The organism is Nocardioides bruguierae, assembly GCF_023554635.1.
Taxonomy (GTDB): domain Bacteria; phylum Actinomycetota; class Actinomycetes; order Propionibacteriales; family Nocardioidaceae; genus Nocardioides; species Nocardioides bruguierae.
In genome coordinates, this window is sequence record NZ_JAMJPH010000037.1 from 1 (window position 1) to 55,829 (window position 55,829).

52 protein-coding genes and 1 rRNA gene (1 of these 53 running past the window's edge) are annotated in these 55,829 nt (G+C 73.6%); 15 read left to right on the top strand and 38 right to left on the bottom strand.

Features of this window, described 5'->3' with window-relative positions; all coding sequences use genetic code 11:
- The 10 genes from M8316_RS19075 to argC form a co-directional block, all read right to left on the bottom strand.
- A 16S ribosomal RNA gene (locus M8316_RS19075) occupies positions 1–118 on the bottom strand; the annotation flags it as partial.
- 445 nt (positions 119–563) lie between these two features.
- Positions 564–1,154, bottom strand: coding sequence for a DNA-3-methyladenine glycosylase (locus M8316_RS19080; protein ID WP_250057305.1), 591 nt, complete (start codon positions 1,152–1,154; stop codon positions 564–566).
- Positions 1,155–1,169: 15 nt separating this feature from the next.
- Positions 1,170–2,612, bottom strand: coding sequence for an argininosuccinate lyase (gene argH / locus M8316_RS19085; protein ID WP_250057307.1), 1,443 nt, complete (start codon positions 2,610–2,612; stop codon positions 1,170–1,172).
- 147 nt (positions 2,613–2,759) lie between these two features.
- Entirely contained in the window at positions 2,760–4,187 is a 1,428-nt protein-coding gene (argG, locus tag M8316_RS19090) for an argininosuccinate synthase (protein ID WP_250057318.1), read from the bottom strand.
- Positions 4,188–4,247: 60 nt separating this feature from the next.
- Positions 4,248–4,769, bottom strand: coding sequence for an arginine repressor (locus M8316_RS19095; RefSeq protein WP_250057494.1), 522 nt, complete (start codon positions 4,767–4,769; stop codon positions 4,248–4,250).
- A gap of 5 nt (positions 4,770–4,774) precedes the next feature.
- Positions 4,775–5,749 carry an ornithine carbamoyltransferase gene (gene argF / locus M8316_RS19100; RefSeq protein ID WP_372490614.1) on the bottom strand — a complete coding sequence of 325 codons (975 nt, stop codon included), beginning with the start codon at positions 5,747–5,749 and terminating at the stop codon, positions 4,775–4,777.
- A gap of 1 nt (position 5,750) precedes the next feature.
- The gene (locus tag M8316_RS19105; protein WP_250057322.1) at positions 5,751–6,974 is read right to left on the bottom strand and encodes an acetylornithine transaminase; all 1,224 of its coding nucleotides are present in this window, start codon (positions 6,972–6,974) and stop codon (positions 5,751–5,753) included.
- A complete protein-coding gene (argB, locus tag M8316_RS19110) occupies positions 6,974–7,906 on the bottom strand; it encodes an acetylglutamate kinase (RefSeq protein WP_250057496.1) in 933 nt (310 codons plus the stop codon). Before argB ends, M8316_RS19105 begins: the two co-directional genes overlap by 1 nt.
- A gap of 41 nt (positions 7,907–7,947) precedes the next feature.
- On the bottom strand, positions 7,948–9,099 hold the full coding sequence (argJ, locus tag M8316_RS19115; RefSeq protein WP_250057324.1) for a bifunctional glutamate N-acetyltransferase/amino-acid acetyltransferase ArgJ: 1,152 nt from the start codon (positions 9,097–9,099) through the stop codon (positions 7,948–7,950).
- Between the two features lie 94 nt (positions 9,100–9,193).
- Positions 9,194–10,231 (bottom strand): N-acetyl-gamma-glutamyl-phosphate reductase, encoded by a 1,038-nt coding sequence (gene argC / locus M8316_RS19120; RefSeq protein WP_250057498.1) that lies wholly within the window; start codon positions 10,229–10,231, stop codon positions 9,194–9,196.
- Positions 10,232–10,314: 83 nt separating this feature from the next.
- Between argC and M8316_RS19125 the strand changes: the two genes are divergently transcribed.
- The 3 genes from M8316_RS19125 to M8316_RS19135 all read left to right on the top strand — a co-directional run bounded on the left by M8316_RS19125 (position 10,315) and on the right by M8316_RS19135 (position 13,041).
- Positions 10,315–11,133 carry a maleylpyruvate isomerase family mycothiol-dependent enzyme gene (locus M8316_RS19125; protein WP_250057326.1) on the top strand — a complete coding sequence of 273 codons (819 nt, stop codon included), beginning with the start codon at positions 10,315–10,317 and terminating at the stop codon, positions 11,131–11,133.
- Positions 11,134–11,197: 64 nt separating this feature from the next.
- Positions 11,198–12,205, top strand: coding sequence for an ATP-binding cassette domain-containing protein (locus M8316_RS19130; protein WP_250057327.1), 1,008 nt, complete (start codon positions 11,198–11,200; stop codon positions 12,203–12,205).
- Positions 12,205–13,041, top strand: a complete 837-nt coding sequence (locus M8316_RS19135; RefSeq protein ID WP_250057330.1) for an ABC transporter permease — start codon at positions 12,205–12,207, stop codon at positions 13,039–13,041. Before M8316_RS19130 ends, M8316_RS19135 begins: the two co-directional genes overlap by 1 nt.
- Positions 13,042–13,083: 42 nt before the next feature.
- Here M8316_RS19135 and M8316_RS19140 read toward each other — a convergent pair whose 3' ends face one another.
- The 9 genes from M8316_RS19140 to M8316_RS19180 form a co-directional block, all read right to left on the bottom strand.
- Positions 13,084–16,230: an ATP-binding protein gene (locus M8316_RS19140; RefSeq protein WP_250057332.1), complete on the bottom strand. Its 3,147-nt coding sequence runs from the start codon at positions 16,228–16,230 to the stop codon at positions 13,084–13,086.
- A 110-nt stretch (positions 16,231–16,340) separates the two neighbouring features.
- Positions 16,341–18,866, bottom strand: coding sequence for a phenylalanine--tRNA ligase subunit beta (gene pheT / locus M8316_RS19145; RefSeq protein ID WP_250057340.1), 2,526 nt, complete (start codon positions 18,864–18,866; stop codon positions 16,341–16,343).
- Positions 18,867–18,873: 7 nt separating this feature from the next.
- Positions 18,874–19,971: a phenylalanine--tRNA ligase subunit alpha gene (gene pheS, locus M8316_RS19150; protein ID WP_250057342.1), complete on the bottom strand. Its 1,098-nt coding sequence runs from the start codon at positions 19,969–19,971 to the stop codon at positions 18,874–18,876.
- 143 nt (positions 19,972–20,114) lie between these two features.
- Positions 20,115–21,173, bottom strand: coding sequence for an ATP-binding protein (locus M8316_RS19155; RefSeq protein WP_250057345.1), 1,059 nt, complete (start codon positions 21,171–21,173; stop codon positions 20,115–20,117).
- A 27-nt stretch (positions 21,174–21,200) separates the two neighbouring features.
- Positions 21,201–22,007 (bottom strand): TrmH family RNA methyltransferase, encoded by an 807-nt coding sequence (locus M8316_RS19160; RefSeq protein WP_250057347.1) that lies wholly within the window; start codon positions 22,005–22,007, stop codon positions 21,201–21,203.
- A gap of 5 nt (positions 22,008–22,012) precedes the next feature.
- Complete coding sequence (gene rplT / locus M8316_RS19165; RefSeq protein WP_250057349.1) at positions 22,013–22,399, bottom strand: 50S ribosomal protein L20; 387 nt, start codon at positions 22,397–22,399, stop codon at positions 22,013–22,015.
- A 41-nt stretch (positions 22,400–22,440) separates the two neighbouring features.
- The gene (locus M8316_RS19170; RefSeq protein WP_136570481.1) at positions 22,441–22,653 is read right to left on the bottom strand and encodes a large ribosomal subunit protein bL35; all 213 of its coding nucleotides are present in this window, start codon (positions 22,651–22,653) and stop codon (positions 22,441–22,443) included.
- A 75-nt stretch (positions 22,654–22,728) separates the two neighbouring features.
- Positions 22,729–23,427, bottom strand: a complete 699-nt coding sequence (gene infC, locus M8316_RS19175; protein ID WP_250057500.1) for a translation initiation factor IF-3 — start codon at positions 23,425–23,427, stop codon at positions 22,729–22,731.
- A 350-nt stretch (positions 23,428–23,777) separates the two neighbouring features.
- Positions 23,778–24,374, bottom strand: a complete 597-nt coding sequence (locus M8316_RS19180) for an SseB family protein (protein ID WP_250057352.1) — start codon at positions 24,372–24,374, stop codon at positions 23,778–23,780.
- A gap of 65 nt (positions 24,375–24,439) precedes the next feature.
- Between M8316_RS19180 and M8316_RS19185 the strand changes: the two genes are divergently transcribed.
- From M8316_RS19185 to M8316_RS19195, 3 genes are all read left to right on the top strand, one after another.
- A complete protein-coding gene (locus M8316_RS19185) occupies positions 24,440–24,931 on the top strand; it encodes a hypothetical protein (protein ID WP_250057354.1) in 492 nt (163 codons plus the stop codon).
- 32 nt (positions 24,932–24,963) lie between these two features.
- Positions 24,964–25,512 carry a uridine kinase family protein gene (locus M8316_RS19190; RefSeq protein ID WP_250057356.1) on the top strand — a complete coding sequence of 183 codons (549 nt, stop codon included), beginning with the start codon at positions 24,964–24,966 and terminating at the stop codon, positions 25,510–25,512.
- 94 nt (positions 25,513–25,606) lie between these two features.
- Positions 25,607–26,533 carry an aldose 1-epimerase family protein gene (locus M8316_RS19195; protein ID WP_250057358.1) on the top strand — a complete coding sequence of 309 codons (927 nt, stop codon included), beginning with the start codon at positions 25,607–25,609 and terminating at the stop codon, positions 26,531–26,533.
- 70 nt (positions 26,534–26,603) lie between these two features.
- Here the strand turns inward: M8316_RS19195 and M8316_RS19200 are convergent, their stop codons facing one another.
- The 3 genes from M8316_RS19200 to M8316_RS19210 are packed head-to-tail and all read right to left on the bottom strand — an operon-like array spanning position 26,604 to position 28,241.
- Positions 26,604–27,116: a PH domain-containing protein gene (locus tag M8316_RS19200; protein ID WP_250057360.1), complete on the bottom strand. Its 513-nt coding sequence runs from the start codon at positions 27,114–27,116 to the stop codon at positions 26,604–26,606.
- On the bottom strand, positions 27,100–27,948 hold the full coding sequence (gene hisG / locus M8316_RS19205; protein ID WP_250057362.1) for an ATP phosphoribosyltransferase: 849 nt from the start codon (positions 27,946–27,948) through the stop codon (positions 27,100–27,102). The genes M8316_RS19200 and hisG overlap by 17 nt, the downstream gene beginning before the upstream one ends.
- A gap of 29 nt (positions 27,949–27,977) precedes the next feature.
- A complete protein-coding gene (locus M8316_RS19210; RefSeq protein ID WP_372490260.1) occupies positions 27,978–28,241 on the bottom strand; it encodes a phosphoribosyl-ATP diphosphatase in 264 nt (87 codons plus the stop codon).
- A 79-nt stretch (positions 28,242–28,320) separates the two neighbouring features.
- Between M8316_RS19210 and M8316_RS19215 the strand changes: the two genes are divergently transcribed.
- Positions 28,321–28,908: a GNAT family N-acetyltransferase gene (locus M8316_RS19215; protein ID WP_250057364.1), complete on the top strand. Its 588-nt coding sequence runs from the start codon at positions 28,321–28,323 to the stop codon at positions 28,906–28,908.
- A 19-nt stretch (positions 28,909–28,927) separates the two neighbouring features.
- Here the strand turns inward: M8316_RS19215 and M8316_RS19220 are convergent, their stop codons facing one another.
- From M8316_RS19220 to M8316_RS19240, 5 genes are all read right to left on the bottom strand, one after another.
- A complete protein-coding gene (locus M8316_RS19220; RefSeq protein ID WP_250057366.1) occupies positions 28,928–29,209 on the bottom strand; it encodes a hypothetical protein in 282 nt (93 codons plus the stop codon).
- 159 nt (positions 29,210–29,368) lie between these two features.
- Positions 29,369–30,757 (bottom strand): MBL fold metallo-hydrolase, encoded by a 1,389-nt coding sequence (locus tag M8316_RS19225; RefSeq protein ID WP_250057368.1) that lies wholly within the window; start codon positions 30,755–30,757, stop codon positions 29,369–29,371.
- 65 nt (positions 30,758–30,822) lie between these two features.
- Positions 30,823–31,737, bottom strand: a complete 915-nt coding sequence (locus M8316_RS19230) for a sulfite exporter TauE/SafE family protein (protein ID WP_250057370.1) — start codon at positions 31,735–31,737, stop codon at positions 30,823–30,825.
- Positions 31,738–31,739: 2 nt separating this feature from the next.
- Entirely contained in the window at positions 31,740–32,057 is a 318-nt protein-coding gene (locus M8316_RS19235) for a rhodanese-like domain-containing protein (RefSeq protein WP_250057372.1), read from the bottom strand.
- Positions 32,058–32,126: 69 nt separating this feature from the next.
- Positions 32,127–32,888 (bottom strand): GntR family transcriptional regulator, encoded by a 762-nt coding sequence (locus tag M8316_RS19240; protein ID WP_250057374.1) that lies wholly within the window; start codon positions 32,886–32,888, stop codon positions 32,127–32,129.
- Positions 32,889–33,052: 164 nt separating this feature from the next.
- Here M8316_RS19240 and M8316_RS19245 point away from each other — a divergent pair, with 164 nt between their 5' ends.
- Positions 33,053–34,204, top strand: coding sequence for a DNA glycosylase AlkZ-like family protein (locus tag M8316_RS19245; protein ID WP_250057376.1), 1,152 nt, complete (start codon positions 33,053–33,055; stop codon positions 34,202–34,204).
- On the opposite strand, the gene M8316_RS19250 is transcribed toward M8316_RS19245, so the two are convergent.
- Positions 34,180–35,121, bottom strand: coding sequence for a helix-turn-helix domain-containing protein (locus M8316_RS19250; RefSeq protein WP_250057378.1), 942 nt, complete (start codon positions 35,119–35,121; stop codon positions 34,180–34,182). The two genes, M8316_RS19245 and M8316_RS19250, sit on opposite strands and share 25 nt — an antisense overlap.
- A 93-nt stretch (positions 35,122–35,214) precedes the next feature.
- On the opposite strand from M8316_RS19250, the gene M8316_RS19255 reads away from it, so the two are divergent.
- Positions 35,215–35,379, top strand: coding sequence for a hypothetical protein (locus tag M8316_RS19255; RefSeq protein ID WP_250057380.1), 165 nt, complete (start codon positions 35,215–35,217; stop codon positions 35,377–35,379).
- A gap of 105 nt (positions 35,380–35,484) precedes the next feature.
- On the opposite strand, the gene rpsA is transcribed toward M8316_RS19255, so the two are convergent.
- The gene (gene rpsA, locus M8316_RS19260) at positions 35,485–36,951 is read right to left on the bottom strand and encodes a 30S ribosomal protein S1 (protein ID WP_250057382.1); all 1,467 of its coding nucleotides are present in this window, start codon (positions 36,949–36,951) and stop codon (positions 35,485–35,487) included.
- Positions 36,952–37,314: 363 nt separating this feature from the next.
- Positions 37,315–38,262, bottom strand: a complete 948-nt coding sequence (locus M8316_RS19265) for a phosphotransferase family protein (protein WP_250057384.1) — start codon at positions 38,260–38,262, stop codon at positions 37,315–37,317.
- A 102-nt stretch (positions 38,263–38,364) separates the two neighbouring features.
- Between M8316_RS19265 and M8316_RS19270 the strand changes: the two genes are divergently transcribed.
- Both M8316_RS19270 and M8316_RS19275 read left to right on the top strand, forming a co-directional pair.
- Positions 38,365–39,147, top strand: a complete 783-nt coding sequence (locus M8316_RS19270) for a hypothetical protein (RefSeq protein WP_250057386.1) — start codon at positions 38,365–38,367, stop codon at positions 39,145–39,147.
- The gene (locus M8316_RS19275; RefSeq protein WP_250057388.1) at positions 39,144–40,022 is read left to right on the top strand and encodes a class I SAM-dependent methyltransferase; all 879 of its coding nucleotides are present in this window, start codon (positions 39,144–39,146) and stop codon (positions 40,020–40,022) included. The genes M8316_RS19270 and M8316_RS19275 overlap by 4 nt, the downstream gene beginning before the upstream one ends.
- A gap of 47 nt (positions 40,023–40,069) precedes the next feature.
- On the opposite strand, the gene M8316_RS19280 is transcribed toward M8316_RS19275, so the two are convergent.
- Complete coding sequence (locus M8316_RS19280; RefSeq protein WP_272495561.1) at positions 40,070–42,742, bottom strand: YhgE/Pip domain-containing protein; 2,673 nt, start codon at positions 42,740–42,742, stop codon at positions 40,070–40,072.
- Positions 42,739–43,350 (bottom strand): hypothetical protein, encoded by a 612-nt coding sequence (locus tag M8316_RS19285; RefSeq protein WP_250057390.1) that lies wholly within the window; start codon positions 43,348–43,350, stop codon positions 42,739–42,741. The genes M8316_RS19280 and M8316_RS19285 overlap by 4 nt, the downstream gene beginning before the upstream one ends.
- Before the next feature lie 244 nt (positions 43,351–43,594).
- Between M8316_RS19285 and M8316_RS19290 the strand changes: the two genes are divergently transcribed.
- Positions 43,595–44,956 carry a lipopolysaccharide biosynthesis protein gene (locus M8316_RS19290; protein ID WP_250057392.1) on the top strand — a complete coding sequence of 454 codons (1,362 nt, stop codon included), beginning with the start codon at positions 43,595–43,597 and terminating at the stop codon, positions 44,954–44,956.
- Between the two features lie 18 nt (positions 44,957–44,974).
- Here M8316_RS19290 and polA read toward each other — a convergent pair whose 3' ends face one another.
- Complete coding sequence (gene polA, locus M8316_RS19295; RefSeq protein WP_250057394.1) at positions 44,975–47,677, bottom strand: DNA polymerase I; 2,703 nt, start codon at positions 47,675–47,677, stop codon at positions 44,975–44,977.
- A gap of 83 nt (positions 47,678–47,760) precedes the next feature.
- Between polA and M8316_RS19300 the strand changes: the two genes are divergently transcribed.
- Positions 47,761–48,246 carry a hotdog fold thioesterase gene (locus M8316_RS19300; RefSeq protein WP_250057396.1) on the top strand — a complete coding sequence of 162 codons (486 nt, stop codon included), beginning with the start codon at positions 47,761–47,763 and terminating at the stop codon, positions 48,244–48,246.
- Between the two features lie 36 nt (positions 48,247–48,282).
- On the opposite strand, the gene M8316_RS19305 is transcribed toward M8316_RS19300, so the two are convergent.
- Positions 48,283–48,924, bottom strand: coding sequence for a GNAT family N-acetyltransferase (locus M8316_RS19305; RefSeq protein WP_250057398.1), 642 nt, complete (start codon positions 48,922–48,924; stop codon positions 48,283–48,285).
- Positions 48,925–49,070: 146 nt separating this feature from the next.
- Between M8316_RS19305 and M8316_RS19310 the strand changes: the two genes are divergently transcribed.
- Both M8316_RS19310 and M8316_RS19315 read left to right on the top strand, forming a co-directional pair.
- Positions 49,071–49,817: a DUF554 domain-containing protein gene (locus M8316_RS19310; protein ID WP_250057400.1), complete on the top strand. Its 747-nt coding sequence runs from the start codon at positions 49,071–49,073 to the stop codon at positions 49,815–49,817.
- 132 nt (positions 49,818–49,949) lie between these two features.
- Positions 49,950–51,311, top strand: coding sequence for an ABC transporter substrate-binding protein (locus tag M8316_RS19315; RefSeq protein ID WP_250057402.1), 1,362 nt, complete (start codon positions 49,950–49,952; stop codon positions 51,309–51,311).
- Positions 51,312–51,902: 591 nt separating this feature from the next.
- Here the strand turns inward: M8316_RS19315 and M8316_RS19320 are convergent.
- The 4 genes in view from M8316_RS19320 to M8316_RS19335 are tightly spaced (at most 14 nt apart) and all read right to left on the bottom strand, a layout consistent with a single transcriptional unit that may run on beyond the window.
- Entirely contained in the window at positions 51,903–52,664 is a 762-nt protein-coding gene (locus M8316_RS19320; protein WP_250057404.1) for an ABC transporter ATP-binding protein, read from the bottom strand.
- Positions 52,661–53,629: an ABC transporter ATP-binding protein gene (locus tag M8316_RS19325; RefSeq protein ID WP_250057406.1), complete on the bottom strand. Its 969-nt coding sequence runs from the start codon at positions 53,627–53,629 to the stop codon at positions 52,661–52,663. Before M8316_RS19325 ends, M8316_RS19320 begins: the two co-directional genes overlap by 4 nt.
- Entirely contained in the window at positions 53,622–54,821 is a 1,200-nt protein-coding gene (locus M8316_RS19330) for a branched-chain amino acid ABC transporter permease (RefSeq protein WP_250057408.1), read from the bottom strand. Before M8316_RS19330 ends, M8316_RS19325 begins: the two co-directional genes overlap by 8 nt.
- 14 nt (positions 54,822–54,835) lie before the next feature.
- Positions 54,836–55,829, bottom strand: the 3' portion of a protein-coding gene (locus M8316_RS19335; protein ID WP_250057410.1) for a branched-chain amino acid ABC transporter permease. The gene runs 368 nt beyond the window's last position; only the last 994 of its 1,362 coding nucleotides appear in the window; its start codon lies beyond the right edge, outside the window; it ends in the stop codon at positions 54,836–54,838.

Consider the following 55,829-nt stretch of genomic DNA (forward strand, 5'->3'; position numbering starts at 1 on the left):
CTCACGTGTTACTCACCCGTTCGCCGCTCGAGTACCCCGAAAGGCCTTTCCGCTCGACTTGCATGTGTTAAGCACGCCGCCAGCGTTCGTCCTGAGCCAGGATCAAACTCTCCATCGAAAACCCACAACCAAAGTCACGGGATGATGCAAAATCAATCACTGACAGAAAGAACCTGACAAACTTGTCAGAATCATCGTCAAAGAAACCCACCCACCAACACAACCAGACCAAAGCCCAGCCATGCCGACGAGAAGGGCATAAACAAACTAATTCGTCGACTATCAATGACACACTGTTGAGTTCTCAAGAATCACACGCACCCGGCGCATCGCGTCTCCGCTCCGCTGCCGAGGCAACCTGCAGAAACTTACGCAGTCTGCCCGGCCGTGTCAACTCAGTCGAGCCGACCCGCCGAGCGGACCGAGATCCGCTTCTGGTCGCTGGGCCGGGGTGCTTTGCTGGCGACCTGACCGGCCACTCCGCTCCGCGCCGTTCCCGGCGACGAAGAGAACATTACAGACGTGTTGCCCTGAGGCCAAATCCAAGTTGCGTGGCCTGCGCCTCACCCCTGCGGAGGCCTCTTCCGGGGCGTCGCGGGCCGATACGCCGACACGCTCGGGTCCCCGGTCAACCACCACCGCCACGGTCGGTCCGGTGCCTGCCGCAGCCCCACGCGAGGACCGGTGGAGACCCGATCCGGTGGCGGCGGCTCCCCTGGCTCCAGCTGCGGACCGTCGCCGTCCAGGAGCGGTGAGCCGTCGTCCTCGAGCCGCAGGGCCAACGCGCGGACGAGCCGTGCCGGGCCACGGGCGAGGTCGCGGTCCCGGATACCCGGGCGACGGTCGCGGGCGACGTCCAGGCCGGAGACGACCTCCGCGGCGCGGAGCAGGACGGCGCTGCCGTGCCCCTCGGGGCCCGTCACCACGTTCGCGCAGACGTGCATCCCGTAGGTGAAGTAGCAGTAGAGATGGGCGGGCGGGCCGAACATGGACGCGTTGCGCCGGGTCCGCCCCCGACAGGCGTGCGAGCCGGGGTCGTCCGCTCCTCCGTACGCCTCCACCTCCGTGAGCCGCACCGTGACGTCCCCGTGGGTGAGGTGGGCACCCAACAGCAACGGCGCCACCGTCTCCGGTGGCGCCGTCCAGTCGATCATGTGCCGGGGCAGGGCTCAGGCCAGTCGCGCGCGGAGTGCCTCGGCCCGGGCCAGCAGCTCGGCGTGCTGCTCACGCACGCGCACCGGGGCGGTGCCACCGCGACCGTCGCGCGAGGACACGGAACCCTCGACCGTCAGCACCTCGCGCACCCCCGGGGTCAGGTGCGGGGAGATCTCGGCGAACTGCGCGTCGGTGAGGTCGGCGAGCTCGATGCCCAGCTCCTCGCAACGACGCACGCAGGCGCCGGCCACCTCGTGCGCGATGCGGAACGGCACGCCCTCGCGGACCAGCCACTCCGCCACGTCCGTGGCCAGGGAGAAGCCCTGGGGGGCGAGCTCGCCCATGCGCTCGGAGTCGAACACGAGCGTGGCCACCTGGCCGGTGAAGGCCGGCAGCAGGACCTCGAGGGTGTCCACGGAGTCGAAGACCGGCTCCTTGTCCTCCTGGAGGTCGCGGTTGTACGCGAGCGGCAGCGCCTTGAGCGTGGCCAGGAGACCGGAGAGGTTGCCGATGAGTCGACCCGCCTTGCCACGGGCGAGCTCGGAGATGTCGGGGTTCTTCTTCTGCGGCATGATGCTCGACCCCGTCGACCAGGAGTCGTGCAGCGTCACGAACGCGAACTCCTTGGTCGCCCAGAGGATGATCTCCTCGGCCATCCGCGAGACGTCGACGCCGATCTGGGCCGAGACGAACGCGAACTCGGCGACGAAGTCGCGGCTGGCCGTGCCGTCGATGGAGTTCGCGGACGAGCCGGTGAAGCCGAGCTCCGCGGCGACGCCGGTCGGGTCCAGGCCGAGGGACTGGCCGGCCAGCGCACCCGAGCCGTAGGGCGAGTCGCCACCGACGCGGGCGTCCCAGTCGCCGAGGCGGTCGACGTCGCGCAGCAGCGACCAGGCGTGCGCCATCAGGTGGTGGGAGAGCAGCACGGGCTGCGCGTGCTGGAGATGGGTGCGGCCGGGCATGACGGTCGGCGCCGTGGTCTCGTCGCCGAGGTGGGCGGAGGCCTGGTCGGCGATCGCGGTCACCAGGTCGAGCACGAGGGCCGACACGACGCGGGCGTGGTCGCGCAGGAACACCTTGAACAGGGTGGCGATCTGGTCGTTGCGCGAGCGACCGGCGCGCAGGCGGCCGCCCACGTCCGGGCCGACCTCCTCGAGCAGCAGCCGCTCGAGGGCGCCGTGCACGTCCTCGTCCGAGACGTCGGGGTGCAGCTCGCCCGCGGCGAACCGCTCCCCCAGCACCGTGAGGCCACGGAGCAGCTCGGCGTGGTCGGCGTCGGTGAGGAGCCCGGCTCGGTGCAGCGCGTTGGCGTGCGCCCGGGAGCCGGCCAGGTCGTAGGGGGTCAGCCGCCAGTCGAAGTGGGTGGAGCGCGAGAGCGCGTCCAGCTCGGGCGAGGGTCCGCCGGCGAACCGGCCGCCCCAGAGCTTGCCGGTGTTGGTGCCGTGCTCGGTGCTCACTTCTCTGCTGCCTCTCCTGACCGCGGGTGCGCGGTGGTCATCTTCTCAGCGGCTCGGCCCTGCGACCGCCGCCGCCCCGGTGCGGACCGGGTCGCGTCACGACCCCCGCCCCGCGACGGGGTGCGGGGGTCGTGACGACGGGACGTGTCAGTCGTTGCCGGACTCGAACGCGACGTGGTCGAGCGCCTGGCTGCCGTCCTTGATCTGGTCGTTGGCGGTGATCCGGTCGCGGCCGCCGGCCTCGATCTCGCCGTAGAGGGTGCCGTTCTCGACGAGCACCTGGCCCTGGTCCAGCGGCTGGAGCGCGTACTGCTCCAGCTTGTCGCGGGAGTCGGCGATGTCGAGGTTGCGCATGGTGAGCTGACCGATGCGGTCCAGCGGACCGAACGCGGCGTTCTCGGTGCGCTCCATGGAGAGCTTCTCGGGGTGGTAGCTGAACGCCGGGCCCTCGGTGGAGAGGACGGTGTAGTCCTCGCCGCGGCGCAGGCGGATGACGACCTCGCCGTGCACCAGCGAGGCGATCCAGCGCTGGATGCCCTCGCGGATCATCAGCGCCTGCGGGTCGAGCCAGCGGCCCTCGTAGAGCAGGCGGCCCAGCTTGCGGCCCTCGTTGTGGTACTGCGCGATCGTGTCCTCGTTGTGGATCGCGTTGACCAGGCGCTCGTAGGCGATCCAGAGCAGCGCCATGCCCGGCGCCTCGTAGATGCCGCGGGACTTCGCCTCGATGATGCGGTTCTCGATCTGGTCGCTCATGCCCAGGCCGTGGCGGCCGCCGATGGCGTTGGCCTCCATGACCAGGGCGACCGGGTCGTCGAAGGTCTGGCCGTTGATGGCGACGGGCCGACCGGCCTCGAAGCGGATCGCGACGTCCTCGGTGTCGATCTGCACCGACGGGTCCCAGAACTTCACGCCCATGATCGGCTCGACGGTCTCCAGGGAGACGTCCAGGTGCTCCAGGGTCTTCGCCTCGTGGGTGGCGCCCCAGATGTTGGCGTCGGTGGAGTAAGCCTTCTCCTGGGAGTCGCGGTAGGGCAGGCCGTGCTCGACGAGCCACTGGCTCATCTCGGTGCGCCCACCCAGCTCGGAGACGAAGTCGGCGTCCAGCCACGGCTTGTAGATCCGCAGGTCGGGGTTGGCCATGAGGCCGTAGCGGTAGAACCGCTCGATGTCGTTGCCCTTGAAGGTGGAGCCGTCGCCCCAGATGTCCACCCCGTCCTCGCGCATCGCGCGGACGAGCATGGTGCCGGTGACGGCGCGACCGATGGGGGTGGTGTTGAAGTAGGCGCGGCCGCCGGAGCGGATGTGGAAGGCGCCGCAGGCGATCGCGGCCAGGCCCTCCTCGACCAGCTGACGGCGGCAGTCGACGGCACGGGCCAGCTCGGCGCCGTACTCCATCGCGCGGCCGGGGACGCCGGAGATGTCGGGCTCGTCGTACTGGCCGATGTCGGCGGTGTAGGTGCAGGGCACGGCGCCCTTGTCGCGCATCCACGCGACGGCCACCGAGGTGTCGAGGCCGCCGGAGAACGCGATGCCCACGCGCTCGCCGATGGGCAGCGTGGTCAGGACCTTGCTCATGGATTGCTCCTGTTGGTGCTGGTTGGTTCAGGGGAACGTGCGGGGTTCTGCAGCCGGCGCTCAGGCCGGGTTGTTGCTCGCAGCCAGGTCGAGGAAGCGCTGCGCCAGCGCCTCGCCGCCGCGCGGGTCCCGGCCGATGACGAGCACGGTGTCGTCGCCGGCGATGGTGCCGAGGACCTCGCCGAGGTCGGCCTTGTCGAAGGCCGAGGCAAGGTACTGCGCCGCGCCCGGCGGAGTACGGAGGACGACGAGGTTGGCGCTGGACTCCGCGCTGACGAGCAGCTCGCCGCACAGCTTGGCCAGCCTCGCACGGCCGGCGGCGGTCTCGGTGCCGACGACCGGCCTGCGGTCACCGCCCTCGGCGGGCACCGCGTAGACCTGCGGGCCCTCCGCGGAGCGGATCTTGATGGCCTGCAGCTCGACCAGGTCCCGCGAGAGCGTGGCCTGGGTGACGTGGACGCCGGCCTCGGCCAGCATCGCGGCGAGCTCGACCTGCGAGTGCACGGCCCGCGTCGACACCAGCTCGATGATGAGCTGGTGCCGGGCGGACTTCGTGCCGGGGCGCAGGGCGGACTCGGTCATGGTGCTCACGCCTCCACCGGGACCGCCGCCGCGGCCTGCGCCGGGGACGGCGTGGTGTCGGTGCGGTGGGCCAGCAGCCAGGCGAGCACGGCCTTCTGGGCGTGGCGACGGTTCTCCGCCTCTTCCCACACGGCGCTGCGCGGGCCCTCGAGGACCGAGGTGGCGATCTCCTTGTCCCGGTAGGCCGGGAGGCAGTGCAGCACGATCGCGGCGTCGTCGGCGTGGGCCAGCAGGTCCTCGGTCAGCGACCAGGGCGCGAAGATCGCGGCACGGGCTGCGGCCTCGTCCTCCTTGCCCATCGACACCCAGGTGTCGGTGACGACGACGTCGGCGCCGGTGACGGCCTCGACGGGGTCGTGGTGGCCGGAGACCGACCCGCCGGTGGTGGCGGCGATCTCGGCGGCGCGGGCGAACATGGCGTCCTCGGGCAGGTAGCCCTCCGGGCCGCCCATCCGCACGTGCATGCCCGCGGTCGCGCCGGCCAGCAGCCAGGAGTTGCCCATGTTGCAGGCGGCGTCGCCGATGAAGGCCACGGTGACGCCGGCGAGGCGACCCAGCCGCTCCTGCACGGTGAGCAGGTCGGCGATGAGCTGGCACGGGTGGAAGTCGTCGGTGAGCGCGTTGACCACGGGGATGCCGGCGTTCTCGGCCATCCGCTCCAGGTGCGACTGGAGGAACGTGCGCCACACGACGACCGAGACCTGGCGACCGAGCACGCGGGCGACGTCCTCGACGGACTCGCGGACGCCGATGCCGGCGAGCTTGCCCTCGACGAGCATCGGGTTGCCCCCGAGCTCGGCGATGCCGGCGCCGAAGGAGGTCTGGGTGCGCAGCGTGGGCTTGTCGAAGATCATCGCCACCGACTGCGGGCCCGCCAGCGGCTTGGCGCCGTAGGGGTCGGCCTTCATTTCGGCCGCGAGCGCGAGGACCTCGGCCTGCTCGGCGGGCGAGAGGTCGTCGTCACGGAGGAAGTGGCGCACCTCAGCCACCGGCCTTCGCGGCTGCCCAGGCGGCGTCGAGGATGCCGGGCCAGTCGGCCAGGAACGCGTCGGCCTCGGCGCGGGTGAGCACCAGCGGCGGCGCCAGCCGGATGCGCGTCGGGGTCGGCATGTTGACGATGTAGCCGGCCGCCTGGGCGGCGTCGACGACGGCGGCGGCGACGGGCTCGGCGAGGTCGAGGCCGATCAGCAGGCCGTGGCCGCGCACCTCGGTGACCCGCGGCTCGGCCGCCAGGCCCGCGCGCAGGTGCTCGCCGAGGCCGGCGACGTGCTCGAGGAGGCCGTCGGTGTCGATGGTGGTCAGCACGGCCAGCGCCGCGGCGCAGGCGACCGGGTTGCCGCCGAAGGTGGTGCCGTGGTTGCCCGGCTGGAGCAGGTCGGCCGCCTTGCCCAGGCCGACGACGGCGCCGATCGGGTAGCCACCGCCGAGGCCCTTGGCCAGGGTCACGACGTCAGGGACGACGCCGGAGCGCTGGTGCTCGAACCACAGCCCGGTGCGGCCCACGCCGCACTGGACCTCGTCGAACCACAGCAGGGTGCCGTGCTCGTCGGCGATCGAGCGGGCCGCCGCGAGGTAGCCGTCCGGGGCCACCACGACGCCGGCCTCGCCCTGGATGGGCTCGAGGCAGATGGCGGCGGTCTCGTCCGTGACGGCCGCGGCCAGGGCCTCGGCGTCGCCGTAGGGCACGAAGGTCACGTCGCCGGGCAGCGGCTCGAACGGCTCGCGGTAGGCGGCCTTGCTGGTCAGCGCCAGCGCACCCATCGTCCGGCCGTGGAACCCACCCTCAGCGACGACCACGTGCGTGCGACCGGTGCGGCGGGTGAGCTTGAAGGCGCCCTCGTTGGCCTCGGTGCCGGAGTTGGCGAGGAAGACCTTGCCGGGGTGGCCGCCGAGCAGGTGGAGCAGCCTCTCGGCGAGCTCGACCTGCGGCTGCGAGGTGAAGAAGTTGGAGATGTGGCCGAGCGTGCCGAGCTGCTCGGTGACGGCCTTCATCATCGCCGGGTGGGCGTGGCCGAGGCTGTTGACGGCGATGCCGCCCAGCAGGTCGAGGTAGGCCTTGCCGTCGGCGTCCCACACCGTGGAGCCCTCGCCGCGCACGAGCGCGAGCTTCGGGGGCCCGAAGGTGTTCATCAGGGCGTCGGTGTAGCGGCCGACGACCTGCTCCTGGGTCTGGTGCTGGGTCTGGTCCTGGGTCTGGGTGCTCATTACTTCACCACCGCCTTCTGGCGGGCCTTCCGGATCTTGGTGTCGACACCCGGCAGCACCTGGGTGCCGACGCCCTCGTCGGTGAACAGCTCCAGCAGCACGGCGTGCTTCTCGCGGCCGTCGACGACGGTCGCACGCGGGACGCCGGAGGCGACCGCCTTCCGGCAGGCCTCCATCTTCGGCACCATGCCGGCGGCGAGCGTCGGCATGAGCACCGCGAGGGTCTCGGGGCTGATCTCGTAGATGACGTCGTCGGAGTCCGGCCAGTCGCGGTAGAGGCCCTCGACGTCGGTGAGGACGAGCAGCTTGTCGGCGCCCAGGGCGATGGCCAGGGCGGCCGCGGCCGTGTCGGCGTTGACGTTGTGCACGGCGCCGTGGACGTCGGGGGCCACCGAGGAGACCACGGGCACGCGGCCGGCCTCGATGAGGTCCATGATCGTCTCCGGCCGCACCTTCGCGACCTCGCCGACGAGGCCGAGGTCGACCTCCTCGCCGTCCACCACGGTGTTCGCAGGCTCGGCGGTGAACAGGCCGGCGTCCTCACCGGACATGCCGACGGCCAGCGGGCCGTGCTCGTTGATCAGCCCGACCAGCTCGCGCTGGACCTGGCCGACGAGCACCATCCGCACGACCTCCATGGCCTCCGGCGTGGTGACGCGCAGGCCGCCGCGGAACTCGGACTCGATGTTGAGCCGGTCGAGCATGGTGGAGATCTGCGGGCCGCCGCCGTGCACGACGACCGGCTTGAAGCCGGCGAAGCGGAGGAAGGCGATGTCCTCGGCGAAGGCGCGCTTGAGGTTGTCGTCGGTCATGGCGTTGCCGCCGTACTTCACCACGACGATCTTGCCGTAGTAGCGCTTCATCCAGGGCAGCGCGGCGGCGAGCACGGACGCCTTGTCCGGGTCGGCCGGCGGCACCTGCGAGAAGTGCATGTTGGCGGGGTCGATGGCGGCGGGGATGTCGGTGTTCTCGCTCATGAGGAGTAGGCGCTGTTCTCGTGGACGTAGGCGTGGGTCAGGTCGTTGGTCCAGACGGTGGCGCGAGCGTCGCCGGACTTGAGGTCGATCGTCACGGAGACCTCGCGACCGGTGAGGTCGACGGTCTCGGGGTCGGCGTCCGGGGTGCTGTTGCGGCACACCCAGATGCCGTTCATGGCGACGTCGAGGTCGGCGGGATCGAACTGCGCACCCGTGGTGCCGATCGAGGCCAGGACGCGGCCCCAGTTGGGGTCGTTGCCGAAGATCGCCGCCTTGAAGAGGTTGGAGCGGGCCACGCTGCGCGAGACCTCGACGGCCTCGTCCTCGGACGCGGCGTTGATGGTGCTGATCGCGATCTCGTGGTCGGCGCCCTCGGCGTCCTTGAGCAGCTGCATCGCCAGGTCGGTGCAGACCTGGGTGAGCGCCTCGGTGAAGTCGCCGAGCGGCGGGGTGATGCCGCTGGCGCCGGACGCCATCAGCGTGACCGTGTCGTTGGTCGACATGCAGCCGTCGGAGTCGAGCCGGTCGAAGGAGACCCGCGTAGCGGCGCGCAGCGCGGTGTCGAGGTCCTCGGCGGAGACGACCGCGTCGGTGGTGATGACGACGAGCATCGTGGCCAGCTGCGGGGCGAGCATGCCCGCGCCCTTGGCCATGCCGCCGATGCTCCACCCGGCGCCCTCGACGACGGCCTGCTTGGAGACCGAGTCGGTGGTCATGATCGCCTCGGCCGCCTCGGCCCCGCCCTCGGCGGACAGCCCGGCGGCGGCGTTCTCGACGCCGGCCAGGAGGTCGTCACGGTCGTTCTTCATCCCGATCAGGCCGGTGGAGCACACGACGACGTCGATCGCGCCGACGCCGAGCAGCTCGCCGACCTTCTCGGCCGTGGCGTGGGTGGTCTGGAAGCCGTCCGCGCCGGTGTAGCAGTTGGCGCCGCCGGAGTTGAGGACGACGGCCTTGACCGTGCCGTCCTTGACGACCTCCTTGCTCCACAGGACCGGGTTGGCCTGGCAGCGGTTGGCGGTGAAGACCGAGGCCGAGGTGAACGTGGGCCCGTCGTTGACGACGAGCGCGACGTCCTTGGCGCCGGTGGACTTCAGGCCGGCGGCGACGCCGGCGGCCCGGAAGCCCGCGGGGGTGGTGATGCTCATGGGTGATCCTGTCTGGTCCTGGCTGGGTCTGGTCTCGCTACGACGCTGAGCTCGCTGCGGCCCTGATCTCGCTGGAGCGGGGCCGCGGCGCGGATCAGGGAGCGAGGCCGACGGCGGTGAGCCCGGTGGTCTCCTCGAGACCCAGGGCGAGGTTCATGCACTGGACGGCGGCGCCACCGGTGCCCTTGGCGAGGTTGTCCACCACGCCGACGGCCACCAGGCGCCCGGCTCGCTCGTCCACCGCCACCTGGACGTGCACGGCGTTGGAGCCGATCACGGACTTGGTCTGGGGCCACTGGCCCTCCGGCAGGAGCCGGATGAAGGGCTCGTCGCCGTAGTACTTCTCGTACACGGCCCGAGCCTCCTCGGCGGTGACGCCGGGCTTCAGCGGGGCCGAGCAGGTCGCGAGGATGCCGCGCGGGGTCGGCGCGAGCACGGGGGTGAAGCTGACCTTCACCTGGCCGTCGATCATCTTCGACAGGTTCTGGGTGATCTCCGGCGTGTGCCGGTGGGTGCCGCCCACGCCGTAGGCGGAGAGGTTGCCCATGATCTCGCTGCCCAGCAGGTGCGGCTTCGCGGCCTTGCCGGCGCCGGAGGTGCCCGACGCGGCGACCACGACGACGTCCGGCTCGACGATGCCGGCGGCGACCGCCGGGGCGAGCGTGAGCGTGGAGACGGTGGGGTAGCAGCCGGGGACGGCGACGCGCTTGGTGCCCGCCAGGACCTCCCGCTGCCCGGGCAGCTCGGGGAGGCCGTAGGGCCAGGTGCCCGCGTGGTCGGAGCCGTAGAAGTGCTCCCACTCCCCCGCGTCCTCGAGCCGGAAGTCGGCGCCGCAGTCGACGACCACGACGTCGTCGCCGAGCTGCGCGGCGACGGCACCGGACTGACCGTGGGGCAGGGCGAGGAAGACGACGTCGTGACCGGAGAGGTTCTCGATGGTCGTCTCCTGGAGCACCCGGCCGGCCAGGGGCGTCAGGTGCGGCTGGAGCGCCCCGAGCGGCTGGCCCGCGTTGGAGCCGCCCGTGAGGGCACCGATCTCCACGTCCGGATGCGCGAGGAGGAGGCGCAGCACCTCCCCACCCGCGTAGCCACTGGCACCTGCGACGGCTGCTCTGACCTTCGTCATGTGCATGAACATACACGCATGCGTATGGATATGTGAAACGCGGGGGAACACCGTGTCTCGCGGGGCACCGCTCGGGCTACGGTCGGCAGATGACCGGCATGACGGGCTCCCCCACCTCCCTACCCACCTCCGCGTACCTGAATCACCTGGTCGCGGAGTCGTCCAGGTTCCGGGACGTGCTCGCCGCCTGCGACCCCGCGGCCCGGGTGCCGTCCTGCCCGGACTGGGACGCCGACGACCTGCTCTGGCACCTCACCGAGGTGCAGTGGTTCTGGTCGCAGGTGATCGTCCGGCGGCCTGCCGGCCCCCCGGACGACGCCGACCGGCCGGCCCGGCCGGAGGCCCACGCCGACCTGGTCTCCCTGTTCGACGCGTGCTCGTCCGCGCTCAGCAGCGCCCTGGCCGCCGCGGACCCCGGCGAGGCGGCCTGGTCGTGGGCGGAGGAGCAGACGGTGGGGTTCACCGTCCGGCGACAGGCCCACGAGGCGCTGATCCACCGGCTCGACGCCGAGCAGGCCGCGGGCACGGTGACGCCCCTGCCCCCGGACCTCGCCGCCGACGGCGTGGCCGAGCTCATGGACGTGATGTACGGCGGGGAGCCGCCCTCCTGGGCGACGTTCACGCCCGACGGACACGCCACGGCGCTCCGCCTCACCGACACCGGGCACACGCTGCGGGTGGTCACCGGCCACCTCGTGGGCACCTCGCCGGACGGGTGGGACGTCGACGGGCCGCACCTCGTGCTGCGACCCGACGACGCCGCCGGTGGTGCCTGCGAGGTCGCCGGCACCGCCGCCGTCCTCGACGCCTGGTTGTGGCGGCGCACCGAGGAGGCCGGCGTCACCGTCACCGGGTCCCAGGAGGCCTACGCGGCGTTCCGTGCCGCGGTGGACGCACCGCTGACCTGAGCCCGCTGGGCAGGTGAGAGCCGCGTGAGAGCGCGGTGAGAGCGGCGTCGCCCAACCTGGCGCCATGACATCCACACCACCCACCGACCTGGCCGTGGACGCCCGCGGCCTGGTGAAGACGTTCGGGGCCCAGCGCGCCGTCGACGGGGTCGACCTGCAGGTGCGCCGGGGCGAGGTCCTCGGCGTCCTCGGTCCCAACGGCGCCGGCAAGACCACCATGCTCTCCATGCTCGCCACCCTGCTGCCGATCGACGGCGGCCGCGCCTCGGTGCTGGGCGTCGACGTGGCCCGCGACCCGCACCGCGTGCGCCGGCTGCTCGGCGTCACCGGCCAGTACGCCTCGGTCGACGAGAACCTCACCGCCACCGAGAACCTCCGCCTCTTCGGCCGCCTGCTCGGGCTCCCCCGCGCGCAGGCCCGCGCCCGCGCCGGTGAGCTGCTGGAGCAGTTCGGCCTCACCGACGCGGCGGGCCGGCCGATCTCGCAGTTCTCCGGCGGCATGCGGCGCCGCCTCGACCTGGCCACCAGCCTCATCAGCCACCCACCGCTGATCTTCCTGGACGAGCCCACGACCGGCCTCGACCCGCGCACGCGCGGGCAGATGTGGGACACCGTCCGCGGGCTGGTGGCCGAGGGCTGCACGATCCTGCTCACCACGCAGTACCTGGACGAGGCGGACCAGCTGGCCGACCGGGTCGCCGTGATCGACCACGGTCGCAAGGTCGCCGAGGGCACCCCGGAGCAGCTGAAGTCGTCGGTGGGCAGCTCGACCCTGCAGGTCCGGCTGGCCGACGCCGCCCGGACCAGCGAGGCCGTCGGGCTGCTGCGCGAGCGCGCCGGGCTGGCGGCGTCCGCGAGCCCCGAGTCGGGCGCCCTCTCGGTGCCCCTGACCGAGCCGGACGGCGCCGCCGACGTCCTGCTGCTCCTGCGCGACCAGGGCCTCTCCCTGGCATCGGCCGCCCTGGCCAAGCCGTCGCTGGACGAGGTCTTCCTCGCGCTCACCGGCGACGAGACCACCCGCACCGAGACCACCCGCACCGAGACCGACACGAGCACCGAGGAGGTGGCCTGATGACCACCCTGACCGACCCCGCGCAGGCCCCCGCACGCTCCTGGGTGGACCCCGCCACCACCGCTCCCGCGCCGACGCTGCGCGAGACCTGGGAGCAGACGCTGTCGCTGGCCGGCCGCGCCCTGCTGCGGATGCGGCGCAACCCCGAGACGATGTTCGACGTGGTGGTGCAGCCGCTGCTGTTCACCGCCATGTTCGCCTACATCTTCGGCGGCGCGATCTCCGGCGACGTCTCCTCCTACCTGCCGCTGCTGATCCCCGGCATCCTCGGCCAGACCGCGCTGACGGCGTGCATGGCGACCGGCACGCAGCTGCGCGAGGACATGGACAAGGGCGTCTTCGACCGGTTCCGGTCGCTGCCCATCGCCCGCATCGCCCCGCTGGCCGGGCCGGCCGTGGCCGACCTGCTGCGCTACGCGATCGCCGCGACGCTCACGATCCTCACCGGCGTGCTCATGGGCTACCGGCCGGGCGGCGGCGTGCTCGGCATCGCCGGCGGCTGGCTGCTCGTCGTGGTGGCCGGGTGGTCGCTGTCGTGGATCTTCACCTGGCTCGGCACGGTGGCCCGCTCGGCCCAGGCCGTGCAGGGCATCTCGATGATGATCATGTTCCCGCTGACGTTCCTGTCCAACGCGTTCGTGCCCGTCGACACCCTGCCGGGGTGGCTGGCCGCGTTCGTCCAGGTCAACCCCGTCAGCCACGTCATCTCGGCGGTGCGCGACCTGCTCAACACCGGCGAGGTGACCGGCGAGGTGGGCATCGCGCTGCTGGGCTGTGCCGTCGTCGTCGCCGTGTTCGCGCCGCTGGCCGTGCGGTCCTACTCGCGCAGGGTCTGAGCGCCAGGGTGAGCGGGCGGGGGTCTCGCTGCTCGACCACCCTCAGCCGGACAATGCCGCCCCGGCCTGCTCCAGGAGCCTTCGGGCGTCGGCCGGTGGGTCGGCGAGGGCCGGGGCGCCGCGGGCGGCGAGGACGGCCACCACGGGCTCCCAGGCCAGGGAGGGGGTCGGACGGCGGTGCGCGCTGCTGCGGGCCACGCCCATGAGCACCGCGGCCTGGCCCAGCGTCTCGTCCGGCCCCTGGTGCGCGCCCCAGGCGGCCAGGCCGACGAGGCAGGTGGCCAGGACGGGCATGTCGGTGCGTGCGGTGAGCGCGCCGTGGGTCGCCAGCGCCTCGTCGATCTCGGCGACGACGGCGAGCCGCAGCTCCCCCGCCAGCCGCTCCCCGGCGCGCACGTCCTCGGGGTCGGCCGCGAAGCGGGCGTGGGCCGCCGTGGTCGCGCTCAGCAGCGACAGCGTCCACGGCTCACGCCCCGGGTCGACGCCGGCCACGGGGAACGAGATCGCGCGGACGTCGTCCAGGGCCGCGCGGAAGCGTGCGAGTCCCTCGGTCACCCGGCCCTCGGCCAGGTCGAGCTCGGCGAGCAGCGGCCGCACCGACATCCGCGCGCCGATCCCCACGTCGGCCGACGCCGCCAGCCCGTCCGCGATCCGGCGGGCGCCGACCAGGTCACCCTCCACCAGCGCGGCCGAGGCCACGGCCGCGCGCAGCTGCACGACGTCGTCGGCGGCGCCCAGCCGCTCCAGCACGGGCAGTGCCTCGGTGGCGGCGGTAGCCGCGCCGGCGGTGTCGCCGGTCTGCGCGAGCAGCTGGACGAGCTGGGTCAGGAGCTGGGCCCGTGACCAGGGCCCGTGCTCCGGGACCCACAGGGCCAGCGCGCGGCGCACGAGCACGAGGGCACCCGTGGGGTCGCCGTAGTTCTCGCGCCCGTGGCCGGACCACTCCAGCGCCAGCGAGGCGGTGCGGGCGTCCGGGTGGTCGAGCAGGGTCGCGGCCCGGTCCAGCGAGCCGTGCAGGTCGGTGATGTCGAGGGAGTCCAGGACGCGGGCGTTGGCCAGCGCCCAGGAGCTCCTGACCGGTCCCGGGCCGTCCTCGACGCGCGCGGCCGCCACGTGCAGCAGCCCCTGGCAGCCCACGAGGCCGCGGCCGGCGGCGACCAGGCCGTTGCGCACCATCACGGTGGCCGCGAGCAGGGCCGCGTCGAGGAGGTCGTCGGTGGCGTGCACGGCCCCGGCACCGAGCTGATCACCCCAGTCGGCGGCCAGCCGTTCGACGTCGTCGACGAGGGCGATCACCCGGGTGTGCTCCCCGCGCACCGTCCACAACCCGCCCAGCGCGGCGAGCAGGCGCAGCACCCGCTCGGTCGCCCCGGAGGCCAGGCTGCGGCGCAGTGCCTCGGCCAGCGTCGACTCGTCGGTGGCCAGCGCGTCGACCGCGTCGAGCTCGCCGGCGGCGAACAGCCCGGGACGCACCTCGTCCGCCAGTGCCACCGCCCAGCCGGTCATGGCCTCCCGCGCGTCCTCGAGGTCGTCGGCCTCCCGGGCGCGGAGCAGACCGAGCTCGCGGACCGTCTCGAGCATCCGGTAGCGCAGCCCGGCGGTGGTCTCGGTGGGCACCAGCAGCGACTGGGCGAGCAGGTCGTCGACCCGCTCCAGGGCGTCGGCACCGACGAGCGCCTCGGCCGCCGGGAGCGCGAAGCCGTCCGGCAGGACGGCGAGCCGTCGCCAGGCGCGGCGGGCGGGCTCGTCCAGCAGCGCCCAGGACCAGTCGAGCACCGCCAGCAGCGTGCGGTGCCGGTCGGGGGCGCCGCGGTCGTCGCCGCGCAGGGTCGCGAGCCTGTCCTCCAGGCGGCGGGCCAGGTCCGGCAGGGCCAGGACGCGGACCTTGGCCGCGGCCAGCTCGATGGCCAGGGGCAGCCCGTCCAGGCGGCTCACCACTGCCCGCACGTCCGCCGCCTCGAGCCGGGCGCCGGGACGCACGGCCAGCGCCCGCTCGACGAACAGCGCGGCCGCGTCGTCGCCCGAGAGGACCCCGAGCTCGTGCACCCGCTCGGCCGCGACGCGCAGCGGCGAGCGCGAGGTGGTGAGCACCCGTAGCCGCGGGCAGAGCGCGACGAGCTGGGCGGCCACCTCGGCCACGGAGTCGACGACGTGCTCGCAGTTGTCCAGCACCAGGAGCGTCTCGGGGCCGTCGAGGTGCTGGGCCAGGAGGGCGCGGACGTCGGCCCGCTGCCGCGGCGTGAGCACCCGACGCTCCCACGCCGACTCGCGCACGCCGAGCTCGGCGGCCAGCGCGGGCAGCACGTCCTGGCCGGCGGGCAGGCCGACGAGCTCCACGAAGCGCACCACCGGCGCGGGGTGCACCGCGGCGACCTCCTGGGCCAGCCGGGTCTTGCCCAGCCCGCCGGGCCCGAGGACGGTCACGACGCGGTGCGCCTCCAGGAGCGCCCGGACCTGCGCGAGGTCGTCCGCGCGGCCGACCAGGCTCGTGGCCGCGTGCCGCAGCCCGGTCCGCACCGGCCGGTCGGCGGCCAGCAGCGTGGCGTGCGCCTGGGCCAGCCCCGGGCCGAGGTCGGTGCCGAGTTCGTCGGCAAGGCGGGCACGCAGGTCCTCGACGAGCGCCAGCGCCGCCGCCGTCCCCTCGACCTGGGCGGTGGCCCGCACGTAGGCGACGAGCACCGGCTCCGGTGTGGCGGCCCCACCGGTCTCGGCCCGGGCGCGCAGCAGCGGGAGCGCCTCGTCCGCCTCTCCTCGCGCCAGCAGCGCGGGCCCCAGGACGTCGGCGGCGCGCTCGCACCGCCGGGCGGCGCTGCTGCGGAGCCCGCCGAGAGGACCGGGCGCGTCGTCGCCGGCGAGGTCTCCGAGGGCCAGGACGGACCGTGCCGCGGCCAGTGCGGTGCCCGCGTCCCCGGCAGCCCACGCCGCCTCGGCCCCCCGCAGGTGCCGCTCCAGGGCGAGGGCGTCCACCTGGTCGGGCGGCAGGCCGCAGCGGTACCCGCCGGCGCCGTGCACCACCGCGTCGGTGCTGGTGGCGCCGCGCACCCGGGAGACGAGGACCTGGAGCGCCCGTCGGCCGGGCTCCTCCCCCGGCCACACCGAGGCGAGCAGGTCGGCCTCCGGCACGGCGTGCGGGTGGGCGTCCACGAGCGCCGCCAGCAGCACGGGCACGCGACCGGCGGGCAGGGCCAACCCGTCCCAGGACGCCTCGGTCAGCAGGCGCAGGCGCGGCGACGGCCCGGAGCCCGCCGCGGTGGCGGGGTCCGGGCCGTCGGTCGGGCCGGTCTTCGTGGCGACTCCGCTCAGGCTCGCTGCTCGGCGCCGGTGCGCGCACCGGCCAGGGCCACCGCCGCGTCGCGGGCGCCCTTGACGTCCTCGTCGGTCAGCGTGCGGTCGGCGGCCCGGAAGCGCAGGGCGAAGGCCAGCGACTTCTTGTCCGCGCCCAGCTGCTCGCTGCGGTAGACGTCGAAGAGGCGCACGGACTCCAGCAGGTCGCCGGCACCCTCGACGAGCGCCGCCTCGACCTGGGCGGCCGGGACGTCCTCGCCGACGACGAGCGCGACGTCCTCCTTGGCGACAGGGTAGGTCGACAGCGTCGGCGGCACGGCGCGCTCGGGCGCGGCAGCCATGAGGGCGTCGAGGTCGAGCTCGAGGGCCGCGGCCCGCGCGGGCAGGTCGAAGGCCTTGACGACCCGCGGGTGCAGCTCGCCCGCGTGACCGATCGTGCGTCCGCCGACGCGCAGGGACGCGCAGCGGCCCGGGTGCCACGGCTGGTGCACGGCAGCGACGACCTCGAGCTCCACGCCGAGCTCGGTCGCGAGGCGACGGGCCACGGCGATGGCGTCGGCCCAGTCGGCGTCGCGTCCCTCGCCCCACCAGCCCGTGCGCTCGCGCTCGCCGGCCAGCACGACGCCCAGGTGCAGCGGCTGCGCCGGCAGCGCCGCGAACAGCGTCTCGAGCTGCTCAGTGCTCGGCCGCGTGTCGGTCGGGTAGATGGGCGCGGGGCCACCGGTGCTCGGGAACGCCACGGTGGCGGTCTCGAAGATCGCCGCACCGGCCGCGCCGCGGGCGACGTTGCGGGCGGCCGTGGTCAGCAGGTTCGGCAGCAGCGTGGTGGTGAGCTCCGGCTCCTCGCTGGAGAGCGGGTTGGCCAGGCGCACGGTGCTGCGTCGCGGGTCGTCGGTCTCGAGGCCGAGCTTGTCGAAGGACGCCGCACCCACGAACGGGAAGCAGACGACCTCGGAGAGACCGGCACCGGCCAGGGTGCGCCCGGCACGACGCCGCAGCTTCTGGCTGCGGGTGAGGCCACGGCCGGCGGCCTCGCGCGGCAGCACCGAGGGGACGTGGTCGTAGCCGACGACGCGCAGCACCTCCTCGACGAGGTCGAAGGGGTCGGTCACGTCGGGGCGCCAGGTCGGCGGGACCACGGAGAGCCGGTTGACGGGCGCGCCGGTGGTGGCGAGCTCGGTCTCCACCGTCACCGCGCAACCGACGCCCTCGAGCGCCGCGACGGCCGTGGCGGTGTCGATCGGCAGGCCGGCCACGCGCTGGGGCAGGTCGGCGTCGATGGTGATGGTGGCCGGCGTGGCCACCGTGCCCACGACGGTGACGCCGGGCTCGGCGGTGGCCCCGCCGAGCGCGACGAGCAGCTCGACGACCCGGTCGGCGGCGGCCTCGCAGGACGCCGGGTCGGCACCGCGCTCGTTGCGCTTGCCGGCCTCGGAGGAGATCTTGTGCCGCTTGCCGGTGCGGAACATCGAGACCGGCTCCCAGTGCGCGGACTCGACGAGCACGCGGGTGGTGGAGCCCGACATCTCGGTGGCCTCGCCGCCCATGACGCCGGCCAGGCCGATGGGGCCGGAGTCGTCGGTGATGACGAGGTCCTCGGTCGAGAGCTCGCGCGGGGTGCCGTCGAGGGTGGTGAGCTTCTCCCCCGGCGCGGCGCGACGCACGTGGAGGGCGCCGGCGACCTTGTCGGCGTCGTAGCCGTGGATCGGGCGGCCGGTCTCGAGCATCACGTAGTTGGTGACGTCGACGGCCAGGCTGATCGGGCGCATGCCGGCGGCGACGAGGCGCGAGGCCATCCACTCCGGGGTCGTGGCGCTCGCGTCGAAGCCCGAGACGGTGCGCGCGACGAAGAGCGGGCAGCCCGCCTCGTCCTCGACGACGACGGGGTGGCCGGCGTCGTCCGCGGCCGGCAGCACGCGGTCGCAGGGGTCGCGGTAGACGGCGCCGAAGCCGAGGGCGGCGTCGCGGGCGATGCCGCGCAGCGAGAGCCCGTAGGCGCGGTCGGGGTTGACCTCGAACTCGATGATCTCCTCGTCGAGGCCGAGGAGCGGGCGAACGTCGGTGCCGGGGGCGGCCTCGGTGTCGGCGGGCAGCACGATGATGCCGCCGGCGCCGCCGAAGGCGTCCTCGGCCAGGCCCAGCTCGGCGGCCGAGCAGATCATGCCCGCCGAGACGTGGCCGTAGGTCTTGCGCGCGGAGATGGCGAAGCCGCCGGGCAGCACGCCGCCGGGGAGCACGACGCAGACCAGGTCGCCGGGGCCGAAGTTGTGCGCGCCGCAGACGATGCCCTGGGGCTCGCCGGTGCCGTTGGCGTCACCGACGTCGACGGTGCACCAGTTGATCGTCTTGCCGTTCTTCTGCGGCTCCTTGTCCTGGGTGAGGACGCGGCCGACGACGAGCGGGCCGGTGATGGCCGCGCCGGGGCTCTCGATCGCCTCGAGCTTGAGACCGAGCAGCGTGAGCTTGTCGGTGAGGGCCTCGGTGGTGACCTCGGCGGGCAGGTCCACGTACTCGCGGATCCAGCTGACGGGGGCCTTCATCTGGTGCTCAGAGCTCCGTTCCGAACGCAGGGGTGAAGCGGACGTCGCCCTCGAAGAAGGAGCGCAGGTCGGTGATGCCGTGGCGGAACATGAGCGAGCGGTCGATGCCCATGCCGAACGCGAAGCCGGTGTAGGTCTCCGGGTCGACGCCGCAGGCGGTCAGGACGCGGGGGTTCACCACGCCGCAGCCGCCCCACTCGATCCAGCCCTCGCCCTTGCAGGTGCGGCAGGAGTCGCTGTCGACGCCGCGGCACACGAAGCAGCGCAGGTCGACCTCGGCGCTGGGCTCGGTGAAGGGGAAGTAGGACGGACGGAAGCGGGTGTCGATGCCCTCGCCGAACATGGACGCGGCGAAGTGGTCGAGCGTGCCCTTGAGGTGTGCCATCGAGATGCCCTCGTCCACGACGAGGCCCTCGACCTGGTGGAACATCGGGCTGTGCGTGGCGTCGTACTCGTCGGTGCGGAACACGCGGCCCGGGCACGCGATGTAGATCGGCGGCTTCCGGGTGAGCATCGTGCGCGCCTGCACGGGGCTGGTCTGGGTGCGGAGCACGACGTGGTTCTCCGCGGGCTCGGTCCAGAACGTGTCCTGCATGGTGCGGGCCGGGTGGTCCGGGCCCAGGTTGAGCGCGTCGAAGTTCAGCCACTCGGCCTCGACGAGCGGGCCCTCGGCGATCTCCCAGCCCATGGCGAGGAAGATGTCGGCGATCAGCTCGGCGCCGGTGGTGAGCGGGTGACGGCCACCGGCGGGCACCTTGTCGGTGGGCAGCGTGACGTCGACCGTCTCCTCGACCAGCATCCGCTCCTCGTGCTCGGCCTCGAGCACCTCGGTGCGGGCGGCGAGCGCCTTGTTCACCGCACCACGGGCCTGGCCGACGCGCTGACCGGCCTCCTTGCGGGCCTGCGGGGGCAGGGCACCGATCTCGCGGTTGGCGAGCGCGAGCGGGGAGCGGTCCCCCGCGTGCTCGAGCCGCACCGCCTTGAGCTCCTCGAGGTCGGCGGCTGCGGCGATCGCGGCCAGGGCGGCGTCACGCGCCGCCTCGACCTGCTCCGCCTGCAGCGGGGTGACCTCGACGGGGTCGTAATCGGTGTTCGGGCCCGACATGGCTGCCTTTCGACGCGGGATGGTTGAGCGGGGGTCAGTCTAGGAAGGTCCCGCGCGCAGGGGCGAACCGGTTGTCGGGGCTGGACGTCGTCGGCGCCCACGACCGGGCCCACGACCGGGTCCACGACCGGCCCCGCTGTCGGTCAGGGTTGCTGCTCGGCGGGCCAGGTGAGCGAGACCAGCGCGCCGCCGGCGTCCGAGGTGCCGAGCGTGACCGTCCCGCCGTGGGCCCGCACCAGGCCGTGCACGATGTAGAGCCCCAGCCCGGAGCCGCCGCGGGTGCCGGAGGTCCAGAACTTGGTGAACACACGGGCCCGCATCTCGGCGGCGATGCCCTCGCCGGCGTCGCTGACCTCGAAGCGCACCCCCTCGGGGGCGCCCTCGTCGCCGTGCGTCCCGTCAGCGCGTAGCCGGACGCGGACCTCGCCCTCGCCGTGCCGGACGCCGTTCTCCACGAGGTTCGTCAGCACCTGGGTCAGCTTGTCGGGGTCGGCGTGCAGCCGCGGCAGGCCGGCACCCTCGTCCTCACCGAGGTCCAGGACGAGGGGGCGCGCCGTGCCCGCCGCCACGGACGCCACGACCCGCTCGGCGATGGCCGCGGCGTCGGTGGGCCGCGGGGAGAGCTGGAGGCGGCCGGTGTCGATGCGGGCGACGTCGAGGAGCTCAGCGATGAGCCGGCTGAGCCGGTCCGCGTCGCTGGCGACCGTGGTCAGCATCAGCTTCTTCTGCTCGTCCTGGAGCTTGTCCCAGCGGTTCAGCAGGGCGGTGACGAAGCCCTTCACGCCCGTCAGCGGGGAGCGCAGCTCGTGGGCCACGGTCGCGACCAGGTCGGAGCGGTCGCGGTCGAGCCGCTCGCGGCCGCGCGCCGAGCGCAGCGACACCGCCACGGCCTCGACGGGTGCGCCGACACGGGGCCGGTGCAGCGCGGCGGTCACGAGCACCTCCCCGCCGTCCGGCAGCAGCCAGGACTGCTCGGGGACGCCGGTGCGGGTGCCGAGGCCGACGTAGGGCGTGTTGACCGCGGTCCAGTCGCTGCCGCGCTGGTCGATGAGCCGCAGGACCTCGCCCAGGGGCTGTCCGACGGCGTCGTCCGCGTCCACGCGCAGCAGCCGCGCCGCCACGGCGGACACGGCGCGCACGCGCCCGTCCTCGCCCGCCAGGACGACGCCGTCGGGCAGGAGGTCCAGCGCGCTCGCGTCCATCCGGACACCCTAGGGGCGGCGGAGCGCTCAGGCGCGCTGCGCGCGGGCGCTGGCGTAGAGGCAGAGCGCCGCGGCGGTGGCCAGGTTGAGCGACTCGGCGCGCCCGTGGATCGGGATGGCCACCCGGTGGTCTGCCGCGGCCGCCAGCTCCTCGGGCAGGCCCCAGGCCTCGTTGCCGAACAGCCAGGCGGTGGGCCGGGCGAGGATCTCGTCCGCCTCGAACAGGTCGACCTCGCCGGCGCCGTCGGCGGCCAGCACCGTGAGGCCGGCGGCCTGCGCGGCGCGGACCGCGGCCAGCGGGTCGGGCTCGAGGGCGACGGGCAGGTGGAAGACGGAGCCGACGGAGGCCCGGACGGTCTTCGGGTTGTGCAGGTCGACCGACGAGCCGGCCAGCACGACGCCGTCCACCCCGGCGGCGTCCGCGCACCGCACGACGGTGCCGGCGTTGCCGGGGTCGCGGACGTCGGCGCAGATGGCGACGAGGTCGCGACCGGGTCGCAGCACCTCCTGCGCGGGCACGTCGAGGAGGCGGCAGACGCCGATGACGCCGGCGGGCGACACGGCGTCGGAGAGGGCCTCGATCCCACGCTGCTCGACCGGCGTCCAGGGGACGCCGACGGACTCGCAGGCGGCGAGGAGGCCGGGGTGGGCGAGGTGGGCCTCGGGGGCCGCGAACACCTCGACCAGGCAGCCCTCGACCTGGAGGGCTCCCTCGACGGCCTTCGGGCCGTCAGCGAGGAACAGCCGCCGCTCGGATCGCTCCGAGCGGCGGCTGAGCCGGCGTGCGTCCTTCACGCGGCGGTTGGCCGCGCTCAGGGGTGCCGGGAGAGGCACGTCGCTCAGGCCGAGGCCTTGGGCGCGTTGACGTCCTCGGGGAGGGCGGCCTTGGCGGTCTCGACGAGGGCCTTGAAGGCGGCCTGGTCGTTGACGGCCAGCTCGGCGAGGATCTTGCGGTCGACCTCGACACCGGCCAGGCCGAGGCCCTGGATGAACCGGTTGTAGGTCATGCCCTCGGCGCGAGCCGCGGCGTTGATGCGCTGGATCCACAGACGACGGAAGTTGCCCTTGTTCTTGCGGCGGTCGTTGTAGCTGTAGACGAGGGAGTGGGTGACCTGCTCCTTCGCCTTCCGGTAGAGGCGCGAGCGCTGCCCGCGGTAGCCGCTGGCGCGCTCGAGGGTGACCCGGCGCTTCTTCTGGGCGTTCACTGCCCGCTTGACGCGTGCCATGTCTTACTCCTTGGTGCTGGTTGTCAGGGGGTCAGTGAGGCTCAGATGCCGAGCAGCTTCTTGACGCGCTTGACGTCGGCCTTGTCGACGTCGACCTCGCCGGCGTTGCGGCGGTGCTTCTTGCGGCTGCCGGTGGTCGGGGACGAGGCGAACGCAGCGCCCGACTTGCGGTGGGCCTGGAGGCGGCGGACCTTGCCGCTGCCGGTGACCTTGAACCGCTTCTTGGTCCCGGAGTGGGTCTTGTTCTTGGGCATCGTGCTCTCTCTTCTCACTCGTGCCGACGTCACGACCGGGGGTGGTCACGGCGCCGGGAGGGCGTCAGGGGTTTGTCAGAGGTCGACGTCGGGGTCGAGGTTCTCGGACGGGCCGCGCTTCTTGGCCTCGTTGGGCGTGCGGGTGGCGTTCGCGGCGGTGCGCTCGGCCTTCTCCTCCGCCTCGTCGGCGGCACGCTCGGCGGCCCGGGCGGTCTTGGCCGCCTTGACCTCGGCCTTGGCCTCGGCCTTCTTCTTGTGCGGACCGAGGACCATGACCATGTTGCGGCCGTCCTGCTTCGGCGAGGACTCCACGAAGCCCAGGTCGTCCACGTCCTCCGCGAGGCGCTGGAGCAGCCGGAAGCCCAGCTCGGGCCGGTGCTGCTCACGACCACGGAACATGATCGTGATCTTGACCTTGTCGCCGGCCTTGAGGAAGCGCACGACGTGACCCTTCTTGGTCTCGTAGTCGTGGGCGTCGATCTTGGGCCGGAGCTTCATCTCCTTGATGATGACGTTGGTCTGGTTCCGACGCGCCTCACGGGCCTTCTGGGCGTTCTCGTACTTGAACTTCCCGTAGTCCATGAGCTTGCACACCGGCGGACGCGCCATGGGGGCGACCTCGACGAGGTCCAGGTCGGCCTCCTGCGCCAGGCGCAGCGCGTCAGCCGTCGGCACGATGCCGACGGTCTCGCCGTTGGGGCCAACGAGACGGACCTCCGCGACGCGGATCCGGTCGTTGATTCGAAGCTCGGTGCTGATGTGTCCTCCTGGGATGGATGGCCGGACTGTCCGCGGCGTTCCCGCGGCCCGGTGGCTCCGGGCCCGAAAACGACGAAGGCTTCCGCTGCAGTGCAAGCGGAAGCCAGTCACGACGCACCCCCTCAGTGCTGAGGAGTGCCTCTGCCGGGTGCCCCACCACGCCCTGCGGACGAGGTGCTGCTCCGGCGACCGGACCCGACGACCTGTGGCGGCCGGTGCGGGTGGGAGACGATCGTGCTTGGTCCCCGCTTGTGGGATCGGTCCTCGCTCCCCCTCGGCGCCTCGCGGTGCTCCAGGGCAGGTGGGACTGATCGGTCAACAGGAGAATGTACGCGGATGTTCCCCCGGGCGCGAATCGAGGCGCCTCAGGTCGGCCGGACCCACCCCACGGTAGCCCCCTGCCCCTCGCCGACCCGTGCCAGCGTCCACCCCGAGGCCAGGGCGGAGAGGTCGTCGCCCTCGACCACGAGACGGTGCGGCCCGGCCAGGTCGAGCACGAGCGCCGAGGCGCCCTCCGCGATCGCCGCCTCCGCCGCGGTGCGGGCCGGCACGGCCACGGGCCGGGCCTCCGGGTCCCACGCGGCCATCGTGGCGGTGGCGGAGAACGAGAGCAGGGCCGTGCGGCCGTCGGCCCCCGTGAGCAGGACGGCGGCCATGTCGCTGTCCTTCTCCACCGCCAGGCCGTTCTCGGCGAGCCCGACCTCGCCGAGCACCGCGACCACGGGGACGAGCAGGCGCGCCCGGGTCAGGGCGTCCAGGCAGGCCAGGTAGGCCTGGCCCGCCGCCGCCCGGTCACCGCGGGCCGCGGTGCGTGCCGCGAGCGCGGCGGCCAGCCCGGCGTCCGCCGTGCCGTCGTCGTCGGGGAAGGCGGGCGCCTCCAGCGAGCGGCCGTCGCCGGTCACGTCGAAGGACCAGCGGCGCTTGCCGTCGGGGCCGGTGGTGGGCTCGTACGGGCGGGACACTCCCCCATCGTGACGCACGGGCCGGAGCGCGCGGACATCCCGGGCGGCTGTGGCAGGCTGGAGGGGTGGACGACGTCGCCTGGCTGGCCCTGTGCACCGCCCTCACCGTCCTGGGCGCGATCGCGACCTGGGTCGCGTTCCGCCGGAGGGGGGCGGCGGCCGGCCTGCGCCTGGCCGGGCTCACCCTGCTCGTGCCGGCGGCGTACCTGACGCGCACGCTGAAGATGTTCACGCGGATCGTCGACGCCGTCGCGGACTGGGTCCTCACCCTCGTCCTGGTGCCGACGGTGTGGGCGGGCATCGTGCTCGCCGGGCTGGCCGTGGTGCTGCTGGTGGCCTCCTCGGCGCTGCGGGCCCGGCAGCTCTCCCGGGCCGGCGCGACGTCGGCGCCGCGAGGTCGTGCCGCGCGCCGGGGCGGGGACACCCCCGCGGGGGCCGTGGGAGCGGGGGCCGCGGGGTCCTCGCCGAGCCCCTCGGGTGCGGGCGGCTCGGGCGGCTCGGGTGACGCCGAGATGGACGAGATCGAGGCGCTGCTGCGCAAGCGGGGCATCGACTGAGCGGGGACGAGGTCGCCGGCCTGCTGCTCGACGTGGCGCTCGCGCGTCCGGCCCAGGCCCCCACGCCGCGGGTGCTCGCCCTCGACGGCCGCTCCGGCGCCGGCAAGACCGTCCTGGCCGACCGCGTGGTCGCCGTGGCCGGTGACCGGGGCCTGCGCACGGCGCTGGTGCACATGGACGACCTGTACGAGGGCTGGGAGGGGCTGCCCGGCTCCGCGCCGCGGTTGGCCGGCCTGCTCGCCCCGGTGGCCGAGGGGCGCACCGGCACCTGCCCGCGGTGGGACTGGCACGCCGGCACCTGGCAGGGCGAGGTGGTCGTGCCACCCGTCGACCTGGTGGTGGTGGAGGGCGTGGGCAGCGGGACCCGCCTCCTCGACGGCCTGCGCACGCTGCTGGTCTGGCTGGAGGCCCCCGTACCGGTGCGCCGCGAGCGCGGCCTCGCCCGGGACGGCGACGCCTTCGCCCCCTGGTGGGACGCGTGGGCCGCCGCGGAGGAGGCGCACCTGGCTGCCGAGGACACGACCGCGCGCGCCGACGTGCTCGTGGACGGCACCGGGTCGGCCGCCCCCGTCGTCCGCTGAGCCCGGGGCGCCGAACCGGACAGGTCAGCACGACACGTGTCCGAGGGCTGGGTTCCACCCGTGCGGGCCGGTGCCCGGTCCTACGCTGTGCCGCATGCTTCCCCCGAGCGGTGACCAGTTCGAGATCGCGGCCGGCGGCTACCGCGCCGTCATCACCGAGTCCGGTGGCGCCCTGCGCCTCCTCGAGCACCAGGGCCGCCCGCTGGTCGACGGGTTCGGCGAGGACGAGATGTCCGGCGGCGGACGCGGCCAGCAGCTCGTCCCGTGGCCCAACCGCACCCGCGACGGCCGCTACTCGTTCGAGGGCAGCGACCACCAGCTGCCGCTGACCGAGCCGAAGCGCACGAACGCCTCGCACGGCCTGGCGCGGTGGGTGGCCTGGAGCGTGGAGGAGCACACGCCGCACTCGGTCTCGCTGCAGTACCGGCTGATGGCGCAGACCGGCTACCCGTGGACGCTGGACCTGCACGTGGTCTACGACCTCTCGGCCGACGGCCTCACCGTGACCCAGACGGCGACCAACATGTCCGGCGCCCGCGCGCCCTACGCGGTCGGCGCCCACCCGTACCTGTGCGTCGGGGACGGCCCGGTCGACGGCTTGGAGCTGACCTTCCCGGGGAGCACCCGCTACCTGGTGGACGCCGAGCGGCTCCTGCCGGAGGGCTCGGAGCCGGTGGACGGCACGGAGTACGACTTCCGGGTCTCGCGGCCCCTGCGGGGGACCGTCCTCAACGACACCTTCACCGACCTGGCCCGCGACGAGCGGGACGTGGCCACCGCGACGCTGCTCGACCCGGCCAGCGGCCGCGGCGTGAGCCTGTGGGTGGACGCGAAGTACCCCTGCCTGCTGCTCTACACCGCCGACGACGTGCCGGCCACCGCCCGCCGCTCGCTCGCGATCGAGCCGATGTCGGCGCCGCCGGACGCCCTCAACTCCGGCACCGACCTGGTCGTGCTGGAGCCCGCCGGCGAGGCCGGCGACGAGCACTCGGGCTGCTGGGGCATCCGCGCGGTCGACTGACGGCGCTCCCCCGCTCCCCGCACGGGCAGCCCGGGGTCAGCGCTGGGTCGGCCCTGCAGTCAGCGGGGGCTCAGCGGGTGAGCTCGGTCGCGATCGCGCGCAGGTCGCGCGTCGCCCGGGCGGCCCGCGCCCCGTCGACGCCCTGGATGCCCATCGCACCCAGCGTGCGGCCGTCGGAGAGGTCGAGGGTGACCCACGGGGCGCCGGGGGCCATCGAGACGTTGACGACCTGCTCCCAGGCCAGCTCGTGGCGGCGGTAGCCGTTGACGACCACGACGCACTCGCGGGTCGCGGTCACCCGGCACCGGATCAGCGCGTGGAGCAGGACGAGGCCCGCCACCGCCATCAGGAACAGGGTGAGTGCGTGGCGCCAGTGGAACGCCGCCTGGGCCTCGGGCGAGAGCGTGAACCAGGCGACCACGAAGACGACGCCGAACGCGATGCTCAGCGCCACGGCCATGATCCGCACGCCCAGCGGCCGCCAGGTGTGCGGGAGCGTCGGCCCGAGCCGGTCGTGGTCGATCGGCTCCTCGCCCGGGACGCCGGCGCTGCCGGCGTCCGGGACGTCAGAGGCGGCAGGCATGGATGCCGGTGAGGAGGATGCCGCGGGCGCCCACCTCGTAGAGCTCGTCCATGAGGCGCTGGGAGCCGTCACGGGGGACCATGACGCGGACGGCCGACCAGCCGTCGCGGTGCAGCGGCGCCACCGTGGGCGACTCGAAGCCGGGCGTGAGCCGGACGGCGTCGGTCAGCTTCTCGGTGGGGATGTCGTAGTCCATCATCACGTAGCTGCGGGCCCGCAGGACGCCCTCGATGCGCCGCTCGAAGACGGCGAAGCCGGCCGGCACGTCGCCGGTGCGGGTGATGAGCACGGCCTCGGACTCGAGGATGACGTCCCCGAAGGTCTCCAGGCCGGCGCGACGCAGCGTCGAGCCGGTCTCCACGACGTCGGCGATGACGTCGGCGACGCCCAGCTGGATCGAGGTCTCGACGGCACCGTCCAGGCGGGTCACGGTCGCCTCGATGCCGCGCTGCTGGAGGAAGGCCTCCACCACGCCGGTGTAGGAGGTCGCGATCCGCAGGCCGGCGAGCTCGGAGAGGTCCGAGTAGCGGCCCGCGGGCCCGGCGAAGCGGAAGGTGCTGGCTCCGAAGCCGAGGCCGCGCACCTCCTCGGTCTTGGCGCCGGAGTCGGCCAGCAGGTCGCGGCCGGTGATGCCGACGTCCAGGGTGCCCTCGCCGACGTAGAGGGCGATGTCGCGGGGACGCAGGTAGAAGAACTCGACGCCGTTCTCGGCGTCCACGAGCGTCAGCTGCTTGGAGTCCTCGCGCTGGCGGTAGCCGCCCTCGCGGAGGATCTCGGAGGCCGCCTGGGAGAGCGCCCCCTTGTTGGGGACGGCGACGCGGAGGAGGGACATGTCGGGCCTTCTGTTCTCGGGTGCCGCGCTCAGAGGTGCGCGTAGACGTCGTCGAGGTCGATGCCGGCGGCCAGCATCATGCACTGCGCGTGGTAGAGCAGCTGGCTGATCTCCTCGGCGGCACGCTCCTTGCCCTCGTGCTCGGCCGCCATCCACGACTCCGCCGCCTCCTCCACCAGCTTCTTGCCGATGAAGTGGACGCCGGCGTCGAGCTCGGCCACGGTGCCGGAACCCGCGGGGCGGGTCTGGGCCTTCTCGGTCAGCTCGTCCCAGAGCTGCTCGAACGTCTTCACGATCCCCCAGCCTAGGCCGTCACCGGCCCCGGCCCGGAATCGTGTTGAAGGCGCGAGACGGCGCGGGGAGGATGCGGCCATGACCGCAGGTGCCCCCGGCCTCGGCACGTGTCGATCGTGGCCGCTGCTCACCGACCGACTGCTGCTGCGCCCGGCCACGACCGCGGACACCGCCGCGACCTGGGCCTTCCGTCGCCTGCCGGAGGTCACGGAGTGGATCGGCTGGGCCGCGGACGAGGCCAGCGACTACGCCGAGCGCTTCGCGCGGCCCGAGCGGCTGGCGCAGGTGCTGGTGGTGCGGCGCGCGGACGAGCGCGTCGTGGGCGACCTCATGCTCGCCGTGCGCGACGGGTGGGGCCAGGCCGAGGTGCGGCAGCAGGCGCGGGGCTGCGAGGTGGAGCTCGGCTGGGCGCTCGACCCGGCGGCGCAGGGCCAGGGGCTGGCCACCGAGGCCGTCCGGGCCGCGCTGGGCGTCGCCTTCGCCGACCTGGGCGCCCGCCGGGTCACGGCGTCCTGCTTCGCCGACAACACCGCCTCGTGGCGGCTGATGGAACGGGTCGGGATGCGCCGCGAGGGCGTCGGGCGCGCGGACTCGCTGCACCGCACCCGGGGCTGGGTCGACGGCTGCGCCTACGCGCTGCTGGCCGAGGAGTGGGCGGGGTCCTGACGGCCCTGGCCGGCCCTGGTCAGCCCTGCGTGGAGAGGGCGACGGCCACGAGCCCCACGGCGGCGGCCACCGCGAGCGCCGGGACGACCCACAGGAAACGCGGGAGCCGGGAGCGACGCACGCGCCCGGCGGGCACGGTGCGGGCGAGCGTCATGAGGTGCTCACGCTCCCAGGCGGGCGGGACGAGGTCGGGGACTCCCCTGCCGACGGTGTCGTGCGGCAGCAGCCGGTCGTGCGCCGGCGGGAAGGTCGGCGAGGCGGTGCGGCGGGCCTGGTCGGGCAGGTGGTTCTCGGGCGTCATCGGTTCCGTCATCGTGCTCGGGGGGAGGTTGCGGCGGGACCGGGCGCGCGAGGCACGGTGCCGCCTCCCCCAGGGTGCCACGACTGGCCTACATCCGTCGTCGCCCCGGCCCCGTCACGGTGGTCACAGCACCGGACGGGGCGGGGCGCGCTCGGGTCCTCAGGCCTGGGCCATCGTGTCGATCGCGTTGAAGCCGCCGAGGATGTCGGAGACGTCCGCGAAGCCCTCGCTGCGCAGGTAGGAGGCGGCCACCGAGGAGCGCCAGCCACCGGCGCAGTAGACGACGACGGCCTTGTCGCGCGGGACCTCGTCGACCCGGCGGCGCAGCTCGGCCAGCGGGATGTTGACCGCGCCCTCGACGCCGCCGGCCTCGGTCTCGCCGGCGTTGCGGACGTCGACCAGGACGACCTCGCGGCCCGGGTCGGCCAGCGCCTCGTCCAGCTGGGCGGGCGTGAGGCGGCTCGCGTGGCCGACGCAGACGTCCTCGGCCTCGGTGAGGACGTCCTCGACGTCGGTGAGGTAGCCGACGACACCGTCGAACCCGATGCGGGCCAGGCGGGTGACGGCCTCGGACTCGTGGCCCTCCGGCGCGACGACGACGATCTCGTCGTGCGGCTTCAGGAGCATGCCGGCGGTCTCCGCGAAGCGACCGTCCAGGGGCACCGAGACGGAGCCCCGCAGGTGGCCGGCGGCGAACTCGGCCTGCTCGCGGGTGTCGAGCAGCACGGCGCCCGCGGCGGTCGCCTCGGTGACCTGCGCGAAGGTGAGCTCGGAGGCGGCGGTCTCGTCGTAGGTGGCCCGGTTCTTGCGGTTGAGCGTGGCGTCGTAGCCGAAGTACTCGGGGGCGGAGGGCTGGCCGGCGGTCACGATGTCGACGAACGTCTGCTCGTCCATGGGCTGGCAGGCGTAGTTGAAGCGGCGCTGCTCGCCGATCGTCGACTGCGTCTCGGTGGAGAGGTTCTTGCCGCAGGCCGAGCCGGCGCCGTGTGCCGGGAAGACGCGCACCTCGTCGGCCAGGCCCATCAGCCTGTGCTGGACGGAGTCGTAGAGCATGCCGCCCAGCTCGCGGGCGGTGACGCCGAAGGAGGCGAGCAGGTCGGGGCGGCCGACGTCGCCGATGAACAGGGCGTCACCGGTCAGCGCGCCGTACGGGGTGGCGTCCGTGCCCTTCTCGTAGACCAGGACGCTGATCGACTCCGGCGTGTGGCCGGGGGTGTGCATGATCTCCAGCGTCACGCCCTCGGGGCCGCCGAGCGCGACGCGCTCGCCGTCGGCGAAGGCGCGGATCTCGTAGTCGGTCTCGGCCTTGTCGCCGTACCCGATCCAGGCACCGGTGGCTTCGGCCATCTCGAGGTGGCCGGCGAGGAAGTCGGCGTGGAAGTGGGTGTTGATGACGCCGACGATGGTGAGGCCGTGGGCCTTGGCGTCCTCGACGTACTCGGAGACGTCGCGGCGCGGGTCGACGACGACGGCCTGGCCGCTGGTCTCGTCACCGACGAGGTAGGAGGCCTGGGAGAGGCAGTCGAGGTAGTGCTGGGCGAAGTACATGTGCTGTTCCCTTCCGGGGACGCCCGTCGACGCGCGGCGGGTGGCGGGTGTGGTGTGGGGATGACTCAGACGAAGGTGGAGACGGCGGTCGCGCCGGCGACCAGGACGAGGAGCCCGGCGAAGCCGTGGCGCAGCCGGGCGGCGGGGAGGCGGTCGGCGACCCGGCGGCCCAGGAGCACGCCGACCACGGCGGTGGCGGCGAACGGGCCGACGACGCCCCAGTCGACGTCCAGGCCGCCGAGGCGGGCCAGGAGCGAGGTGCCGGAGTTCAGGGCGACGACCACGAGCGAGGTGCCGACGGCCACGCTCATGGGCAGGCGCATGACGATGACCAGGGCGGGGACGACGACGAAGCCGCCACCGACGCCGAGGAAGCCGGTCAGCAGGCCGACCCCGAGGCCGACGAGCAGGGCGGCGAGCAGTCCACGGGAGGGCGTGGCCTCGACGGCCGGGCGGGTCACCGTGGCGACCTGGCCGGCCTCGGCTGCCTCCGCGCCCTCGCCGACGCGCAGCGGCACGGGGGTGTCGATCACGTCCTCGGCGATCCGGGTCGCGCGGGCGCCACGGCGGAACCGCGGCAGGCTCGGGCGGGGTGCGTCCTCGGGGTCGATCTCGATGCAGGAGGGGCAGCCGCGGACCATCGCGCCGGCCGCGACGACCATGAGGACGGAGAAGGCGAGGAGCAGGAACGTCTCGGGCATGGAGTGGCTGAGGTAGGCGCCCAGCCAGGCGGTGGGGATGCCCGCCGCACCGAGCAGCAGGGCGGTGCCCCAGCGGACCCGACCCGCGCGGGCGTGCCCGACGGCCCCGGCCAGCGCTGCGACGCCGACGACGACGAGGCTGCTGGCGGTGGCCTGGACGGCGGACTGCCCGACCACCAGGACCAGCGCGGGGACGGTGAGCACACCGCCTCCGCCACCGAGGCCGCCCAGGACCAGGCCGATGGCCAGGCCCAGGACGACGAGCACGAGGACGTCCATGGTCAGGCCCCGGCGACCGCGGGCAGGCCCGCCCGGGTCCAGGCGATCATGCCGCCGCCCATGTTGACGACGTGGTGGCCGGCCTCGGCGAGGACGGCCGCGGCCTTGCCGGAGCGGTTGCCCGAGCGGCACACGGCCACGACGAGGCGGTCGGAGGGGACGTCAGCGGGGTCCAGGTGCCCGAGCGGCAGGTGGGTCGCGCCGTCGACGTGGACCTCGGCCCACTCGTCGGGCTCACGGACGTCGAGCAGGAGTGCCCCCTCGCCGTGCAGGCGCAGGGCCTCGTGCACGTCGACGGTGGGGACCGGGATGCTGGTCATGGGCTTCCTCCTGGGTGGTGCGGGGCGTGCGGTGACGGTGGGTCGGGAAGGGGCGACGGAGACCCGGGCTCAGGCGCCGGTGGTGACGCGCAGGTCGGGGCTGCCGAGGTCGGTGACGAGTGCGTAGCGGTCGCCGCGCACCAGGGTCCGGCGGAACTCGACCAGCCGGCCGCGGCTGGAGGCCAGGCGCTCGAGGTGCAGCGCGGCGACGTCGGTGCCGATGCCGAGGAGCTCCCGCTCGGCCGCGGACGGGACGATCGCGCGGACCTGCTCGGTGCCGCCGCCCAGGGTCACGTCGCAGTGTTCCGCGAGGGCCCCGTAGAGCGAGGTGGCCGACAGGTCGACGGTGAGCAGAGGCGCGGCGACGTCCGCGGGCAGCCAGACGCGGTCGAGCGCGAGCGGCTCGTCGTCCATGAGCCGGACCCGTTCGAGGTAGACCAGCGGGGAGGACTCCTCCAGGCCGAGGCGGCTGGCGACGACGCCGTCGGCACGGGCCTCGAGGCGGCGGACGACGGAGCGCTGGCTGTGGCCGGTCGACTCGACGTTGCTGAACAGGCTGTAGAGCGACCCCTGCTCCTGGGTGATCCGCGGAGCGGCCACGCGGGGCTGCCGACCACGGGCCGACTCGATCACGCCGGTCTCCCGCAGGGCGCGCAGGGCGGCCCGGACGGTGTGCCGGCTGACGGCGTAGTCGGAGACGAGCTGCATCTCGCCCGGGAACGCGTCCACGAACTCGCCGCGCTCGAGGCGGCGGTTGAGATCGCCCTGGAGCTGCATCCACAGCGGCTGACCCGCGCCTCGTTCCAGGGTGCGGAGCGTCTGCTCGGTCATGCCCCCTCCTTCCTCGTAACCCCCTCTGGGGTTACGACACTCAATGTACGGACATACGAGGGCGCGTGCAAGGTGCCGACCCCCACTTGTCCGGACATTCTGGGTCGGGCGGCTCCACGACCGGTCGGCGGCGCGCCGTCGGCGCCCGCGCCTACGCTCCTGGTGTGCCCGCAGCCACCGTCCGACTCAGCCCGCAGGAGGCCCGGCGCGTCTGCGTGCGCGCTCAGCTGCTCGACTCCCCCCGTCCCGACGACGTGCTGACCGTGGTGCGTCACCTGGGCGTGCTCCAGCTCGACCCGACCGCGCACGTCGCCCCCAACGCACACCTGGTGCTGTGGTCGAGGCTCGGCAGCGCCTACGACCGCGAGGAGCTGGACGACCTGCTGGCCGGGGGCGGACTGGTGGAGCTCGGTGGCTTCGCCCGGCCGGCCGAGGACGTCCGGCTGCACACCGCCGAGATGGCCGCCTGGCCCGTACCCGCCGGCCGGGACGGCGGCCTGAAGGAGTGGCAGGTGGAGGTCGAGGGATGGGTCGAGGACAACGACGCCGCCCGACTGGAGGTCCTGGAGACGCTCCGGGGTGACGGGCCGCTACCGGCCCCCTCGCTCCCCCGCGGCGCGATCGTGCGGGCCTGGCGCTCCTCGGGCTGGAACGACGACCGCTCGTTGCTGCGACTGCTGGACCTGATGGCAGCGCGCGGCGAGGTGGCGGTGGTGGGACGCGCGGGTCAGCACCGCCTGTGGGACCTGGCCGAGCGGGTCTACCCCGACGACGATCCGGTCCCGCTCGAGGAGGCCCGTCGCGAGCAGGGCCGTCGCCGCCTGCGCGCGCTCGGCCTGGCCCGGGCCCGCTCCGCGGTCACGCCCGGCGAGCCGCACGACGTCGGAGCCGTCGGGCTCACGGTGGCGGTCGACGGCGTCCGCGGCACCTGGCAGGTCGACGAGGAGCACCTGGAGGCGGTCCGCGCGGGGTTTGAGCCGCGCACCGCCGTCCTCTCGCCCCTGGACCGGCTGGTGATGGACCGCAAGCGGATGGCTGAGCTGTGGGACTTCGACTACCAGCTGGAGATGTACAAGCCGGCCGCGCAGCGGCGCTGGGGCTACTGGGCCATGCCCGTGCTGGCCGGCGCCGACCTCGTGGGCAAGGTGGACGCTCGGCACGAGCCCGCCGAGGGCGTGCTCCGGGTCGACGCCGTGCACGAGGACGCGCCGTGGTCGGCCGACGTGCGAGCAGCCGTCGAGGCCGAGCTGGAGGACCTGGCCCGCTGGCTGGGCGCGGACCTCCAGCGCGCTCAGCAGGCGAACTGCCGCCGGTAGGCCTGGGGACTCAGCCCGCGCACGCGGGTGAAGTGGTGCCGCAGCGTGGCGGGGTTGCCGAAGCCGACCTCGCGCGCGATCCAGTCCACGGGGCGGTCCGAGCGCTCCAGCAGCTCCTCGGCCAGGCGCACCCGCTGGGCGGTGATCCAGGCGTGCGGCGTCGTGCCCGTCTCCTCGCGGAAGCGCCGGGCGAACGTCCGCGGCGCCATGTGCGCCCTGCGCGCCAGGACGTCGACCCCGAGGTCGTCGGCCAGGTGCTCGTCGATCCATGCCAGCACGGGGGCCAGGGTGTCGGCGGCGCACTCGGGCACCGCCCGGGCGATGAACTGGGCCTGCCCGCCGTCACGCTGGGGAGGCACGACCATCCGCCGGGCGATCACGTTGGCCACCGCCGCGCCGTGCTCCTGGCGCCACACGTGCAGCGAGGCGTCGATGCCGGCCGCCGTGCCGGCGCTGGTCACGACCTGGCCTGCGTCGACGTAGAGCACCTCGGGCACCACGGTGGCCAGCGGGAACGTGTCGGCCAGGCGCTGGGTGTAGCGCCAGTGGGTCGTGCACTCGCGGCCGTCGAGGAGACCGGCCGCTCCGAGCGTGAACGCGCCCGAGCAGACCGACAGCAGCCGAGCCCCGCGGTCGTGGGCCGCCTGCAGCGCCTCGATGATCTCCGGCGGCGCCTCGCCTCGCGGCTGCGCCGGGACGCAGACGAGGTCGGCCTCCGCGACGCGTCCGAGGTCGTGACGGACGTCCAGGGCGAACCCCATGTCCGTCTCCACCGGGCCCGGCGTGACGCCGCAGACGGCGAAGTCGAGCACGGGCACGCCGTCGTCGGCGCGGTCGAGCCCGAAGGCCTCGCACACGACGCCGAGCTCGAAGGGGGCCACGCCGTCGTAGACGAGGGCGGCGACATTGGTGAGCACGCGGCGAGCATGACAGATCGCTGGCAGGAAATCGATCACGAGGGGCACTTCTGCCACTCGTGGCACGAAACTGATGAGCGCAGGATTACTGCCATGACCGCACTCCTGATCTTCTGGCTCCTGGTGATCCTCACGACCGGCGCACTCGTCGGCCTCCGCGTCCTGCTCGACGACGACCCCACCGGCGACGACGGCTACCGCCCGCCGGCCAGCCACGAGGTGGACACCTTCAGTCGCAGCGGCTCCTCCTGGCACTGAGCCCGCGACCATCGCCTCCGGACAGCACGAAGCCCCGCCCGGGTGACCCGGGCGGGGCTTCGTGCGTGGTGCGGGGCGTCCGTCAGGACGCGCGCCGCCGGTGGCTCACTGGCCGCCGGTCAGCTTCTCGCGGAGGGCCTGCAGGGCCTCGTCGGAGGCGAGCGAACCGGAGTCCTCGGTCTCCTCGGCCTCGTTGGAGGAGGAGTACGAGGTGGCCTCGCCGGCCTCGACCTCGGCCTTGGCGGCCTCCTGCTGCTGCTTGACGTGCTGCTCCCAGCGGGCGTGGGCCTGGGCGTACTCGGCCTCCCAGGCGGCGCGCTGCTCGTCGAACCCGTCGCGCCACTCGCCGGTCTCCGGGTCGAAGCCGTCGGGGTAGACGTAGTTGCCCTGCTCGTCGTACGTGGCGGTCATGCCGTACAGCGTCGGGTCGAACTCCTCGACGTCGGTGGCGACGGCGGTCTCGTTGGCCTGCTTCAGCGACAGCGAGATGCGGCGACGCTCGAGGTCGATGTCGATGATCTTGACCATGACGCCGTCGTTGACCTGGACGACCTGCTCGGGGATCTCCACGTGGCGCTCGGCCAGCTCGGAGATGTGCACCAGGCCCTCGATGCCCTCCTCGACGCGGACGAAGGAGCCGAAGGGCACCAGCTTGGTGACCTTGCCCGGCACGATCTGACCGATCTGGTGGGTGCGGGCGAAGTGCTGCCACGGGTCCTCCTGCGTCGCCTTCAGCGACAGGGAGACACGCTCGCGGTCCATGTCCACGTCGAGGACCTCGACGGTGACCTCGTCGCCCACGGCGACGACCTCGGACGGGTGGTCGATGTGCTTCCAGGACAGCTCCGAGACGTGGACGAGACCGTCGACGCCGCCGAGGTCCACGAACGCACCGAAGTTGACGATCGAGGACACGACACCCTTGCGGATCTGGCCCTTCTGGAGCTGGGTGAGGAAGCCGTGGCGGACCTCGGACTGGGTCTGCTCGAGCCAGGCGCGGCGGGACAGGACCACGTTGTTGCGGTTCTTGTCCAGCTCGATGATCTTCGCCTCGAGGGTCTGACCCACGTAGGGCTGCAGGTCGCGGACGCGACGCATCTCCACGAGGGAGGCAGGCAGGAAGCCGCGGAGGCCGATGTCGAGGATGAGGCCGCCCTTGACGACCTCGATGACGGTGCCCTCGACGACGCCGTCCTCCTCCTTGACCTGCTCGATCGTGCCCCAGGCGCGCTCGTACTGGGCGCGCTTCTTGGACAGGATCAGGCGACCCTCCTTGTCCTCCTTCTGGAGGACGAGCGCCTCGACCTGGTCACCGACGGAGACGACCTCGGCCGGGTCGACGTCGTGCTTGATCGACAGCTCGCGGGACGGGATGACGCCCTCGGTCTTGTAGCCGATGTCGAGCAGGACCTCGTCGCGGTCCACCTTGACGATGGTGCCGTCGACGATGTCGCCGTCGTTGAAGTACTTGATGGTCTCGTCGATCGCGGCGAGGAAGTCCGCCTCCGAGCCGATGTCGTTGACCGCAACCTGCGGCGCGTCGTGCTCGGGGAGGGTGGAGGAGATGGTCATGGAGTAGGTGAGTCCTTGAAGTGGGCAGAAGTAGATCTAGCGCGCGCGGAGCCCTCGCCGTCACGGACGTGTGGTTCGTCGGCACCCCGGCACCGACGTCACCGTCGGTCGGGCGCCGCCCGCGTCACCACCGGCAGCAGGCCCTCGGGAGGGCCGGCGCAGCCGGGCACGACGCATCGGATGGCAATGCCGTGGTCCGCTCCGTACGGGACGCAGGCAGACTCCAGGCGCACAGGCAAGACTACGACCCTGTGACGAGCGCGTCCAACCGGGGACGACACGCCCGGGGACGCCGAGTCCCGTGCGGGTCGGCCTGCGTCCAGCCTGGTGGATCGGGCTGGTGGATCGGGCTGGTGGATCGGGCTAGTGGACCGGGGCGGGCGCCGCGTGCAGGTCGCGGGCCCGCGCGCAGGCCCGCAGGACGGCGTCCGCCCGCTCGGCCGGGGCGTGCCGCTGGGCGCGGGCGGCGAGCTCCACCAGGGGCAGCAGGTCCAGCGCCCGGGCCCGGTCGCGAAGCAGCCCAACGGGCTCGCCCCGGAGGTCGGCGTAGAGGTCGAGCAGCGGCTCCACGAACGCCGGCCGCGCCTCGTGACGCAGCAGGTTGCCCAGGTCGGACTCGGGCTGACCGGCGTGGGCGAACTCCCAGTCCAGGACTCCGGTGACGCGCACCCCCTCGGGCGTCCGCGCCAGCAGGAGGTTCTTGGGGTTGAGGTCGGCGTGCACCAGCACGCTGCCGGTGGGCACCGCCAGCGGCTCGTCGAGCGCGTCCTCGGCCTGCTCCACGAGGGCGTCCAGGCCCGTCCGCTCCTCCCTGTCCCAGTCGTGCAGGCCCGGGGCCAGGGCCCGGACGGCGTAGCCCAGGTCGTCCCACGGCTCCGGCCACGGCTCGACCCGCAGGTCGGCGTCCACGAAGCGTCCTGCTGACGGCAGCGGCGCCGAGGCCAGGCGAGCCAGGAGGCGGGCCAGCCGGCGGGCGAGGTCGGCTGCCTCGACGTCATCCAGCGTGGGCCACACGTCGGCGCCGTGCTCGCCCGGCAGCCAGGACGTCACCAGGAGCCCCGGCACGTCGCTCGCCGCGTCCCCGGCCCGGACCTCGAGGACCTCGGGCACGCCCGCCACCAGCCCGGCCGCGCGGCGCAGCACCGCGCCCGCGACCAGGGGCGCCTGCGGGTCGTCAGGGGCGAACAGCCGCACGACGCTGCGTTCTCCCCCGGTCTCGGCCAGGAACGCGCGCCCGGAGTACCCGCCGGGCAGCGGCCGCAGCGCGCCCAGGCCGGGCACCTCGACCGCCGCCTGCTCGTGCTCGCTCACGGCGCCATGGTGCCAGGGAGGGAGGCGCCAGGGCGGTACCAGGGCGAGGGCGCTCCCCCGTCGAACCGGCCCGCTCCGGACGGGGCGTCGTACCGTGAGCCCATGGCCCCCACCTTCCTCGGCCGCGCGGCCGGCACCGCTGCCGGCGTCGCGCTCCTGCCGTGGCGCCTCACCCTCGCCGCGACCCGCACCACGCTCGCGCTGGGCGAGCTCGCTTCCCCGGACGGGCCGGTCCGGCGGCCGGGCGGGTACCGCGACCAGCTGGAGAAGATCGTCGGCCCCGGAGGCCAGGCCGACCGGCTGATGGCCCTGCTCGACGATCCCGACGGACCGATCCGGCTCGCGACCACCGTGGCCGAGCTCATCGCCCCTGACCGTCCACTGGGCCGGATGCTCGCCCGCGACGGCGTGCTCGACCGCCTGCTGGCGGACGGCGGACCCGTGGAGCGGCTGCTCACCGACGGCGGCGCGATCGACCGGCTCGCAGGTGAGGGCGGTGCGCTCGACCGGCTGACCGAGGAGGGCGGCGTCCTGGAGCGGCTGCTGGCCGTGGACGGCGCCGTCGACCGACTGACGCGGGAGGACGGGCTGCTCGAGCAGGTGCTGCGGCCCGGCGGCCTGGCCGACCGGATGCTCGCCGACGACGGCTTCCTGGAGACGATGCTCGCCGAGGGCGGCACCCTCGACCAGCTCATCGCGCTCGGGGACACCCTGGAGGCGCTCCAGCCCCGCCTGGCCGAGCTGGCCCGCCTCGTCCCGGCGCTCTCCGGCTCCGCCGACGCCCTCGAGCGGGCCGTCGGCCCGATCGGCGAGATCGCCGGGATGCTGCCCTTCGGCCGGCGGCGGCCCGGCTCCGGTCCCGTCGTCCCGGGCGGCCTCGGGTGAGCGCCGAGCGCCCGACCGTGACCCCGATCGACCTCCCGCCGGTGGCGCCGGACTCCCGCAGCCACCCGCCCATGCCCCCGGTGCGCGTGGAGCGGCGGGCGGTGGACGAGGCGGAGTCACGCGCCGCCAACGGGCCCGACTGGGACCGCTACGCCGACGACTACCAGGCCACCCACGGCGAGTTCCTGGGCGACGCCGGCTTCGTGTGGGGGCCCGAGGGGCTCACCGAGGAGCGGGCCGGGGTGCTCGGCGAGGTCGCCGGCAAGGACGTCCTCGAGATCGGCTCCGGCGCCGGGCAGTGCTCGCGCTGGGTGCGGGCCCGGGGCGGCCGGGGCATCGGGCTGGACCTCTCCCACCGCCAGCTCCAGCACTCCCGCCGCCTGGACGAGGCCACCGGCGTCGCCGTGCCGTCCGTGCGCGGCACGGCCACCGACCTGCCGTTCGCCGACGCGAGCTTCGACGTCGTCTTCTCCTCGTTCGGGGCGCTCCAGTTCGTCGCCGACATCGACGGCTGCGTCGACGAGGTCGTGCGGGTCCTGCGCCACGGCGGCCGGTTCGCGTTCTCCATCACCCACCCCACGCGGTGGATGTTCGCCGACGACCCCGGCGAGGAGGGGCTGGTGGCGTCCCAGTCCTACTGGGACCGGCGCCCCTACGTGGAGGTGGACGAGGCCAGCGGCGAGGTCTCCTACGTGGAGCACCACCGGACGCTGGGCGACTGGGTCTCGCTGCTGGCGGGCCGGGGGCTGGCGATCCGTCGCCTGGTGGAGCCGGAGTGGCCCGAGCGGCACGACCGGGTCTGGGGCGGCTGGTCGGCGACCCGGGGCCGGCTCACGCCGGGCACGGCGATCGTGGCGGCCGACCTGCTGCTCTGAGCAGGTCGGCCGCCACGGGCACCGGTCGGTGCCGCGGTGGCCGCCGCTCAGGCCAGGAAGCGCCGCCGGACCAGCGCGACCGCGCCACCGGCGAGGATCACCCCGCCCGCGAGCAGCCCGCGCCCGGCGTTCTCACCGGTCTCCCCGGACTCGCCCTGCACCTCGAAGGAGTACGCGGTGAGCCCGGTCGCACCCGCGGGCGCGCCGACGGCCATGGAGCCGGTCGAGGCACGCTCGGACTGGGCGGCCAGGGTCGCGTACATCGCCCCGTAGGACTGGGCCGTCTCCTCGCCCTTGGCCACCAGGACGCTGGTGCCCTCCTCCGAGAGCTGCGTCGCGCCGTCCACGAGCGCCGGGGCACCGTCGGCGGCCTCGACGAGGCCGTCGGCCAGCTGCTGGGAGCCGTCCGCGGCGTCGGTGAGCCCCGAGGAGAGCCGCGTCGCGCCGTCGACGAGCTGCGTCGAGCCGTCCGCGGCCTCGGTGGCGCCGGCCGACAGCCGGCCCGCCCCGTCCTCGAGGTCGCCGGCACCGCTCGCCAGCTCGCCGGTGCCCGCGGAGAGCTCGCCGGTACCGGCCGACAGCTCGCCCGCGCCGGCCGCCAGCTCCCCGGTGCCGTCGGCCAGCGAACCCGTGCCCGCGGCGAGCTCCTGCGCGCCGTCGGAGAGGGCACCCGCGCCGGCGTCGAGCCGGTCGAGGCCCGCGCCGAGGGTCTGGCTGCCCGCGTGCGCGGCCTCGGCACCGGTGCCGAGCTGGAGGACGCCCTGCACGGCTGCCGTCAGCCCCGCGGAGAGCTGGTCGAGCCCCGTGGCGACCTGGTCCACACCGGCGGCGGCCGAGGCCGCACCCGTGTGCAGCTGGTCGGCACCGGCGCGGGCACCGCCGAGGCTGGTGGCCAGCTGCGAGGCGCCCGGCACCAGCTGGGTGTCCAGGGCACCGAGGGCGGTGGCCAGGCCGCCGGAGACCTGGCCGAGGCCGGCCGAGGCCTGCTGCTGGGACGTCCGCCCGGACTCCACGCCAGCCGCCACGGCGTCGAGCGTGCCCGTGCAGACCGGGTCGCCCAGGCAGCCGGCCGTCGCCCGCGCCTGGGCGATGCCCGCGAGCAGCTGGTCGACGGAGCCGCCCGGCGCGACGGCGGCGTCCAGGCCCGCCTTGACCTGGTCGACGCCCGCCTTGGCGGCGCCCAGGCCGGTCGTGTCGCTGCGCAGCGCCACCAGGCCGCCGTGGATCTGGCCGGCGCCCGTCTCGGCCTGGTCCAGGCCCGCCGACAGGGCGGCCAGCCCGCCCACGAGGGTGGTCGGGTCGCTGTCGTCGCCGAGGCCGGCGGCGAGCTGGGCGACGCCGAGCTGGAGGGCGGTCACGCCCTGCTGCGCGGCGCCCAGGCCGCTGGCGCCACCCAGGGTGTCCAGGCCCGCCTCGATCTGGGCCAGCCCGGCCGTGAGGTCGGCGCTGCCCTCGGCGGCGGCGGTGGCACCGGCCGCGAGGTCACCCGCGCCGGTGGCCAGGCGACCGGCGCCGGCGTCCAGGTCCTCGGCGCCCGCGGCCGCCCGGTCGAGGCCGGCCGAGAGCCGGCCGGCGCCGTCGTCCAGGGCCCGGGCCCCGGCGTCCAGCTTGTCGGCGCCGACGAGCAGGTCGTCGGTGCCGACGGAGAGCCGGCCGGCGCCGTCGGCGAGCTCGACCAGGCCGGAGCGCAGCCGGCCCGCCCCGTCCGCGAGCTCGGCGGAGCCGGGAGCGGCCTCGCCGACGAGGCCGGCGGAGAGCTGCTCGGCGCCGTCACGGAGCTGGACGAGGCCGGCGAGGAGCTCGGCCGCGCCGTCGCGCACGCGCAGCAGGTTGGCGTCGATCTCGGCCGCGCCGGCCGCCAGCTCGACGCCGGTGTCGGCGCCGCCCTGGTAGGAGGTCGCCGCCGTCGCGAACGTGGGGCTGGCCAGCGGGTCCACCGGCAGCGCGGTGAGGGAGGCGTCCGGCACGACGCCGTCCACGACGTCGGCGCTCCAGCCGACCGTGGCGGACTCGGAGCCGATCGGGGGGATGAGGGTGAGGGTGAAGCTGAGGATCATCCCGCCCTTGCCGTCGCCGGCCATGTTGGCGGCCTCGCTGCTCACGGAGGTGAAGCCGGCGGGCAGCACGGTGGTCAGGCTCGCCACCATCGGGAGCGGCACGTCGACGGTCTCGGTGACGGTGCCGCCGTCCCCGTCGTCGTAGCTGATCTCGGTGGGTTGCGAGGAGGTGTTGGTGACGGTGTACCGGACCTCGAGGTGCCCGGTCGCCCCCACCACGTCCGCGGCGTCGACCTGCTCGCCGTCGAGCAGGTGGACCACGTCGAGGGTCACGGGAAGGGTGCCGTCGTAGTCGCTGACGGAGCGGACGGCGGCGTGGCCGTCGACGTGCAGGTCGCTGACCTGCTCGCCGTCCTCGACGTCGAGACCGCTGAAGCCGTCGAGGTTGCGCAGGCCCGAGGTCTCCACCGGGTTGCTCACGGTGACGTCGCCGGTGCCGGTGAGGCTGAGCTGCTCGTAGAGGCGGGTGGACGTCGGGGTGCCCGAGGCGTCCGTGTAGACCTGCACGGTCTCGGTGTTGACGACGCCGACGTCGCCGGCGTCCGCGTCGCCCTCGGCCAGGGCCGGGGAGGCCACGGCGGCGACCAGCAGCAGGGCGGTGGCGGCGCCGCCGACGGCCCCGAGCGCGCCGGCGCGGCGCACGCGACCGCGCGCGGCCCTCATCGGGCGACCTCCGCGGACGGAGCGGTCTGGGCGACGGGGGCGGTCTCGGCGGCCGGCACGGTCTCGGCGACCTGGCCGTCGGGGTCGCCCTCGTGCCGGGCGTGCCGGTGCTGCGGCGCGGCCGACTGGCCACCCGGAGCCACGAGGGAGGTGAGGACCAGGCCGACGGCGAGGGTGCAGGCCAGGGTGGTCACCGCGACGAAGGAGGTCGCGAGCACCTCCGGCGGGGCCTCGGAGTAGGCGGTCTCGTAGACCCCGGCCAGGGCTGCCGCGCCCAGCAGCGGGGCCCACAGGGGCAGCCGCTCGCGGGAGGCGACGACCACCGCACCGGCCAGGACGACGGTGAGGGCGACCGAGACGGCGTGGCCGCCGGGCGTGTCGGGCAGGACGGCCGCACGCAGCACGTAGCCGAGCCAGGCGACCAGGACGCCGGCGACCAGACCGCCGACGCGGGCCAGCGGGGACCGGTCCGGCACCAGCCAGACGACGGCGCCGAGACCGGCACCGACCAGGACGCTCGGGCCGAGGCCGAGGCCGCCCGAGCCGAGGACGACGAGCAGGGCGGCGCTGAGCGCCAGCACCAGGCTCGTGGAGATGGACGTGCGCATGGGTGAGCGCTCCCTCCAGGTGGGTGGACGTCCACCGGACCGACGGTCCGGCGGGCGCCGGTTCCCTCCCCGGGCCCAGGCGCAAGCCGAGACGATAGAGCAGAAAGTGATCGCCGTCACGTCAAGTTACTTACGAGTTCGTACGGGTCCTACCCCCGTGCCGCCGCAAGACCTTCATCGTGGCGTCCCGGGCGGTTCACCCTCCTGCGCGCTCGCGCGACACCCGCGTGCCTACGATGCGCCGGTGACCAGCGCACCCGCACCCGCCCCTGCGCAGGACGCGCCGCCGCGCGGCCGGCTGCGCGGCGTCCTGGGCACCTCCGCCGGCATCGCGGTCGCCATGGGCGTCATGAACGTCGCCACCTACGGCTTCCAGATGGTCTCGGCACGGCTCCTCGGCCCCACGGAGTACGGCGCCGTCGCCTCGCTGATGGCGCTGCTCATGGTCGTCGCCGTCGCCCAGCTCGGGCTCCAGGCCACGGCCGCGCGACGGGTCTCGACCGACCCCGCCGCCGTCCACCTGATCGAGCGGGACGTGCTCGGCGTGACCTACCGGGCCGCCTGGGCCGTGGGCGCGCTCATGCTGGTGCTCGCGCCGGTGGTGCACCGGCTGCTGCACCTGGACAGCATCTGGCCGGCGCTGCTGGTGGCCGCAGCCGCCGTGCCGCTGACGATCTCCGGTGGCCAGGCCGGCGTGCTCCAGGGCGAGCGGCGCTGGCTCGCCCTCTCGATGCTCTACCTCGGCATCGGCGTGCCCCGCCTGGTGCTCGGCGTGCTCGCCCTGCTGGTCGTGCCCAGCGAGACCTCGGCGATGGTGGGCGTCGCCCTCGCCATGCTGGCCCCCGCGATCGTCGGGTGGGTCGCGCTGCGACCGCGTGCAGGGTCCGCGGCCCGTGGCACCGCCCCCTCCGCGGACGGCGCTGCGCCCGTGCGCCCGGGCCGCCGACCCGTGGCCCGAGAGGCGCTGGCGGCCTCCCTGGCGCTCCTGGCGTTCTTCCTGCTCTCCAACGTCGACATCGTCCTGGCGCGCAACCTGCTCCCCCGCCACCAGGCGGGCCTGTACGCAGCCGGGCTGATCCTCACGAAGGCCGTGCTGTTCCTGCCGCAGTTCGTCGTGGTCGTGGCGTTCCCGTCGATGTCGACCGCCCACGAGCGACGACGCGCACTGCTGCGCAGCCTGGCCGCCGTGCTCGGGATCGGTGCGGTCAGCACGCTGGCGGCCTGGCTGCTGGCCCCGGTGGCGCTGGTGTTCGTCGGTGGCGCCGAGTACGCCGACGTGCAGGACGAGCTGTGGCTCTTCGCCGTGCTCGGGACGCTGCTCTCGATGCTCCAGCTGCTCGTGTACTCCGTGCTGGCCCGGCGCGGGCGTCGCTCCCAGCTGCTCGTGTGGGGCGGCGTGCTGGCCCTGGTCGGGCTGGGCGCCACGACCGCCAGCCTGCCGGGGCTCGTCGCCGTGGTGATCGCGGTCGACGCCCTGCTGCTGCTCGTGCTGCTGGGTCTCAGCCTGCACCGCCTCGGCGCGGACGAGCCGGCGGATCCGACCCAGGGCCAGACCCAGGGCCAGCCCCATGGCCAGACCCAGGGCCAGGGGACCGAGACCGACTGACCCGCCGCGGCCCGCGGCTCAGTGCGCCGCGTCGTGCCAGGACCGGCCCGTGCCCACGGAGACGTCGAGCGGCACGGTGAGGTCGGCGGCGCCGCCCATCCGGTCGCGGACGAGCTGCTCCAGCGCCTCGGCCTCGCCGGGCGCCACCTCGAGCACGAGCTCGTCGTGCACCTGGAGGAGCAGGCGGGAGGTCAGCCCCTCGGACTCCAGCGCGGCCTGGACGTCGAGCATCGCGATCTTGATCAGGTCGGCGGCCGAGCCCTGGATCGGGGCGTTCAGCGCCATCCGCTCGGCCATCTCGCGGCGCTGGCGGTTGTCGCTGGTGAGGTCCGGCAGGTAGCGACGCCGGCCGCGGATGGTCTCGGTGAACCCGGTGCGCCGGGCCTCGTCCACGACCCCGGCCAGGTAGTCGCGCACCCCGCCGAAGGTCTCGAAGTACTCGTCCATGAGGCCACGCGCCTCGACCGGCTCGATGCCGAGCTGCTGGGAGAGGCCGAACGCGGAGAGACCGTAGGCGAGCCCGTAGTTCATCGCCTTGATCTTGGCGCGCTGCTCAACCCCCACGTCGGCGGCGTCGACGCCGAACACCCGCGCGGCGGTGATGGAGTGGAAGTCCTGGCCGGAGCGGAAGGCCTCGGTCAGCAGCGCGTCCTCGGACAGGTGCGCCATGATCCGCATCTCGATCTGGCTGTAGTCGGCGGTCATCAGCGACTCGTAGCCCTCGCCCACGACGAAGGCCTCGCGGATGCGGCGGCCCTCCTCGGTGCGGATCGGGATGTTCTGCAGGTTCGGCTCGGTGCTGGAGAGACGGCCGGTCGCGGCGATCGTCTGGTTGAACGTGGTGTGGATGCGCCCGTCGGGCTGCACGGTCTTGAGCAGGCCCTCGATCGTCTGTCGCAGCCGGATCACGTCGCGGTGCCGCAGCAGGTGCAGCAGGAACGGGTGCTCGGTCTTGACGTAGAGGCTCTGCAGGGCGTCCGCGTCGGTGGTGTACCCCGTCTTGGTGCGCTTGGTCTTGGGCATGTCGAGCTCGTCGAAGAGCACCACCTGCAGCTGCTTGGGCGAGCCGAGGTTGATCTCCTTGCCGATCACCGCGTAGGCCTCGTCCGCCGCGGCGCGGACCTCGGTGGCGAAGTGCTCCTCCAGCCCCTCGAGGTGCTCGACGTCGACGCTGATGCCCGTCTCCTCCAGACGCCCGAGCAGGTGCACCAGCGGCAGCTCCATGTCGCGCAGCAGCTCCTCGCCGCCGTGCGAGGCCACCTCGCCGTCCAGGGCCTCGGCCAGGTCGAGCACCGCGCGCGCGTGCAGCATCGCGGTGGTCGCGGCCGCGTCGTCGGCGTCGTCCTCGGCCAGCGCGTCGAGCGAGAGCTGGCCGGAGTCGGCCGTGCCGGCGGTCAGCTCGCGCTTGAGGTAGCGCAGCACGAGGTCGGCCAGGTCGTAGGAGCGCTGGTCGGGGCGCACCAGGTAGGCGGCGAGCGCGGTGTCGCTCTGCAGGCCGGCCAGCGGCCAGCCGCGGGCCGTCAGCGCGTGCATCGGCCCCTTCGCGTCGTGCAGCACCTTGGGGCGTGCCGGGTCGGCGAGCCAGGCGGCGACCGCGGCGTCGTCCTCGGGGGTGACGGCAGCGGCGTCGAGCCAGGCGGCCTCGCCGGTGGCCGAGGCGAGCGCGAGGGAGTGCACCTCCCCGGTGCCGGCCTTCCAGGAGCCGCCCACGACCAGCCCGACCACGTCGCTCGCGTGCTCCTCGAGCCAGCCGGCGACCTCGCCCTCGCCGAGCCGTCGTCCCTCGACCTCGAAGCCGGAGCCGTCCACCTCCTCCTCGCTGGAGAGGGTCTCGAACAGTCGGTCCCGCAGGACGCGGAACTCCAGGCCGTCGAAGAGCGTGTGCACGGCCTGGCGGTCCCAGGCGCGCAGGCCCAGGTCGTCCGGGCCCTTCTCCAGCGGCAGGTCGCGCACGAGCGCGTTGAGCCGGCGGTTGCGGATGACGTCGCCGAGGTGCTCGCGGAACGCCTCGCCCTTCTTGCCGGCGATCTTGTCGGCGTTGGCGATGACGTTGTCGAGACCGTCGTAGGTGTTGATCCACTTGGCCGCGAAGCCCTGGCCGACCCCGGGCACGCCGGGCAGGTTGTCGGAGGTCTCCCCCACGATCGCCGCGAGCTCGGGGTAGCGCTGCGGCGGGACCTTGTACTTCTCCTCGACGGCCGCGGGCGTCATCCGCGCCAGGTCCGAGACGCCGCGCATCGGGTAGAGCACCGTGGAGCGCTCGGTGACCAGCTGGAGGGAGTCGCGGTCGCCGGTGAGGATCAGGACCTCCATGTCCGTCTCCTCCAGCGCGCGCGTGGTCAGCGTGGCGATGATGTCGTCGGCCTCGTACCCGTCCTTCTTCAGGAACGGGATGTGCAGCGCCTCCAGCACCTCCTCGATCAGCGGCAGCTGGGAGGAGAACTCCGGGCGCGTCTTCTGCCGCGTGGCCTTGTACTCGCTGTACTCGGCCGTGCGGAACGTCGTGCGGGAGACGTCGAAGGCGACGCCCACGTGCGTGGGCTGCTCGTCGCGCAGCACGTTGATGAGCATCGAGGTGAACCCGTAGACGGCGTTCGTGTGCTGGCCCGTGCTGGTGGAGAAGTTCTCCACGGGGAGGGCGAAGAACGCGCGGTAGGCCAGGGAGTGGCCGTCGAGCAGCAGGAGCCTCGGGCGGTCGGTGGCGGTGGTCGTCTCGGGCACGCAGCGACTCTAGTCACGAGCACCGACACCTCCGCCACCCGCGGGGGCCCGGCTGCCCGGGCGTCCGCGGCTAGGTTGGGCCCATGAGCACCCCCGGGTCCCCCGCCAGCTCCGCCGACCTGCCCGGCGGCCTCGCCGACGACCTGCCCGACGACGTCCGGGCCTTCCTCGCCGAGCTGCCCGACGCCGACGGCGCCCTCAACCGCAAGATGGGCGTCCGGCTCACCGAGGTCTCGCGCGAGCGGGTCGTGGCCACCATGCCGGTGGAGGGCAACACGCAGCCCTTCGGCCTGCTGCACGGCGGCGCCTCCGTCGTCCTGGCCGAGACCGTCGGCTCCGTCGCCGCGGGCCTGGCCGCGTGGCCCGAGGGCGTCGCGGTGGGCGTCGACATCAACGCCACCCACCACCGCCCCGTCACCTCCGGGGTGGTCACCGGCACCGCCACCGCCGCCCACGTCGGGCGCACGAGCAGCGTCTGGGAGGTCGCCCTCACGGACGAGGCGGGGCGGCGCACCTGCACCGCCCGGATCACCTGCGCGGTGCTCCCCCGCGAGCGCGTGGGTCGCTGACCGCCCCGGGCCGGGGTCAGGCCGGGTCAGGCCGGGTCAGGCCTCCGGGCCCGCGATCGAGCCCGAGCCCGGCTCCGAGCCCGACCCCGTGCCCGACCCCGTGCCCGACTGGCGCTCGGCGGCACGCCGCTGCCGGTTCCGTCGCGCGACCAGCGCCTGGGCCCGCAGCTCGGCACGGCCCCGTCGGCGCTCGGGCTCCTGCGCGTCGATCTTCGCCCGCAGCTGGTGGGCGGGAGCCCCCCGCACGACCGCGGCCGGCGCCAGGCCCAGCCGAGCCATGAAGCGGTTGCCCTCCCGCGACGTGGCAGCCGCGGCCGTCACCACGCTCGCGACCCCGTGGGCGTCGGCGAAGTCGGCGGCCGCGGCCAGGAGGCGGCGACCCACGCCGGTGCGCCGGAAGCGGACGAGCACCTGCAGCGCGACCGCCTGCACCACCAGGTCGGGGTTGATCGGGCTGACCGGCGCGACGCGCAGGAGCACCGCCCCCGCGGGCTCACCGGCGACCTCGGCGACGACCAGTCGCTCGACCGGGGTCTGCGTGACGGTCTTGACCAGCACCTCCAGGTGAGCCACCTGGTCGGCGACGTCGCCGCGGGCCAGCCCGCCGGCCCACACCTCGGCCAGGAACAGGGCGTCCTCGACCACGGCGTCCCGCAGCGAGACCTCGCTCCGCGTCATGGGTGCCTCCTGCTCGGCCGGTGCCGGCCCGTCGTCCCGGGGACCGGGGGTCGCCTCGGACGTCCGGGGCGGCCTCAGAATACTGTCCCCCGGCGCGCCCCGGCACCGGAGAGACCGGACCCGTCGGGCACGCGGAGGAGGCACCCGTGATCCCCGGCACCGGCACGCTCGTCAACGCCGTGACCGTCCTCGTGGGCGCCGGTCTCGGCGTCGCGCTCGGGCACCGGCTGCCGGAGCGCACGCGCGACCTGGTCACCGACGGTCTCGGCCTGGTCACGCTCCTGATCGCGGGCACCTCGGCGATGGAGGTGCTCTCCCCCGACCTCGCGGCGCTCGTCGGGACGGCGGCGCCGATGCTGATCGTGCTCGGGTCGGTGCTCCTGGGCGGGATCGTCGGCTCGCTCCTGCGGCTGGAGCAGCGCGTCGAGCAGCTCGGCGGCTGGGTGCAGGCCCGCCTGACCCGGGGCGAGGCCGGCGAGGCCCGGCGCCGCTTCGTGGAGGGGTTCGTCGTCTCGTCCCTGGTGTTCTGCACCGGACCCCTGACCATCCTCGGCTCCCTCAACGACGGGCTGGGCAACGGCGCCGACCAGCTGTACCTGAAGGCTGCCCTGGACGGCTTCGCCGCGATCGCGTTCGCCGCCTCCTTCGGCTGGGGCGTGGCGGCCAGCGTGCTGACCGTGGTCGTCCTCCAGGGCGCCCTCACCCTGGTCGGGGTCGGGGTCGGCGGCGTGCTGCCGGAGGCGCACCTCGCCGCGGTCACCGCGGTCGGCGGCGTCCTGCTGGTGGGGGTCGCGCTCCGGCTGCTGCGCGTGCGGGAGGTGGCCGTCGCCGACCTGCTGCCGGCCGTCCTCGTGGCTCCCGTGCTCGTGCAGGTCGTCGCCTGGATGCAGTGACGTCACGATTGTGCAACGACACGGCTCTCGCAGGTTTGGGAACCGTTCAGGGTTCTACGGTGATCCCGCTGTGAGCACGTACCCCCTGGTCCGGGCTCCCCGCGCACATCACGGACAAGAAAGGTTCACCGCGTGAAGCGAACCACCACCTCGAGCTGGCTGAAGGTCATGGCCGGCACCGCGGCACTGGGCCTCGCCCTGACCGCCTGCGGTTCCGAGAGCGACGACACCAGCGCCAGCGACACCGAGACCTCGGCCTCGGCGACCGAGTCCAGCTCCGCTGCCAGCGACACGTTCACCAACGACGAGTGCGCCAACGGCGACTCGGTGGACGACACCTTCAAGGCGGGCGGCATCCTGCCGCTGACCGGTAACCTCGCGTTCCTCGGCCCGCCGGAGATCGCGGGCGTGGGCCTCGCCGTGAGCGACATCAACGCCGCCGGCGGCGTCAACGGCTCCCCGGCCTGCACCCAGATCCTCGACTCCGGTGACTCCACCGACATGTCGGTCTCCACCGCCTCGGCCCGTCAGCTGATCCGCAGCGGCGCGTCCGTGGTCGTGGGTGCCGCGTCGTCCAGCGTCTCGCTGAACTTCGTCGACGCCCTCACCGACGCCAAGATCACCCAGGTCTCCCCCGCGAACACCGCGGTGGACCTGTCCGGCTACTCGGACTTCTACTTCCGCACCGCCCCGCCGGACGGCATCCAGGGCAACGCGCTGGGCAACCTGATCGCCTCCGACGGCTTCTCCAACGTCGCGTTCGTGGTGTTCTCGGACACCTACGGCACCGGCCTGCGTGACGTCGTCCAGCAGACCGTCGAGTCCGCCGGCGGTGCGTGCACCTACGGCTGCACCGGCGACGGCGACGAGTTCCCGGCCGGCCAGACCACGTTCTCCTCCGAGGTCTCCGCCGCGATCAACTCCAACCCGGACGCGATCGTCGTCCTCGCCTTCGACGAGACCAAGGCCATCGTGCCCGAGCTCGTCTCCCAGGGCTGGGACATGTCGGCCACGTACTTCACCGACGGCAACACGGCCGACTACTCGGCCGACTTCGAGGCCGGCACGCTCGAGGGCGCCCAGGGCACCATCCCCGGTGCGGACGCCTCGCAGGACTTCAAGGACCGCCTGAGCGGTTGGTACGACTCCGCCAACGGCGAGACGCTGTCCGACTACTCCTACGGTGCCGAGTCCTACGACGCCACCATCCTGGCCGCGCTGGCCGCCTACAAGGGCGGCGCGACCGACTCGGCCACGGTCCAGGCGAACTTCGCCGCCGTGTCCGGCGCCACCGACGGCACCGAGTGCTCGACCTACGCCGACTGCATCGCGCTGCTCGACGAGGGTGACGAGATCCACTACACCGGCCCGTCCGGCATCGGCCCGATCGACGACGAGAACGACCCGTCGTCGGCCTACGTCGGCATCTACCAGTTCGACGCCGACAACTCGCCGGTCCTCACCACCACCGTCCAGGGCGCCAAGGCCGAGTGACCTCGACCCCCTGACGGCTGGCGAGACCAGCTGACGCTCCACCGCAGGACCCCCGGACCGCTCGGTCCGGGGGTCCTGTGCTGTCCGGAGGCCGCGACCCGACGATGCTCCGGACGTCATGCGGAACGGACGCAGTCCCCCTCAGACGCATGACGTCGCCGTCGCCACCAGCGTCCATGCGGCCACCGGCGGTGCGCGAGCCACCGTCTCGCGCGACAGGACGGTTGCTGCGCCACCGCCGCTCCCCTGGCCCGTCCCCACCCGGACGTCATGCGGAACGGACGCAGTCCCCCTCAGAGGTATGACGTCCCCGTCGCCACCAGCAGTCCCGGCGGCGACCAGCGGTGCGCGAGCCACCGTCTCGCGCGACAGGACGGTTGCTGCGCCACCGCCGCTCCCCTGGCCCGTCCCCACCCGGACGTCATGCGGAGCGGACGCAGTCCCCCTCAGAGGTATGACGTCCGGCGGTATGACGTCCGGCGGCATGACGTCCGGCGGCATGACGATCGGGCCGGGGGCCTTCCGGAATGCCGCAGGGGCCGCACCGAGAACGGTGCGGCCCCTGCGGGTGGCGCGGGGTGGATCAGGCGCTCAGTGCTGCAGGTCCTCGCGCTCGGCGTCCACGTCGGCGGCCAGGGTGCCGAGGTAGAGCTCGATGACGCGCGGGTCGTCGGCGAGCTCGCGGCCGGCGCCGGTGTAGGCGTCCTTGCCCTGGTCCAGCACGTAGCCGCGGTCGCAGATCTGCAGGCAGCGGCGTGCGTTCTGCTCGACCATCACGACCGACACACCGGTCTTGTTGATCTTGCGGGTGCGGATGAAGGTCTCGTCCTGACGCACCGGCGAGAGACCCGCGGAGGGCTCGTCGAGCAGCAGCACGGACGGCTCCATCATCAGTGCACGGGCCATCGCCAGCGACTGACGCTCACCACCGGAGAGCGCACCGGCGGACCGGTCCTTGCGCTCGTGCAGGTTGGGGAACAGGTCGTACATGGCGTCCAGGCGCGCCCGCAGCTTCTTGGGCCGCAGGAACAGGCCCATGCGCAGGTTCTCCTCCACCGACAGCGAGGGGAAGACGTTGTTGGTCTGCGGGACGAACCCGACACCCATCTCCACCAGCTTGTTGGTGCGCATGTTGGTGATGTCCTTGCCGCCCAGGGTGACGGTGCCCTCGTGGATCTTCACGAGGCCGAACATCGCCTTGAGCAGCGTGGACTTGCCCGCACCGTTGGGGCCGATGATCCCGATGATCTCGCCCTGGTGCGCGGTGAGGCTGCACCCGTTGAGGATGTTGACGCCGGGGAGGTACCCGGCGGTGACGTTGCTGACCTCGATCAGCGGCTTGCCGTCGCTCATGCCTTGCCCTCCTCGGCCTTCTCCTCGGCCTCGACCTCGGCCTCGATCTGCTGCTCCATGGGGTCGCCGTCCTCCAGGAGGGAGTCGTCGCCCAGGTCGGTGTCGTGGTGGGCGCCCAGGTAGGCGTCGACCACGGCGGGGTCCGACATCACGGTGTCGGCCGGGCCCTCCGCCACGACCTGGCCCTCGGCCATGACCACGACCCAGTCGGAGATGTGCCGCACCACGTGCATGTCGTGCTCGACGAAGAGCACGGTCATGCCCTCGTCGCGCAGCGACTGGATGTGGCCCAGCAGCGACTGCGTCAGCGCCGGGTTCACACCGGCCATCGGCTCGTCGAGCATGATCATCTTCGGGTCCGTCATCAGGGCCCGTGCCATCTCCAGGAGCTTGCGCTGGCCGCCGGAGAGCGAGCCCGCGTAGTCGTCCTTCTTGGCCAGGAGCTTGAACCGGTCGAGGAGGTTCAGCGCCTTCTCCTCGATCTCCTTCTCCTGCTTCGACCAGATCGGCTTCAGCCAGGAGTTCCACAGCCGCTCGCCGGACTGGTCCTGCGCGCCTAGCATCATGTTGTCCATCACCGTCATGCGGTTCAGGGACTTGGTGAGCTGGAAGGTGCGGATCATGCCCGACTTGGCCACGGACGAGGCGGAGGTCTTGTCCAGGGTGGCACCGTCGAACGCCCAGTGGGCGCCGTTGCCGGCCGAGGTCGGCCGGTCGAAGCCGGTGATCAGGTTGAAGAACGTGGTCTTGCCGGCACCGTTCGGGCCGATCAGCGCGGTGATCAGGCCCTTCTGCACCTCGAGGTGGTCCACGTTCACCGCGGTGACGCCGCCGAACTGACGGACGATCGTGTCGACCTTGAGGATCGGGTCGGGCTTGGCGGAGCCGGGGGTGCGCTCGAGGCCGTCGGTGAGGGCCTTGCGCGCGGCCGGGTCCGCCAGGTTGCCGATGGTGGTCTCAGACATTGAACCGGAGCTCCCTCTTGTTGCCGAGAATTCCCTGCGGCCTGAAGATCACCAGCAGCATCAGGCCCACGCCGACGACGATGTAGCTGAACTGCTCGGTCTGCTGGCCGCTCATGATCGAGTTCGGGATGTAGGCGTTCGCGAGGCCGCGGATCAGGATGCGTGCCGCGAAGAACAGCGTCGTGCCGAGCACCGGCCCGAAGATCGCCGCCGCGCCGCCGAGGAGCAGGGCGGTGTAGGCGAAGAACGTGAGCTGGCGGCCCATGGCGTCGGCCTGCACGGACTGGCTGATCACGTAGACCATGCCGCCGAACGCGCCGAACATGCCGCCGATGATGAGCGCCTGCATCTTGATGACGTAGACGTTCTTGCCCAGCGAGCGCATGGCCTCCTCGTCCTCGCGCACGCCCTTGAGGGCGCGGCCCCAGGGGCTGCGCACCAGGAGCCAGGTGATCAGCAGGCTGACCGCGACGAAGAACCAGGCGACGGCCCGGACCCACCAGCCGTTGGTGCCGGTGCGGCCGTAGCTGACCGGGAAGACGAAGAAGACCAGGACGAAGGTGAGCAGCGCCAGGGCGACGACCACGACCTTCGCGACCGTGCGGTTGGCGGCCAGGCCGGCGAAGCGACCCTTGCCGGTGCGCATCGAGAGCACGAGCATCACGAGCGCGACGGCGACGAGCACCAGCACGACGAGGGCCAGGACGCGGCCGGCGGTGCCGAGACCGAGGCTGTCGTAGTTGACCGGGAGCAGCTCGAAGCTGCCCTTGCCGAAGAACGAGAGCTCGATGAAGGCCGGCTGGAAGTCCTTGCCGAAGATGCCCTGGGAGCCGCCGGTCCACGGCTCGAGCGCCGCGAGTCGTCCGACGTACCTGATGATCTCCGCGGCTGAGATCGTGACGATCGCCAGGTAGTCGCCTCGTAGCTTCAGCGTCGGAGCGCCGAGGATGAAGGCGAAGACGATCGCGACCAGCAGGCCGACCACGACGGCCAGGAACATGCCCAGGCCCTGCGTGATCGAGATGGCCATGCCGTAGGCGCCGAGCAGCATGAACCCGGCCTGGCCGATGTTCATGAGGCCGGTGAAGCCGAAGTGGATGTTCAGGCCGATGACGGCGATGACGAGGCCCGCCGTCGTGGGGGCGATGGCCTCCTCCACGGAGGCCGAGAGGATGGAGAGGATCTGATCCATGGTGGTTCTCCTTCTCAGCCGACCCGCGAAGCGCGCCCGAGCAGACCCTGGGGCCGCACGAGGAGCAGGAGGATCAGGATGATGAGCGCGACCGCGTACTTCAGGTCACCCGGCGCGCCCAGCGGCCCGGCGAGCTCGACGACGAGGCCGATGATGATCGCACCGATGAAGGCGCCGAACGCGGTGCCGAGACCGCCGAGGGTCACGGCCGCGAACAGCAGCAGCAGGATCTGCATGCCGGTGTCCCAGCGGATGCCGTTGGAGACCACGAGCGCGTAGAGGACGCCACCCAGGCCGGCGAGGCCGGCGGCCGCCGTCCAGACGCCGCGGATGATCTTGTCCACGTCGATGCCGGACGCGGCCGCGAGGGCCGGGTTGTCCGAGACCGCGCGCGTGGCCTGGCCGACGCGCGTGAAGAGCAGCACGTAGCCGACGATGCCGATGACGACCAGCGAGATGATCATCGCGATGACGGACATCCAGGTCAGCGAGATCGGCCCGAGGGTGAAGCCCGAGAAGGACTCCACGACCACCTTCTGGGTGGAGGCACCCACGAAGAACTGGAACGTGTACTGCGCGGCCAGCGAGAGGCCGATGGTCACGATCATCAGCTGCGTGAGGCCGAGCCCGCGGCGCCGCAGGGGCTGCCAGAGCACCCGGTCCTGCAGGTAGCCGGAGCCGGCGCAGACGGCCGTGACGACCACGATGCCGATCCACAGGTTGAGGCCCAGCACGTTGCAGAACAGGTAGCCGAGCATGCCGCCCAGGGTCACCTGCTCGGCGTGGGCGAAGTTCGAGAGGCCCGTGGTGCCGTAGATGAGCGAGAGGCCGATCGAGGCCAGGGCGAGCAGGAGGCCCAGGCGAAGGCCCTGCGCGAGGCTCTGCACGATCTGGGTGCCGAAGCCGGCGCCGCCGGCCTCGTAGTCCACCGACCGGACCTCGAGCGCCGGGACCGTGGTCTGGCCGAGCGTGACCTCCACGAGGAGGCTGCCGTCGGGCCCCTGGAAC

What these genes read in the sequence shown, in the direction of transcription:
- M8316_RS19080 (WP_250057305.1), bottom strand. Translation starts at nt 1,154, where the DNA reads ATGATCGACTGGACGGCGCCACCGGAGACGGTGGCGCCGTTGCTGTTG.
- argG (WP_250057318.1), bottom strand. Translation starts at nt 4,187, where the DNA reads ATGAGCAAGGTCCTGACCACGCTGCCCATCGGCGAGCGCGTGGGCATC.
- M8316_RS19095 (WP_250057494.1), bottom strand. Translation starts at nt 4,769, where the DNA reads ATGACCGAGTCCGCCCTGCGCCCCGGCACGAAGTCCGCCCGGCACCAG.
- M8316_RS19105 (WP_250057322.1), bottom strand. Translation starts at nt 6,974, where the DNA reads ATGAGCACCCAGACCCAGGACCAGACCCAGCACCAGACCCAGGAGCAG.
- argB (WP_250057496.1), bottom strand. Translation starts at nt 7,906, where the DNA reads ATGCACTTCTCGCAGGTGCCGCCGGCCGACCCGGACAAGGCGTCCGTG.
- argJ (WP_250057324.1), bottom strand. Translation starts at nt 9,099, where the DNA reads ATGAGCATCACCACCCCCGCGGGCTTCCGGGCCGCCGGCGTCGCCGCC.
- argC (WP_250057498.1), bottom strand. Translation starts at nt 10,231, where the DNA reads ATGCACATGACGAAGGTCAGAGCAGCCGTCGCAGGTGCCAGTGGCTAC.
- M8316_RS19125 (WP_250057326.1), top strand. Translation starts at nt 10,315, where the DNA reads ATGACCGGCATGACGGGCTCCCCCACCTCCCTACCCACCTCCGCGTAC.
- M8316_RS19130 (WP_250057327.1), top strand. Translation starts at nt 11,198, where the DNA reads ATGACATCCACACCACCCACCGACCTGGCCGTGGACGCCCGCGGCCTG.
- M8316_RS19135 (WP_250057330.1), top strand. Translation starts at nt 12,205, where the DNA reads ATGACCACCCTGACCGACCCCGCGCAGGCCCCCGCACGCTCCTGGGTG.
- pheT (WP_250057340.1), bottom strand. Translation starts at nt 18,866, where the DNA reads ATGAAGGCCCCCGTCAGCTGGATCCGCGAGTACGTGGACCTGCCCGCC.
- pheS (WP_250057342.1), bottom strand. Translation starts at nt 19,971, where the DNA reads ATGTCGGGCCCGAACACCGATTACGACCCCGTCGAGGTCACCCCGCTG.
- M8316_RS19155 (WP_250057345.1), bottom strand. Translation starts at nt 21,173, where the DNA reads ATGGACGCGAGCGCGCTGGACCTCCTGCCCGACGGCGTCGTCCTGGCG.
- rplT (WP_250057349.1), bottom strand. Translation starts at nt 22,399, where the DNA reads ATGGCACGCGTCAAGCGGGCAGTGAACGCCCAGAAGAAGCGCCGGGTC.
- M8316_RS19170 (WP_136570481.1), bottom strand. Translation starts at nt 22,653, where the DNA reads ATGCCCAAGAACAAGACCCACTCCGGGACCAAGAAGCGGTTCAAGGTC.
- M8316_RS19195 (WP_250057358.1), top strand. Translation starts at nt 25,607, where the DNA reads ATGCTTCCCCCGAGCGGTGACCAGTTCGAGATCGCGGCCGGCGGCTAC.
- M8316_RS19200 (WP_250057360.1), bottom strand. Translation starts at nt 27,116, where the DNA reads ATGCCTGCCGCCTCTGACGTCCCGGACGCCGGCAGCGCCGGCGTCCCG.
- hisG (WP_250057362.1), bottom strand. Translation starts at nt 27,948, where the DNA reads ATGTCCCTCCTCCGCGTCGCCGTCCCCAACAAGGGGGCGCTCTCCCAG.
- M8316_RS19215 (WP_250057364.1), top strand. Translation starts at nt 28,321, where the DNA reads ATGACCGCAGGTGCCCCCGGCCTCGGCACGTGTCGATCGTGGCCGCTG.
- M8316_RS19220 (WP_250057366.1), bottom strand. Translation starts at nt 29,209, where the DNA reads ATGACGCCCGAGAACCACCTGCCCGACCAGGCCCGCCGCACCGCCTCG.
- M8316_RS19225 (WP_250057368.1), bottom strand. Translation starts at nt 30,757, where the DNA reads ATGTACTTCGCCCAGCACTACCTCGACTGCCTCTCCCAGGCCTCCTAC.
- M8316_RS19230 (WP_250057370.1), bottom strand. Translation starts at nt 31,737, where the DNA reads ATGGACGTCCTCGTGCTCGTCGTCCTGGGCCTGGCCATCGGCCTGGTC.
- M8316_RS19235 (WP_250057372.1), bottom strand. Translation starts at nt 32,057, where the DNA reads ATGACCAGCATCCCGGTCCCCACCGTCGACGTGCACGAGGCCCTGCGC.
- M8316_RS19240 (WP_250057374.1), bottom strand. Translation starts at nt 32,888, where the DNA reads ATGACCGAGCAGACGCTCCGCACCCTGGAACGAGGCGCGGGTCAGCCG.
- M8316_RS19255 (WP_250057380.1), top strand. Translation starts at nt 35,215, where the DNA reads ATGACCGCACTCCTGATCTTCTGGCTCCTGGTGATCCTCACGACCGGC.
- rpsA (WP_250057382.1), bottom strand. Translation starts at nt 36,951, where the DNA reads ATGACCATCTCCTCCACCCTCCCCGAGCACGACGCGCCGCAGGTTGCG.
- M8316_RS19270 (WP_250057386.1), top strand. Translation starts at nt 38,365, where the DNA reads ATGGCCCCCACCTTCCTCGGCCGCGCGGCCGGCACCGCTGCCGGCGTC.
- M8316_RS19280 (WP_272495561.1), bottom strand. Translation starts at nt 42,742, where the DNA reads ATGAGGGCCGCGCGCGGTCGCGTGCGCCGCGCCGGCGCGCTCGGGGCC.
- M8316_RS19285 (WP_250057390.1), bottom strand. Translation starts at nt 43,350, where the DNA reads ATGCGCACGTCCATCTCCACGAGCCTGGTGCTGGCGCTCAGCGCCGCC.
- M8316_RS19300 (WP_250057396.1), top strand. Translation starts at nt 47,761, where the DNA reads ATGAGCACCCCCGGGTCCCCCGCCAGCTCCGCCGACCTGCCCGGCGGC.
- M8316_RS19305 (WP_250057398.1), bottom strand. Translation starts at nt 48,924, where the DNA reads ATGACGCGGAGCGAGGTCTCGCTGCGGGACGCCGTGGTCGAGGACGCC.
- M8316_RS19320 (WP_250057404.1), bottom strand. Translation starts at nt 52,664, where the DNA reads ATGAGCGACGGCAAGCCGCTGATCGAGGTCAGCAACGTCACCGCCGGG.
- M8316_RS19325 (WP_250057406.1), bottom strand. Translation starts at nt 53,629, where the DNA reads ATGTCTGAGACCACCATCGGCAACCTGGCGGACCCGGCCGCGCGCAAG.
- M8316_RS19330 (WP_250057408.1), bottom strand. Translation starts at nt 54,821, where the DNA reads ATGGATCAGATCCTCTCCATCCTCTCGGCCTCCGTGGAGGAGGCCATC.